This window comes from Clostridium sp. Marseille-Q2269 (genome assembly GCF_943736985.1).
In the GTDB taxonomy this organism is placed as follows: domain Bacteria; phylum Bacillota; class Clostridia; order Clostridiales; family Clostridiaceae; genus Clostridium_F.
Genome location: NZ_CALSFS010000003.1, coordinates 115,343 through 173,013, shown reverse-complemented (window position 1 = coordinate 173,013; position 57,671 = coordinate 115,343). Strand labels below are relative to the sequence as shown.

At 31.1% G+C, this 57,671-nt stretch carries 72 protein-coding genes, 2 tRNA genes and 1 other annotated feature (2 of these 75 running past the window's edge); of the genes, 2 read left to right on the top strand and 72 right to left on the bottom strand.

Annotated features, from left to right (window positions below):
• From NGI68_RS06955 to ptsP, 3 genes are all read right to left on the bottom strand, one after another.
• Positions 1–898, bottom strand: partial view of a tetratricopeptide repeat protein gene (locus NGI68_RS06955; protein ID WP_251860753.1) — the 5' portion only. It extends 341 nt beyond the left edge of the window; only the first 898 of its 1,239 coding nucleotides appear in the window; the start codon lies at positions 896–898; its stop codon lies beyond the left edge, outside the window.
• 26 nt (positions 899–924) lie between these two features.
• The gene (locus NGI68_RS06950) at positions 925–1,665 is read right to left on the bottom strand and encodes a DUF4652 domain-containing protein (RefSeq protein WP_251860752.1); all 741 of its coding nucleotides are present in this window, start codon (positions 1,663–1,665) and stop codon (positions 925–927) included.
• Positions 1,666–1,771: 106 nt separating this feature from the next.
• Entirely contained in the window at positions 1,772–3,391 is a 1,620-nt protein-coding gene (gene ptsP / locus NGI68_RS06945) for a phosphoenolpyruvate--protein phosphotransferase (RefSeq protein WP_251860751.1), read from the bottom strand.
• 316 nt (positions 3,392–3,707) lie between these two features.
• On the opposite strand from ptsP, the gene NGI68_RS06940 reads away from it, so the two are divergent.
• A complete protein-coding gene (locus tag NGI68_RS06940; protein ID WP_251860750.1) occupies positions 3,708–5,717 on the top strand; it encodes a sigma 54-interacting transcriptional regulator in 2,010 nt (669 codons plus the stop codon).
• Between the two features lie 263 nt (positions 5,718–5,980).
• Here the strand turns inward: NGI68_RS06940 and NGI68_RS06935 are convergent, their stop codons facing one another.
• The 69 genes from NGI68_RS06935 to NGI68_RS06595 form a co-directional block, all read right to left on the bottom strand.
• On the bottom strand, positions 5,981–6,664 hold the full coding sequence (locus NGI68_RS06935) for a tetratricopeptide repeat protein (RefSeq protein ID WP_251860749.1): 684 nt from the start codon (positions 6,662–6,664) through the stop codon (positions 5,981–5,983).
• Between the two features lie 69 nt (positions 6,665–6,733).
• Positions 6,734–7,282, bottom strand: a complete 549-nt coding sequence (locus tag NGI68_RS06930) for a Fe-S-containing hydro-lyase (protein ID WP_251860748.1) — start codon at positions 7,280–7,282, stop codon at positions 6,734–6,736.
• 99 nt (positions 7,283–7,381) lie between these two features.
• Positions 7,382–8,224 (bottom strand): fumarate hydratase, encoded by an 843-nt coding sequence (locus NGI68_RS06925; protein ID WP_251860747.1) that lies wholly within the window; start codon positions 8,222–8,224, stop codon positions 7,382–7,384.
• A 138-nt stretch (positions 8,225–8,362) separates the two neighbouring features.
• The gene (cwlD, locus tag NGI68_RS06920; protein ID WP_251860746.1) at positions 8,363–9,067 is read right to left on the bottom strand and encodes an N-acetylmuramoyl-L-alanine amidase CwlD; all 705 of its coding nucleotides are present in this window, start codon (positions 9,065–9,067) and stop codon (positions 8,363–8,365) included.
• Between the two features lie 260 nt (positions 9,068–9,327).
• The gene (locus NGI68_RS06915; RefSeq protein WP_251860745.1) at positions 9,328–10,944 is read right to left on the bottom strand and encodes a Na/Pi cotransporter family protein; all 1,617 of its coding nucleotides are present in this window, start codon (positions 10,942–10,944) and stop codon (positions 9,328–9,330) included.
• A 320-nt stretch (positions 10,945–11,264) separates the two neighbouring features.
• Positions 11,265–11,657, bottom strand: a complete 393-nt coding sequence (gene rpsI / locus NGI68_RS06910; RefSeq protein ID WP_251860744.1) for a 30S ribosomal protein S9 — start codon at positions 11,655–11,657, stop codon at positions 11,265–11,267.
• Positions 11,658–11,683: 26 nt separating this feature from the next.
• Positions 11,684–12,118: a 50S ribosomal protein L13 gene (gene rplM, locus NGI68_RS06905; protein ID WP_251860743.1), complete on the bottom strand. Its 435-nt coding sequence runs from the start codon at positions 12,116–12,118 to the stop codon at positions 11,684–11,686.
• 122 nt (positions 12,119–12,240) lie between these two features.
• A complete protein-coding gene (truA, locus tag NGI68_RS06900; protein ID WP_251860742.1) occupies positions 12,241–12,981 on the bottom strand; it encodes a tRNA pseudouridine(38-40) synthase TruA in 741 nt (246 codons plus the stop codon).
• Positions 12,981–13,784, bottom strand: a complete 804-nt coding sequence (locus NGI68_RS06895; protein ID WP_251860741.1) for an energy-coupling factor transporter transmembrane component T family protein — start codon at positions 13,782–13,784, stop codon at positions 12,981–12,983. The genes truA and NGI68_RS06895 overlap by 1 nt, the downstream gene beginning before the upstream one ends.
• The gene (locus NGI68_RS06890; RefSeq protein WP_251860740.1) at positions 13,781–14,647 is read right to left on the bottom strand and encodes an energy-coupling factor transporter ATPase; all 867 of its coding nucleotides are present in this window, start codon (positions 14,645–14,647) and stop codon (positions 13,781–13,783) included. Before NGI68_RS06890 ends, NGI68_RS06895 begins: the two co-directional genes overlap by 4 nt.
• Positions 14,632–15,480, bottom strand: coding sequence for an energy-coupling factor transporter ATPase (locus tag NGI68_RS06885; RefSeq protein ID WP_251860739.1), 849 nt, complete (start codon positions 15,478–15,480; stop codon positions 14,632–14,634). Before NGI68_RS06885 ends, NGI68_RS06890 begins: the two co-directional genes overlap by 16 nt.
• A 90-nt stretch (positions 15,481–15,570) precedes the next feature.
• Entirely contained in the window at positions 15,571–15,912 is a 342-nt protein-coding gene (gene rplQ, locus NGI68_RS06880) for a 50S ribosomal protein L17 (RefSeq protein WP_251860738.1), read from the bottom strand.
• A 43-nt stretch (positions 15,913–15,955) separates the two neighbouring features.
• Positions 15,956–16,903, bottom strand: a complete 948-nt coding sequence (locus NGI68_RS06875; RefSeq protein WP_251860737.1) for a DNA-directed RNA polymerase subunit alpha — start codon at positions 16,901–16,903, stop codon at positions 15,956–15,958.
• Positions 16,904–16,970: 67 nt separating this feature from the next.
• The gene (gene rpsD, locus NGI68_RS06870) at positions 16,971–17,591 is read right to left on the bottom strand and encodes a 30S ribosomal protein S4 (RefSeq protein ID WP_251860736.1); all 621 of its coding nucleotides are present in this window, start codon (positions 17,589–17,591) and stop codon (positions 16,971–16,973) included.
• Positions 17,592–17,624: 33 nt separating this feature from the next.
• Entirely contained in the window at positions 17,625–18,023 is a 399-nt protein-coding gene (gene rpsK / locus NGI68_RS06865) for a 30S ribosomal protein S11 (RefSeq protein WP_251860735.1), read from the bottom strand.
• Positions 18,024–18,040: 17 nt separating this feature from the next.
• Positions 18,041–18,412, bottom strand: coding sequence for a 30S ribosomal protein S13 (gene rpsM / locus NGI68_RS06860; protein WP_251860734.1), 372 nt, complete (start codon positions 18,410–18,412; stop codon positions 18,041–18,043).
• Between the two features lie 108 nt (positions 18,413–18,520).
• Positions 18,521–18,634, bottom strand: coding sequence for a 50S ribosomal protein L36 (gene rpmJ, locus NGI68_RS06855; RefSeq protein WP_003373491.1), 114 nt, complete (start codon positions 18,632–18,634; stop codon positions 18,521–18,523).
• Positions 18,635–18,650: 16 nt separating this feature from the next.
• Positions 18,651–18,869, bottom strand: a complete 219-nt coding sequence (infA, locus tag NGI68_RS06850; RefSeq protein WP_251860733.1) for a translation initiation factor IF-1 — start codon at positions 18,867–18,869, stop codon at positions 18,651–18,653.
• Positions 18,870–18,876: 7 nt separating this feature from the next.
• Positions 18,877–19,158 carry a KOW domain-containing RNA-binding protein gene (locus tag NGI68_RS06845; protein ID WP_251860833.1) on the bottom strand — a complete coding sequence of 94 codons (282 nt, stop codon included), beginning with the start codon at positions 19,156–19,158 and terminating at the stop codon, positions 18,877–18,879.
• Positions 19,159–19,172: 14 nt separating this feature from the next.
• Positions 19,173–19,922 (bottom strand): type I methionyl aminopeptidase, encoded by a 750-nt coding sequence (map, locus tag NGI68_RS06840; protein WP_251860732.1) that lies wholly within the window; start codon positions 19,920–19,922, stop codon positions 19,173–19,175.
• The gene (locus NGI68_RS06835; RefSeq protein WP_251860731.1) at positions 19,922–20,572 is read right to left on the bottom strand and encodes an adenylate kinase; all 651 of its coding nucleotides are present in this window, start codon (positions 20,570–20,572) and stop codon (positions 19,922–19,924) included. The genes map and NGI68_RS06835 overlap by 1 nt, the downstream gene beginning before the upstream one ends.
• Before the next feature lie 23 nt (positions 20,573–20,595).
• Positions 20,596–21,873, bottom strand: coding sequence for a preprotein translocase subunit SecY (gene secY / locus NGI68_RS06830; RefSeq protein WP_251860730.1), 1,278 nt, complete (start codon positions 21,871–21,873; stop codon positions 20,596–20,598).
• Positions 21,874–22,314: a 50S ribosomal protein L15 gene (gene rplO, locus NGI68_RS06825; RefSeq protein WP_251860729.1), complete on the bottom strand. Its 441-nt coding sequence runs from the start codon at positions 22,312–22,314 to the stop codon at positions 21,874–21,876.
• A gap of 19 nt (positions 22,315–22,333) precedes the next feature.
• Positions 22,334–22,513 carry a 50S ribosomal protein L30 gene (rpmD, locus tag NGI68_RS06820; RefSeq protein WP_251860728.1) on the bottom strand — a complete coding sequence of 60 codons (180 nt, stop codon included), beginning with the start codon at positions 22,511–22,513 and terminating at the stop codon, positions 22,334–22,336.
• A 13-nt stretch (positions 22,514–22,526) separates the two neighbouring features.
• The gene (gene rpsE / locus NGI68_RS06815) at positions 22,527–23,024 is read right to left on the bottom strand and encodes a 30S ribosomal protein S5 (protein ID WP_251860727.1); all 498 of its coding nucleotides are present in this window, start codon (positions 23,022–23,024) and stop codon (positions 22,527–22,529) included.
• Positions 23,025–23,041: 17 nt separating this feature from the next.
• A complete protein-coding gene (gene rplR, locus NGI68_RS06810) occupies positions 23,042–23,401 on the bottom strand; it encodes a 50S ribosomal protein L18 (RefSeq protein WP_251860726.1) in 360 nt (119 codons plus the stop codon).
• Positions 23,402–23,419: 18 nt separating this feature from the next.
• Positions 23,420–23,962: a 50S ribosomal protein L6 gene (gene rplF / locus NGI68_RS06805; RefSeq protein ID WP_251860725.1), complete on the bottom strand. Its 543-nt coding sequence runs from the start codon at positions 23,960–23,962 to the stop codon at positions 23,420–23,422.
• Between the two features lie 23 nt (positions 23,963–23,985).
• A complete protein-coding gene (gene rpsH, locus NGI68_RS06800) occupies positions 23,986–24,384 on the bottom strand; it encodes a 30S ribosomal protein S8 (protein ID WP_251860724.1) in 399 nt (132 codons plus the stop codon).
• Positions 24,385–24,413: 29 nt separating this feature from the next.
• The gene (locus tag NGI68_RS06795; protein ID WP_251860723.1) at positions 24,414–24,599 is read right to left on the bottom strand and encodes a type Z 30S ribosomal protein S14; all 186 of its coding nucleotides are present in this window, start codon (positions 24,597–24,599) and stop codon (positions 24,414–24,416) included.
• Between the two features lie 16 nt (positions 24,600–24,615).
• Positions 24,616–25,158, bottom strand: coding sequence for a 50S ribosomal protein L5 (gene rplE, locus NGI68_RS06790; RefSeq protein WP_251860722.1), 543 nt, complete (start codon positions 25,156–25,158; stop codon positions 24,616–24,618).
• A 22-nt stretch (positions 25,159–25,180) separates the two neighbouring features.
• On the bottom strand, positions 25,181–25,498 hold the full coding sequence (gene rplX, locus NGI68_RS06785; RefSeq protein WP_251860721.1) for a 50S ribosomal protein L24: 318 nt from the start codon (positions 25,496–25,498) through the stop codon (positions 25,181–25,183).
• Between the two features lie 23 nt (positions 25,499–25,521).
• Positions 25,522–25,890: a 50S ribosomal protein L14 gene (gene rplN / locus NGI68_RS06780; protein WP_251860720.1), complete on the bottom strand. Its 369-nt coding sequence runs from the start codon at positions 25,888–25,890 to the stop codon at positions 25,522–25,524.
• Between the two features lie 34 nt (positions 25,891–25,924).
• Complete coding sequence (gene rpsQ, locus NGI68_RS06775; protein ID WP_251860719.1) at positions 25,925–26,179, bottom strand: 30S ribosomal protein S17; 255 nt, start codon at positions 26,177–26,179, stop codon at positions 25,925–25,927.
• Positions 26,180–26,200: 21 nt separating this feature from the next.
• Complete coding sequence (gene rpmC, locus NGI68_RS06770; RefSeq protein ID WP_003357691.1) at positions 26,201–26,413, bottom strand: 50S ribosomal protein L29; 213 nt, start codon at positions 26,411–26,413, stop codon at positions 26,201–26,203.
• Positions 26,403–26,846 (bottom strand): 50S ribosomal protein L16, encoded by a 444-nt coding sequence (rplP, locus tag NGI68_RS06765; protein WP_251860718.1) that lies wholly within the window; start codon positions 26,844–26,846, stop codon positions 26,403–26,405. Before rplP ends, rpmC begins: the two co-directional genes overlap by 11 nt.
• Before the next feature lie 17 nt (positions 26,847–26,863).
• Positions 26,864–27,535: a 30S ribosomal protein S3 gene (gene rpsC, locus NGI68_RS06760; protein WP_251860717.1), complete on the bottom strand. Its 672-nt coding sequence runs from the start codon at positions 27,533–27,535 to the stop codon at positions 26,864–26,866.
• Positions 27,536–27,552: 17 nt separating this feature from the next.
• Positions 27,553–27,888: a 50S ribosomal protein L22 gene (gene rplV / locus NGI68_RS06755; protein WP_251860716.1), complete on the bottom strand. Its 336-nt coding sequence runs from the start codon at positions 27,886–27,888 to the stop codon at positions 27,553–27,555.
• Between the two features lie 21 nt (positions 27,889–27,909).
• Positions 27,910–28,194: a 30S ribosomal protein S19 gene (rpsS, locus tag NGI68_RS06750; protein WP_251860715.1), complete on the bottom strand. Its 285-nt coding sequence runs from the start codon at positions 28,192–28,194 to the stop codon at positions 27,910–27,912.
• Positions 28,195–28,261: 67 nt separating this feature from the next.
• Positions 28,262–29,095, bottom strand: a complete 834-nt coding sequence (gene rplB, locus NGI68_RS06745) for a 50S ribosomal protein L2 (RefSeq protein WP_251860714.1) — start codon at positions 29,093–29,095, stop codon at positions 28,262–28,264.
• Positions 29,096–29,149: 54 nt separating this feature from the next.
• Complete coding sequence (gene rplW / locus NGI68_RS06740; protein ID WP_251860713.1) at positions 29,150–29,443, bottom strand: 50S ribosomal protein L23; 294 nt, start codon at positions 29,441–29,443, stop codon at positions 29,150–29,152.
• Positions 29,443–30,063: a 50S ribosomal protein L4 gene (gene rplD, locus NGI68_RS06735; RefSeq protein ID WP_251860712.1), complete on the bottom strand. Its 621-nt coding sequence runs from the start codon at positions 30,061–30,063 to the stop codon at positions 29,443–29,445. The genes rplW and rplD overlap by 1 nt, the downstream gene beginning before the upstream one ends.
• A gap of 24 nt (positions 30,064–30,087) precedes the next feature.
• Complete coding sequence (rplC, locus tag NGI68_RS06730) at positions 30,088–30,717, bottom strand: 50S ribosomal protein L3 (protein ID WP_251860711.1); 630 nt, start codon at positions 30,715–30,717, stop codon at positions 30,088–30,090.
• Between the two features lie 85 nt (positions 30,718–30,802).
• Entirely contained in the window at positions 30,803–31,111 is a 309-nt protein-coding gene (rpsJ, locus tag NGI68_RS06725) for a 30S ribosomal protein S10 (protein WP_053468852.1), read from the bottom strand.
• A gap of 400 nt (positions 31,112–31,511) precedes the next feature.
• A complete protein-coding gene (gene tuf / locus NGI68_RS06720; RefSeq protein WP_251860710.1) occupies positions 31,512–32,705 on the bottom strand; it encodes an elongation factor Tu in 1,194 nt (397 codons plus the stop codon).
• 35 nt (positions 32,706–32,740) lie between these two features.
• Positions 32,741–34,810, bottom strand: coding sequence for an elongation factor G (fusA, locus tag NGI68_RS06715; RefSeq protein ID WP_286010089.1), 2,070 nt, complete (start codon positions 34,808–34,810; stop codon positions 32,741–32,743).
• 72 nt (positions 34,811–34,882) lie between these two features.
• Positions 34,883–35,353: a 30S ribosomal protein S7 gene (gene rpsG / locus NGI68_RS06710; protein WP_251860709.1), complete on the bottom strand. Its 471-nt coding sequence runs from the start codon at positions 35,351–35,353 to the stop codon at positions 34,883–34,885.
• 159 nt (positions 35,354–35,512) lie between these two features.
• The gene (gene rpsL / locus NGI68_RS06705; protein ID WP_251860708.1) at positions 35,513–35,890 is read right to left on the bottom strand and encodes a 30S ribosomal protein S12; all 378 of its coding nucleotides are present in this window, start codon (positions 35,888–35,890) and stop codon (positions 35,513–35,515) included.
• A 75-nt stretch (positions 35,891–35,965) separates the two neighbouring features.
• Positions 35,966–36,205: a ribosomal L7Ae/L30e/S12e/Gadd45 family protein gene (locus tag NGI68_RS06700; RefSeq protein ID WP_251860707.1), complete on the bottom strand. Its 240-nt coding sequence runs from the start codon at positions 36,203–36,205 to the stop codon at positions 35,966–35,968.
• A 123-nt stretch (positions 36,206–36,328) separates the two neighbouring features.
• Positions 36,329–39,865, bottom strand: coding sequence for a DNA-directed RNA polymerase subunit beta' (gene rpoC / locus NGI68_RS06695; RefSeq protein WP_251860706.1), 3,537 nt, complete (start codon positions 39,863–39,865; stop codon positions 36,329–36,331).
• 20 nt (positions 39,866–39,885) lie between these two features.
• Positions 39,886–43,611 carry a DNA-directed RNA polymerase subunit beta gene (rpoB, locus tag NGI68_RS06690; protein WP_251860705.1) on the bottom strand — a complete coding sequence of 1,242 codons (3,726 nt, stop codon included), beginning with the start codon at positions 43,609–43,611 and terminating at the stop codon, positions 39,886–39,888.
• A gap of 254 nt (positions 43,612–43,865) precedes the next feature.
• Positions 43,866–44,234 carry a 50S ribosomal protein L7/L12 gene (rplL, locus tag NGI68_RS06685; protein ID WP_251860704.1) on the bottom strand — a complete coding sequence of 123 codons (369 nt, stop codon included), beginning with the start codon at positions 44,232–44,234 and terminating at the stop codon, positions 43,866–43,868.
• 47 nt (positions 44,235–44,281) lie between these two features.
• Entirely contained in the window at positions 44,282–44,782 is a 501-nt protein-coding gene (rplJ, locus tag NGI68_RS06680; RefSeq protein ID WP_251860703.1) for a 50S ribosomal protein L10, read from the bottom strand.
• Positions 44,783–44,812: 30 nt separating this feature from the next.
• Positions 44,813–44,942: a sequence feature (ribosomal protein L10 leader region), on the bottom strand.
• Between the two features lie 41 nt (positions 44,943–44,983).
• Positions 44,984–45,673: a 50S ribosomal protein L1 gene (gene rplA / locus NGI68_RS06675; RefSeq protein WP_251860702.1), complete on the bottom strand. Its 690-nt coding sequence runs from the start codon at positions 45,671–45,673 to the stop codon at positions 44,984–44,986.
• A 56-nt stretch (positions 45,674–45,729) separates the two neighbouring features.
• The gene (gene rplK, locus NGI68_RS06670; RefSeq protein WP_251860701.1) at positions 45,730–46,155 is read right to left on the bottom strand and encodes a 50S ribosomal protein L11; all 426 of its coding nucleotides are present in this window, start codon (positions 46,153–46,155) and stop codon (positions 45,730–45,732) included.
• A 70-nt stretch (positions 46,156–46,225) separates the two neighbouring features.
• Positions 46,226–46,750, bottom strand: a complete 525-nt coding sequence (gene nusG / locus NGI68_RS06665; RefSeq protein WP_251860700.1) for a transcription termination/antitermination protein NusG — start codon at positions 46,748–46,750, stop codon at positions 46,226–46,228.
• Positions 46,751–46,796: 46 nt separating this feature from the next.
• Positions 46,797–47,024, bottom strand: coding sequence for a preprotein translocase subunit SecE (gene secE / locus NGI68_RS06660; RefSeq protein ID WP_251860699.1), 228 nt, complete (start codon positions 47,022–47,024; stop codon positions 46,797–46,799).
• 49 nt (positions 47,025–47,073) lie between these two features.
• On the bottom strand, positions 47,074–47,223 hold the full coding sequence (rpmG, locus tag NGI68_RS06655; RefSeq protein WP_003482903.1) for a 50S ribosomal protein L33: 150 nt from the start codon (positions 47,221–47,223) through the stop codon (positions 47,074–47,076).
• 205 nt (positions 47,224–47,428) lie between these two features.
• Positions 47,429–48,622: an elongation factor Tu gene (tuf, locus tag NGI68_RS06650; RefSeq protein ID WP_251860698.1), complete on the bottom strand. Its 1,194-nt coding sequence runs from the start codon at positions 48,620–48,622 to the stop codon at positions 47,429–47,431.
• Positions 48,623–48,716: 94 nt separating this feature from the next.
• Positions 48,717–48,792: transfer RNA gene (locus tag NGI68_RS06645), tRNA-Thr, on the bottom strand.
• A gap of 17 nt (positions 48,793–48,809) precedes the next feature.
• Positions 48,810–48,884, bottom strand: a tRNA-Gly gene (locus NGI68_RS06640).
• Positions 48,885–48,948: 64 nt separating this feature from the next.
• Positions 48,949–49,590, bottom strand: coding sequence for an RNA polymerase sporulation sigma factor SigH (gene sigH, locus NGI68_RS06635; protein ID WP_251860697.1), 642 nt, complete (start codon positions 49,588–49,590; stop codon positions 48,949–48,951).
• Between the two features lie 74 nt (positions 49,591–49,664).
• Complete coding sequence (locus NGI68_RS06630) at positions 49,665–50,174, bottom strand: NYN domain-containing protein (protein ID WP_251860696.1); 510 nt, start codon at positions 50,172–50,174, stop codon at positions 49,665–49,667.
• A 2-nt stretch (positions 50,175–50,176) separates the two neighbouring features.
• Positions 50,177–50,950, bottom strand: coding sequence for a 23S rRNA (guanosine(2251)-2'-O)-methyltransferase RlmB (rlmB, locus tag NGI68_RS06625; protein WP_251860695.1), 774 nt, complete (start codon positions 50,948–50,950; stop codon positions 50,177–50,179).
• A gap of 2 nt (positions 50,951–50,952) precedes the next feature.
• Positions 50,953–51,708 (bottom strand): FAD-dependent thymidylate synthase, encoded by a 756-nt coding sequence (gene thyX, locus NGI68_RS06620; protein ID WP_251860694.1) that lies wholly within the window; start codon positions 51,706–51,708, stop codon positions 50,953–50,955.
• A complete protein-coding gene (locus tag NGI68_RS06615; RefSeq protein ID WP_251860693.1) occupies positions 51,695–52,135 on the bottom strand; it encodes a Mini-ribonuclease 3 in 441 nt (146 codons plus the stop codon). The genes thyX and NGI68_RS06615 overlap by 14 nt, the downstream gene beginning before the upstream one ends.
• Before the next feature lie 48 nt (positions 52,136–52,183).
• The gene (gene cysS / locus NGI68_RS06610; protein ID WP_251860692.1) at positions 52,184–53,581 is read right to left on the bottom strand and encodes a cysteine--tRNA ligase; all 1,398 of its coding nucleotides are present in this window, start codon (positions 53,579–53,581) and stop codon (positions 52,184–52,186) included.
• A gap of 28 nt (positions 53,582–53,609) precedes the next feature.
• Positions 53,610–54,827 (bottom strand): threonine ammonia-lyase, encoded by a 1,218-nt coding sequence (gene ilvA / locus NGI68_RS06605; protein ID WP_251860691.1) that lies wholly within the window; start codon positions 54,825–54,827, stop codon positions 53,610–53,612.
• A 508-nt stretch (positions 54,828–55,335) separates the two neighbouring features.
• Positions 55,336–56,025 (bottom strand): 2-C-methyl-D-erythritol 4-phosphate cytidylyltransferase, encoded by a 690-nt coding sequence (gene ispD, locus NGI68_RS06600; protein ID WP_251860690.1) that lies wholly within the window; start codon positions 56,023–56,025, stop codon positions 55,336–55,338.
• A 1-nt stretch (position 56,026) separates the two neighbouring features.
• Positions 56,027–57,127 carry a PIN/TRAM domain-containing protein gene (locus NGI68_RS06595; RefSeq protein ID WP_251860689.1) on the bottom strand — a complete coding sequence of 367 codons (1,101 nt, stop codon included), beginning with the start codon at positions 57,125–57,127 and terminating at the stop codon, positions 56,027–56,029.
• Between the two features lie 408 nt (positions 57,128–57,535).
• Here NGI68_RS06595 and NGI68_RS06590 point away from each other — a divergent pair, with 408 nt between their 5' ends.
• Positions 57,536–57,671: the beginning of a nucleoside triphosphate pyrophosphohydrolase family protein gene (locus NGI68_RS06590; protein ID WP_251860688.1), read on the top strand. It continues 263 nt past the right edge of the window; the window shows 136 of its 399 coding nt (coding positions 1–136); the start codon lies at positions 57,536–57,538; its stop codon lies off the right edge, out of view.

The following is a 57,671-nucleotide window of genomic DNA, read 5'->3' as shown; positions in this document are numbered from 1 at the left end:
TAGCTGTATTATAAAAATACTCTATTCCTTCTTCTTTCAAAAATTTCTCTGCCTTTATCAGCACACTTTTACTGTTAACATCTAAATTTTTATCTTTATAGTTTGAATATATGTTATATAATTCTACAAAATTTTTCTTATCTATAAAATTATTTAATTCTTGTACATTCATTTTTTCTTCCTTTTTTATATTTGGTTTTTTTACTGGTTCTTTCTTAGGTGTGCTTGTCTTATTTGTGTGATTTTTAGATGATATTTTATTATTGTTTATTTTATGAACCTCTTTTATATTATTGCTCCTAATAAATAAATATACAGAAACAGAGGATATAATAGCGATAATCAACACTGCTACTAATATTTTTTTACCTATGTTATTTTTTATTAATCCATTTTTACATAGTTGTTTTTTTATTTTTAAACATAACTTATTATTTTTATCTCTAGCTAATACCTTTTCATAATATTGTAGAGCATTATTATATTTGCCCAATTTTATATAACACATAGCTAAGTTATTACAAACATTTATACTATTAAAATCTGTTTTTTCGCACTGTTTTAATAAATCTATGGCACCTTCTATATCATTGTTTTTAATTAACGATATAGAATTGGCATATTTTTTTAAAAATTGCTCATCGTACTGGATATCTTGTAAATATTTTTGTGATACTGTATTCTTATTTGTGTTACAATTTATTTTCCATAAATTTTTGCAGCTTATTAAATCGCCTTTTAAATAATATAATAATCCCTTTAAATTTATAGCTGAACCATTTTTTAAGTCCATTGATATACTTTTTTCACACAAATCTAGAGCTTTATCTATTTTCCCATCATTGAAACTATTTAAAGCCTGAGTATATATTTTTCTAGATTTAGCTTCCTTATTCATTTGACATTCCTCACTTAGTATAGTTCTTATTTAGTAAATTCTTTTACCTCATCATTTGATATTGTCATTTTTTCTGTATGTGATTTAATAAAATTATCGTCTTCATATACATTTAATTTCAATATTAAACTTGTTCTATCTGAATTATCTTTCACCTTTTCAAAGGACATAACTTCATGCTTATCATCCTTTGCTTCATATACTGGAATAATAGTATTATTTTCTACATTTATGCAATATAAATTTCCACCTTTAGACACTGTGCCATATCCATGACCTATAACAACTAATAAATTTTTATTATCTATCCATTCTGAAAACTTAGGACTTTTTTGATCTTTTATTTCATTAGCTTTTAATTCCCATATTTTATTAGTATTGTTCTCTTTCAAATAAATTTCACCTATTCCTTCTTCTTCTCCTGAATCCCCTTTTCCTTCTACAACAACTGAGTATTTTTTTTGTTCACTTTCTTTCCATTTACCATTTATTTTTTCTTGTAATTTTTTATCTACTATTTCTTTCTTTTCTATGTTAGCAAAATTATATTTTTTAAACTGTTCTTTTTTAGGTTTATTATCTTCTTTTTTGTTTTCTATGTCTACTTTTTTTTCTTTATCTTCCTTTTGACTATTATTAGATTCTACCTTCTTTTCTTCCTGTTTATTATTTTCAACTGAAGGTTTATTGGTCTTAGAACATCCCACTGATAAACTAAATATAATTAACACAAATAATATTAAACCTATTTTCTTATTTTTTACCATATTATTCCCTCCCAAGAAAAAAATATATATATACATAATTATATCTAAAAATATCAATTGTGTAAAAAAACTTCATGTTAACTTAATGTTAACATGAAGCTTTTTATTAAGAATTCATTATTAATTTTTTTGCTGTTAATATAGAAGATGCACTCATAGAATACTCATCTAATCCATATTCTACAAGAGTTGCTATAGCAGTTTCATCTCCCGCCATTTCTCCGCACATTCCACACCATTTTCCTTCTTTGTGTGCTGCATCTATAGTCATTTTTATTAATCTTAATACTGCAGGATGCATTGGATTATAAAGATATGATATTTTTTCATTCATTCTATCTGCTGCTAATGTATATTGTATTAAATCATTAGTCCCTATACTAAAGAAATCTACATATTTAGCAAGTTCATCGGCACATACAGCAGCTGCTGGTATTTCTACCATTATACCTGTTTCTAAATTTTCATTAAATTCTTTTCCTTCTACTTTAAGTTCATCCATACATTCTTTTAATAATTCTTTAGCGGCCTTAAATTCTGATAAAGATGATATCATTGGAAACATTATTTTTAAATTTCCAAAAGCAGATGCTCTAAGTAATGCTCTTAATTGAACTTTAAATAATTCTGTTCTATCAAGACATAATCTTATAGCTCTATATCCTAAGAAAGGATTCATTTCTTCAGGCATTTGTAAATATGGTAGTTTTTTATCTCCACCTATATCTAAAGTTCTTATAACTACAGGTCTGCCATCCATTTTTTCTACTGCATATTTATAAGACTCAAATTGTTCATCTTCTGATGGCATATTGTCTCTATCCATATATAAAAATTCTGTTCTGAAAAGGCCTACCCCTTCTCCACCATTTTCTAACACTTGATGAACATCTTGAGGTTTTCCTATATTTCCACAAACTTCTACTGTTTTTCCTGCTTTAGTAATTGTTGCAACATTTATAAGTTTCTTTAATTCTTCCTTTTCTTTTAAGAAAGCTTTCTTTCTTTCTTCATATTTTTCTATAGTTTCTTCATCTGGGTTTATTATTACTGTTCCTTCTGATCCATCAACTATTACCACATCGCCATTTTTAACATATTCAGTTATATCTTTCATACCAACTATAGCTGGTATTTCTAAGGTTCTAGCCATTATAGCACTGTGAGAAGTTCTTCCACCTATATTAGTTAAAAAAGCTATTACTTTTTCTTTATCTAATTGAGCAGTATCAGATGGAGTTAAATCTTGGGCTACTATTATGGTGTCTTTATCTAAATCATCCATACTACCTGTTGATTTACCCATAAGATTTAACATTATTCTTTTACCTACGTCTTTTATATCTGCTCCTCTTTCTTTCATATATTCATCTTCCATTGAAGCAAATATAGCACTATACATGTCAATTACTTCATCAAGTGCTTTTTCTGAATTAACTTTATTAGATTCTATATTCATTTCTACAGCTCCAGCAAATTCTGGATCATCTAATAGCATAATATGGCTATCAAATACCGCTGCTTTTTCTTCTCCTACTTCTTTTTGAGCTTTTTCTTTTATTTTTTTAAGCTGTTCTCTAGTAGTGCTTAAGGAAGTTTTAAATCTTGCTTTTTCTTCCTCTACATTATCTATATTTTTTTCTACAACCTCTATATTTACATCTTCCTTAATAAAAACTTTTCCTATAGCATATCCCTTTGAAGCAGCTATCCCTTTTTTCATCATTTTTCCTCCTTAATAATAACCGATACATATAATTTTCTTATTTAAAATATAACCTTATAATAATTAATTAGCAAAAATCATGCCATAAAAATATATTTTTTTTGCATATTCTTCATAATTATTTTTAATATACTAATAATTATAGTATGCTCTTTTTTATATTTTTTAGATATTAATAAAAAAGCTGATACTTTTTATCAACTTAAAGTGGTATATATTTATTATACTCTATGGTGTATAATTATAGTAGTAAAGAATTGATATTTTTTATCATATTATAGTATTTTTTGATATTTTTTATCAAGGAGATGTTTTTATGTATAAAAATAATATAGTAGTTCCTATAACTAATGGTATACATACAAGAATCGCTGCTATGATAGTTCATAAGGCTACAGAAATAAAAAATAAATATGGTCTAGATCTCTATATAAAAAGAATGGACTCCAAAGAACCCTTAGCTATAAGTATGTTAGCTTTAATTTCTTTAAAAATAAAACAACATGAAATAATAGAAATATCTTGTAATAGCAATTCTTCTAAAGCTCAAAACGCAGTTTTAGAATTATGCAATTTTATTAATTATGATATATCTAAGGAAAATCCTGCTTCCAAATTAGATTATATCATAGAGGAGAATACTATAGCCTATGATCAGATATTTACTAATATACCTGTGGGGATATTAGTAATAGATAAGAATAATAAAATTACTATGGCCAATAATTATTCTTTAAAAATTATTGGTTCTTCCTTAGAAGATATACTAGGCAAAAATATTAAAGATATAATACCAAGCTCTGAATTACCTGATGTAGTTAAAAATCAATGCTATCATAAAGGTAAAACCCAGTATATGGGTAATAGAATATTAATAACTAACAGATCTCCTATATATTTTAATAATAAACTTCTAGGTGGCATAAGTGTATTTCAAGACGTTTCTGAACTAATCGGTATAAAAGAACTAAATGAAAAATTCAAAAAAATATTAGAATCTTCCCATGATTTAATTTGTTTCATAGACGAAGATGCGAAAATAGTATATGTTAATCCTTCATACCAAAAACATTTTTCTATAGATTATAAAGATATTATCGGTAAAGACATAAAGGAAGCCTCCCCAAATAATTTATTAATGGAAGTATTCACAACTAAGCAGTCAAAGGAAAATATAATATACAATAAAGATAATATAAATATTATCTCTACTATAGAACCTATTTTTATTGATAATGAATTTAAAGGGGTTATTTCTATATCTAAAACTGTAGATGAATTAAAGGATCTTACATTAAGACTAACAGAGTCTGAAGAAAAGCTTATGTATTATAAAAACGAATTGACTAGACATCTTCCTTTAAGTTCTTCTTTTAAATCTATAATAGGATGGAATAGCTCTTTAAAAGATTGCTTATCTATAGCAGAAAAAGCTTCTAAGTCAACATCTACTGTTCTTATTAGGGGAGAAAGTGGTACCGGTAAAGAGATAATAGCTAATGCTATACATGATAATAGTCCTAGAAAGAATAAGTCTTTTGTTAGAGTAAACTGCGCAGCCATACCAGAGAATCTTTTAGAAAGTGAGCTTTTTGGTTTTGAAAAAGGAGCTTTTACAGGAGCCATAAAAAAGAAACCTGGGAAATTTAACATTGCAGATGGTGGAACGATCTTTTTAGATGAAATAGGAGATTTGCCCATTTCTATGCAAGTAAAACTATTAAGAGTTCTTCAAGAAAAAGAATTTGAAAGTGTAGGCGGTATTAAAACTCAAAAGGTGGATGTTAGAATAATTGCTGCCACTAATAGAAATTTAGAAAATATGATTAAGGATAACACATTTAGAGAAGATCTATATTACAGACTAAACGTTTTAAATATCTCGTTACCACCTCTTCGCCATAGAAAGCAAGATATAAATCTTTTAGTAGAACATTTTATAAACAAGATTAATCCTAAACTTAACAAAAATATATTAGGTATAAATAAAGAAGCTCTTTTAAAACTACAGGAATATGACTGGCCTGGAAATATACGTGAACTAGAAAATATTGTTGAAAGAGCTATGAATATGTGTGATAAATCCATAATAACATTTAAGGATTTACCATTTTATATATCTAACAACGCTCTTGATGATAGCTATAATCTTAATATAAGCCAAGATAAACTAAAAACACTAGAAGAGTATGAAAAAGAAATAATTACTTTAGCAATGAAAAAATATAAAAGTTTTAATAAAGCAGGTAAAGCCTTGGGGATAACTCACAGAACTGTTTCGTTAAAATGTAAAAAATATAATATAACTCCGGAAATTTATAAATAATTCAACAATTATAAAAATTAAATTATTTATAAATAGATTTAATTTTAAAAGTGTAGCTATAAAAATATCCTTAATAAACTAATATATTGAGAAAATAAAATAGATTTAATTTTCACATGTTAAAATTAAATCTATTTTATTAAACTTTTATTATTTTATATTAAATAATAATTTTTTATAATATATGAATATAAATTCATTTATCATTTAAAATTTACAAATAAAAACCATAATAATATTATTTATGAATTTTGAGGATCTTACTATTTTATCAAATCCTTAAATTCTTTTGAATCTTTTACTGGATCAAAATCATCTTCATGCTTAGCTTCCTCTTTTACTCCTGGGGAAATGCGTATAGCCTTTTTCAAATTCTCAACTGTATTTTTTACATCTCCTTTTCTTCCATAAATACTTGCTTTACCATAATAGCTCCACTCATACTGCTCTATTTCCAACGCTTTATCGTACCATTTCAAAGATTCATCAAATTTTTCGTATAATTCATAAGCTAATGCTTTATTGAACCTAGCATATCCATAATTAGGATTTATATTTAGTGACTTGTCTATGTTTTTCATTCCCTGTTCAAAGTCCCCGCTATAACACAAAGTTATACCTTTTATGTTATATGCTTTATAAAAGTTTTTATCTTCTTTTATAACTTCATCTTCAATTTTTATAGCTTCTTTGTACTTTTTGTCAAAAAATAATTTTTTCCCTTTGTCGCATTTTTCCTCTATCTTTTTATGATTTTTATCTTCAGCTTCTAAATTTACAGAATTTTCCCTATTAATATTTACTTTGACATTGTTTTTAGATTGTTTTAAGTTACTACAATAAACACTAAATATAGCCACTACAGATAATACTATAAATATAATTACTTTAGTTTTTACTGAAAATTTACTCAAAAAAATCTTTCCAAATTTATTATCTTTTCTCATTATACTCTCCTCTATCATATAACTGAAAGGTAGATATCTATTATTATTAACTCTTAACTTTCTCTATTATTATAAACTTTTCAAATAATTTTCTACACCAGTTTCATATAGATTATTGCCTTTAGAATCTATTATAACAGTAACTGGGAAATCCTCTACTTCTAATTTTCTAATAGCTTCTGAATCTAAATCTTCATAAGCTATTACTTCTGATTTTTTTATACTTTTAGATATCAACGCTGCCGCTCCACCTATAGCTCCAAAATATACTGCCTTGTTTTTTACTATTGATTCTATAACTTCTTTAGATCTTTTACCTTTACCTATCATTCCTTTCAATCCTAAATCCAATAGTTTTGGAGCATATGTATCCATCCTATAACTTGTAGTTGGACCTGCTGCTCCTATTTCATCACTTGGCTTAGCAGGGGTAGGTCCTACATAATATATTATGGAATCTTTCACATCAAAAGGTAACGTATCCCCTTTTTCTAAAGCATTAAGTAATCTTTTATGTGCAGCATCTCTAGCTGTATATATTGTACCTGTAATTAAAATCATGTCTCCAGATTTTAAGTTTTTAATTTTATCCTCAGTTAATGGAGTATTTATTTTCATTAAATCCACCTTCTTTATATATCCTTTAATTATAATAAAAAAATTATATCTATTTACTTGAAAAATAATGTAGCCTATAATTTATCATGCCTATAAGCTTTATATTATTTGCTCTTTGTGCCTAGTAACATGGCAACTTATATTTACTGCTACAGGTAATCCTGCTATATGAGTTGGAAAAGTTTCTATATTAACTGCTAATGCGGTTGTCTTTCCTCCAAATCCTTGGGGTCCTATGCCTAAATCGTTAATGCTTTGTAGCAACTCATTTTCCAGATCTCTATAAAATTCATTTTCATTTCTCAAATCTACAGGTCTTAAAAGTGCCTTTTTAGACAAATATGCACATTTATCAAAAGTTCCTCCTATTCCTACTCCTACAACTATGGGTGGACATGGATTAGGTCCCGCTTCTTTAACCACGTCTAAAATAAATTTTTTTACTCCTTCTAATCCATCTGCTGGTTTCAACATAGCTATTTTACTCATATTTTCTGATCCAAATCCTTTTGGGGCCACAGTTACCTTTATTTTATCTCCTTGAACTATATTATAGTATATTATTGCCGGAGTATTATTTCTTGTATTTATTCTTTCTATGGGATCACTAACTACAGATTTTCTTAAATATCCTTCTTTATACCCTTGTGCTACCCCTTCATTAATAGCCTCTTGTAATAGTCCTTCAGTTATGTGAACATTTTGACCCATTTCAATAAATACACACGCCATACCAGTATCCTGACATAAAGGTATCTTTTCATCACCAGCTATGTATATATTTTTTTCTATAGATTCTAATACCTTATCAGCTATATCCCAAGTTTCTTCTTTCCTACATTGTGATATTTTATTATGAATGTCCTTAGGTAAATAATAATTAGCTTCTATGCATAAATTTTTTACTATCTCTTTTATGGTATTCACTGATATTTCCCTCATTTCATCCTCCAAAATACAATATTTTAAAACATATACTTATGAATATTATAGTTTAATTATATGTTTTTTTCTACATCAATTTACAGTAGCCCTTAAAAAGAGTTCATATATTTCCTTGGAAATATATGAACTCTTTTTTTATTTTTCATCATTAAAATAATCATCCACTGATTTTATTATAGCTTTTGATATTTTCTTTTGATACTCTATATCCTTTAATTTATCTAATTCTCTAGGATTAGATAAAAAACCACATTCTATAATTACTGAAGGCATATCGTCATTATTCCTCAATATTTTATAACTATTTTTTGCTGGTTTTTCTTTTCTTTCATTATTTTTATCTAATTCTTCTATTAAATTATTCTGTAATATATTGGCTAACTTTTTGCTATCCTCATTATTTGAGTACCATACTTGAGCTCCATAATATTGTGTCTGATCAAACATATTTAAATGTATACTCATAAACATATCGCACTTGCTAGTTTTCTTTATTTCACATCTTTTATTTAGATCCTCTATTTTCTTTTGCCTAATTTTCTTTCCTTTATCCTCTGAATACAGGCCTCTATCATCTTCTCGTGTCATTAAAACCTTATATCCTTTTTTTTGAAGCTCATCTCTTAGTATTTTACTTATATTTAAATTTATCTCTTTTTCTAAAGTGCCATCTTTAGCTACAGCTCCTCCATCCATTCCTCCATGTCCTGGGTCTATAAGAATAATTTTTTTATCCTCAATCTTATTTGAATTATTAAATACATTAATACTCATTATAAAACTAAAGCTCACAAGTATTATAATAGTTACTAATATCAATTTCTTATTATAAGTCTTCAAAGCTTCCTCCTTATATAATAATGCTTCATTTAATACTATGCTATATAATTAGGATTTATAATATAATTTCATATAGTTCTTATTGGAACCTTATAAAAATTAAATAAGTTATAGAGATAAACTATGAAGATATATCCTTAACTTAATTTCTTAATAATTTTATATAAATAAAAAACTCTGCATAACTAAGCAGAGTTTTTATAATATCAAATTTAAATTATTATTCTTAATATAATGTTTTCAATTAAATAATTAATATATTATCTATTTATAACAGTTTGTGCTATGTTAGTACAGTGATCTCCAACTCTTTCAAAGTTATTTATAATATCTAAAAATATAGCACTAGCATTGGCATTACAAGTTCCTTTATTCAATCTCTTTATATTAGTTTCTCTTAATTCAACTTCTAAACTATCGATTTTCTCTTCAATATACATAACACTCTGAGATCTTTCTACGTCATTATTTTCAAAACCTTCAATAGTTCTTGTTAAAGAATCCAATGTATAATTAAATAAGTGCTTTATATCATATATAGCGTCATCTGAAAATTTAATTCTTTTTTCTATTTTTTCGCTAGTTAAATCTATTATATTTTCCGCATGGTCTCCTATTCTTTCTATATCATTAACCACGTGGAACATAGAACCTACTAAATTTAATTGTTTGTCAGATAATTTTAAGTTATTTAACTTTACCAAATATGTAGTTATGCTTTTGTTTAGTATATTAATAAGCTTTTCGTTATCATACACTTTACTTACTAATTCTAAATCATTATTTGCAAATGCATCTATAGATAATTGCAAATTTTCTCTAGCCTTGTTAGCCATTCTTACAACTTCTTTTATAGTTTGATTAACAGCTATTGTAGGGTTTTCTAATAATCTTTCATCTATGTATTTAGGAGCCATTTTTTCATATGGATCACTACCTGGTATCATCTTATTAACAAATGCAACAATATATTTTATAAACCATATCTGTATAAATGTATTAATTAAGTTAAACGCTGTATGTGCATTAGCAATTTGTCTTGGTACTTGTCCCGGTGTTAAATTAGTAATTATTTTAACAAATGGAGTCAATGGAACTAAGATAAATGCAAATAGTACTGTTCCTATAACATTAAAGGTTAAGTGAAATAAAGCTGCTTTTCTTGCATTTTTGGACGCACCAATACTAGCTAATAATGCTGTTACACAAGTACCTATGTTATCCCCAAATAATATTGGTAACGCTGCTGATAGTGGAAGTACTCCATTACTTGACAAAGCTATCAATATACCTATAGTAGCAGAGGAACTTTGTACTATAGCTGTCATTCCCATACCTACAACTATTCCTAAAAATACATTATGTGATAGTGATAAAGCTAAACTTTTAAATGCTTCACTTTTACCTAATGGATACATAGCGTTTTTCATTATATCCATTCCCATAAACAATATACCAAAACCTAATATTATATTGCCTATCTCTTTGGTTCTTTTCTTCTTAGCAAATAAAACTATTGCAGTTCCTACTCCTACAAATAATGGAGCTGCTGCAGTAACATTAAAAGCAACCAATTGACCTGTAACAGTAGTACCTATATTAGCTCCCATTATTACTCCCGCTGCTTGTGTTAGAGTCATTAAACCTGCATTTACAAATCCAACAACCATAACCGTAGTGGCACTACTACTTTGAATTACTCCTGTTACTATTACTCCTGTTAATACCCCTTTTACAGGGTTAGAAGTTACTTTTTCAAAAAAAACCTTTACTTTCTCTCCTGCTACATTTTGCAATCCATCTCCCATTAAGTTCATGCCATAGATGAATAAACCTAACCCACCAATAAGACCTGTTAACATAGCAAATATATTCATATTTGTCCTCCTAATTTAAGTACTGTCATGCAATACTGTATTATTATTGTCATCCCATACTTTATTATTATAGTAGATATTAAGATAATTTAAAATAGTTTTAACATAGAATTAACATAGAAAACTTTTTCATATTTAAAGTTATATTTTTTAAAATTTTCACATTTGTCTCAATATTATTAAAATAAAGGTATATATTATATATACTTGAACCTTTGTTATTCTTGTAAAAATTGTATAATCAGAATCTTATTATGTTTAATAGAATTTTTAGCAATAAAAAAGGAAAGACAAATATAGTCTTTCCTTTTGATTCCATATTATCTTTTTGAGAATTGTGGAGATCTTCTTGCTTTCTTTAATCCGTATTTCTTTCTTTCTGTCATTCTTGAATCTCTTGTTAAGAAACCAGCTCTCTTTAATGATGGTTTCATGTTTTCATCAGCCTTTACAAGAGCTCTAGCTATACCATGTCTTACTGCTCCTGCTTGACCTGTAAATCCACCGCCGTGAACATTTACTAATACATCATACTTATCTTTTGTTTCTGTTAACACTAATGGTTGGTTAACTATCACTCTTAATGTTTCAATTGGGAAATAGTTTTCTATATCTCTATTGTTTACTATTACTTTTCCATCTCCAGCTACAAGTCTTACCCTTGCTACTGATTTTTTTCTTCTTCCAGTTCCAAAATACTGTACTTTAGCCATTTTTTTATCCTCCCTTCAGCCTACAATTAGTATCTTAATTCTAATACTTCTGGTTTTTGAGCTTCGTGATTGTGTTCTGCTCCTTTATAAACCTTTAATTTAGTTAACATCTTTCTTCCTAAAATTCCGCTTGGAAGCATTCTTCTAACTGCTTCTTGGAATACAAATTCAGGTTTCTTAGCTAATGCTTCTCTGTATGGTATTTCCTTTAATCCACCTGGATATAATGAATGATGTCTTAATAATTTTTGATCTAATTTTTTACCTGTTAAAACCACTTTGTCAGCATTTATAACTATTACGTTATCACCTGTATCAACATGTGGTGTATATGTAGGTTTATGTTTACCTCTTAATATTGATGCAACTTGACTAGCTACTCTTCCTAATGGCTTATCAGCAGCGTCAACTATATACCATTTTCTTTCAACTTCATGTGGTTTAGCTATATATGATTTCATCATTTTCCCTCCCTAACTATTTTCATAAAACGTTCTTCTATATAAAGATCCGGGGCTAGTGAATCTATTATACTATACAAACAAAGTTATTATAATACAATCTGCCCGGTGTGTCAATAGCATTAATAAAATACTTCCTTCAAACACAACCCAGATGAAGGTGCGCAGTGCCCTGCTTTTCTCCTATCTTTTGCTTCTATAACATACCTTATATATTCAGGTTCCCTTTTACCTAATCCAACCATTATTAATGTACCTACTATTATTCTTACCATATTGTAAAGAAAACCATCTCCTGTGATTGTAAACTTTATAAAGTCATCTTTTTTATCTATTTCAAAATTACTTATAGTTCTTACTGATGTCTTTACGCTACTTCCTTGGGTTCTAAAGGCAGAAAAATCATGTGTCCCTAAAATATATTTTGATGCTATTTTCATATTATCTATATTAAGTTTATCTCTGAAATGAAATACGTAATTTCTACCTATAGCTACAGGCTGAGCACTGTTTAAAATTGTATATTCATATGTTTTACCTTTACTACAATATCTAGAATTAAATTCCATATTTACTTCTTCTGAACTTAAAGCCACTATATCTGGTGGTAAATTATTATTAATCACCTTATATAAATTTTCAGATGGTATTTTAGTATTTGTAAAAAAATTACATATGTACCCTTTAGCATGAACCCCTGAATCTGTTCTACTAGATCCTATGACTTCTACTTTTTCTTTAGTTACATTACTTATAGCTTTTTCTAAAGTGCCTTGTAATGTAACAAATTTATCATTTTTTTGTTTTTGCCATCCACAGTAATTTGTTCCATCATACTCAATTTTTAATTTTATATTCTTCACTAAATCCACATCCTACTCCAAATGGATAGTATAACTAAAATAACTGTAAATGTTGTTGCTATAAAGTCTCTTGAAGAGAAAGAAAGTTCTTTCATTCTTGTTCTTCCTTGTCCTCCTCTATAGCATCTTGCTTCCATGGCCATAGCTAATTCATCTGCCCTTCTAAATGAACTTATAAAAAGTGGCACTAGTAAAGGGATTAAGTTCTTAGCTCTTTGTATTATATTTCCTGATTCAAAATCTGCTCCTCTAGCCATCTGTGCTTTCATAATTTTATCCGTTTCATCCATAAGGGTTGGTATAAATCTTAATGCTATAGTCATCATCATAGCCAGTTCATGAGCTGGCACTCCTATCTTTCTTAACGGGTTTAATAATTTTTCTATTCCATCTGTAAGCTCTATAGGAGATGTTGTTAATGTAAGTAATGATGTTCCTATTATTAAAAATACTAATCTTAACACCATAAAAATAGCTAATTTTAAGCCCTCTTTATATATGGTAATAAACTTCCATTTAAATATTAATGTACTTCCTGGTGTTAAAAATAAATTTAGAACAGCTGTTATTATAACTAATATAAGTATAGGTTTCAGTCCCTTATATATATATTTAAATTTTATGTGTGAAATTAGTATGGCAGTTAAAGTAAATAACACTACAAATATATAACCTTTAAAATTATTCACTAAGAAAAGGTCAATTATATATATAAGTGATATAATTATTTTAACTCTTGGATCTAACTTGTGCACAAAAGACTCTCCTGGTATGTATTGTCCTATTGTTATATCCTTTATCATTTAATAATTCCCTCATTTTTAAGTGATTTTAATAATTCTTTCTTAGCACCTTCTATAGTATAAATATCATCAGGCAGATTAAAACCTTTTTTCTTTAACTTTTGTACTAAATAGGTAACTTCTGGTGCTGCTAATCCTATACTTTCAAGGTCATCTATGTGTTTAAATACTTCATAAGGCTTCCCTTGCAATACGCATTTTCCTTTATCCATAACCAATATTTTATCTGCAAATTTAGCAACATCCTCCATACTATGTGAAACAAGAACTATGGTCATATTATATTCTTTTCTTAATGCTTGAACCTTACTATATATGTCATCTCTAGCTTTAGGATCTAACCCTGCTGTAGGTTCATCTAATATCAATACTCTAGGTTCCATAGCTACTACCCCTGCTATGGCTACTCTTCTCTTTTGTCCTCCACTTAATTCAAATGGAGATTTATCTTTATAAACTTCGTAGTCTAATCCTACTATATTCATTGCTCTTTTTACTCTATTTAAAGTTTCTTCTTGACTTAACCCTAAATTAATAGGTCCAAAAGCGATATCTTTTTCTATAGTTTCTTCAAACAGCTGATATTCAGGATATTGAAATACAAGTCCAACTTTTTTTCTTATAGAACTTAATTTAACTCCCTTATTAGCTATATTTATATCATCAATTATTATATTTCCAGATTTAGGTTTCAACAAACCATTTATATGCTGAATTAATGTGGACTTACCTGAACCAGTATGCCCAATCAAAGCAACAAATTCTCCATCTTCTATGTTTATATTTACATTATCTATTGCCTTTTTTTCAAAAGGTGTTCCTTCCATATATACATATGTTAAATTCTCTATTTTAATTGACATAATTCATCCACCATTTCATCTATAGTTAATATATCTGATGGTATTTTCACATTGTGTTGTCTCAAATAATAAGCTATTTCTGTCATTTGAGGTACATCTAGCCCTATTTTTTTCATCATTTCTACTTCTTTAAATATTTCTCTAGGTGTTCCTTCTTTTATTATTTTAGCAGAATCCATTACTATGACCTTATCTGCTTCTACTGCTTCCTCCATAAAATGAGTTATAAGAACTATTGTTATACCATATGTCTTATTTATTTCTTTTATTGTATTTATTACTTCTAATCTTCCTGAAGGATCTAACATAGCTGTAGGTTCATCAAATATAATACATTCTGGTCTCATAGCTAATACTCCAGCAATAGCTACTCTTTGTTTTTGTCCTCCAGATAGTAAATGTGGTGCATGGCGTCTATATTCATACATATTTACTCTTTTAAGTGATTCATCTACCCTAGTTCTTATTTCCTTTTGAGGAACTCCTAAATTTTCTGGTCCAAAAGCTACATCTTCTTCTACTATAGTAGCTACAATTTGATTATCCGGATTTTGAAAAACCATCCCTGCTCTATTTCTTATGTCCCATGTATTATTCAAATCTTTAGTATCTAAATTGTCAACATATACCTCTCCATCTGAAGGTATTAAAAGAGCGTTCATATGTTTAGCTACAGTTGATTTACCTGATCCATTTCTACCTAAAATAACTACAAAATCACCTTTTTTTATAGTTAAATTAACATTATCTAATGCAATTTTATTAGTATTTTCATCTTCTTTATTGGATTCATACCTATATGTAACATTATTACATCTAATCATTTTATTCATACTAAACACCTCAAATATGAAGCTATAAATTAAAGTTTGTATTATAGCAAAATGGGGACTAAGTTAATTTTATACTTAATCCCCAAACAATTATACTAATTCCAGTATAACTACTTCAGCTCCGTCGCCTCTTCTTGGGCCAACTTTATATATTCTTGTGTATCCACCATTTCTTTCAGCGTATTTAGGACCTACTTCGTCAAATAGTCTTTTTACTACTGCTTCTTCTGTTACAAAAGAAAGTACTTGTCTTCTCGCATGAAGATCTCCTCTCTTTGCAAGAGTTATCATTTTTTCAGCGATACTTCTAGTTTCTTTTGCTCTAGTTTCTGTAGTTTCTATTTTACCATGCTTTAAAAAACTAGTCACAAGATTTCTTAGCATTGCTTTACGTTGATCAGTTGGACGACCTAATTTACGATATCCTGCCATCTCTACTATACCTCCTTACCTTAAACTGCCTATATTAACTTTACTAATCTTCACTTTTTCTTAGACCTAATCCCAAAGCTTCTAGCTTTTGTTCCACTTCTTCTAAGGATTTCTTACCTAGATTTCTAACCTTCATCATGTCATCCATGCTTCTCTCACATAGTTCTTGAACTGTGTTTATTCCAGCTCTCTTTAAGCAGTTATAACTTCTTACTGAAAGATCCAATTCTTCAATTGTCATTTCTAGAACTTTTTCTTTCTTATCTTCCTCTTTTTCAACCATGATTTCCATATCATCTGCATGGTCAGTTAAAGTCATAAATAACTTAAAGTGCTCTATAAGAATTTTGGCTGATAGACTTACAGCTTCTTCTGGTCTTATAGTACCATTTGTCCAAACTTCTATGGTCAATTTATCATAGTCTGTTATTTGACCAACTCTAGTATTTTCAACTGAAAAGTTAATCCTCTTAACAGGTGTATAAATTGAATCTACAGCTATACTCCCTATTGGCATATCCTTAGTTTTGTTCTTATTTTGAGTTACATAGCCCCTACCCCGATTAACGTTGATTTCCATATACATCTTACCATTTTCGTCAAGGGTCGCTATATGTAAATCTTTGTTTATTACTTCAACATCTCCGTCTGTTTTGATATCAGCTGCAGTAACTTCTTTAGGTCCAACTTCATCTATATATATAGTCTTTGGACCTTCTCCATTCATAGTAAGTGCTAAACATTTAATGTTAAGAATTAATTCTGTAACATCTTCTTTCGCACCTTGTACTGTTGAAAATTCATGAAGAACATTATCAATTTTTATATGGTCTGCGGCAACTCCAGGTAATGATGATAAAAGTATTCTTCTCAAAGCATTACCAAGAGTTATTCCATAACCTCTTTCTAATGGTTCAATTACAAATTTAGCATAAGAACCATCTTCAGTATTTTCAACACATTCTATTTTTGGCTTTTCTATTTCTAACATTTTTAACCCTCCTCATTTAATAATATTTATACTTTTTGAGGGCAACTGATCTAAATAAAATTATTTATTATTTACTGTATAACTCAACTATTAATGTTTCGTTAACAGGTACATCTATATCTTCTCTAGCTGGTTGTCTTTCTACTTTTCCTTCAAATCCTTCTACATTTCCTGATAACCATACAGGCAATGTTTTTGGATTTTCTGCAAAAGTTTTGAATTTTTCTGTAGCTTTGCTCTTATCGCATACAGTTATAACATCATTAACAGAAACTTGGTATGATGGTATATCTACCTTTTTACCGTTAACTAAGAAATGTCCATGAGTAACTAATTGTCTAGCTTCTGTTCTTGAGTTACCATATCCTAGTCTATATACTACGTTATCTAATCTCATTTCTAAAAGTCTTAACAAATTTTCACCTGTTATTCCTTTTTTAGTATCAGCTATTTCATAATATCCTCTAAATTGACGTTCTAAGATACCATAAATTCTTTTAGCTTTTTGTTTTTCTCTTAATTGTAATCCATAGTTAGATACTTTTTTTCTACTTTGACCGTGTTGTCCCGGCGCATATCCTCTTCTAGCGAATGCGCATTTATCTGTAAAACATCTATCTCCTTTAAGAAATAGTTTTAATCCTTCTCTTCTGCAAAGTCTGCAAGTTGCTCCAGTATATCTAGCCATTAAAGTTACACCTCCTATTACTATATTATATTACTATACTCTTCTTCTCTTTGGTGGTCTACAACCATTATGTGGTATTGGAGTTACATCTTTTATTAAAGTAACTTCTAGACCTGCTGCTTGTAAAGATCTTATAGCAGCTTCTCTTCCTGAGCCCGGTCCTTTTACATAAACTTCTATGCTTTTTAAACCATGTTCCATAGCTGCTTTAGCTGCTGTTTCTGCAGCCATTTGAGCTGCGAATGGTGTGCTTTTTCTTGAACCTCTAAAACCTAATCCACCTGCACTTGCCCAAGATAAAGTATTACCAACGCTGTCAGTAATTGTAACTATTGAATTGTTGAAAGTTGATTTTATATGTGCACAACCGTGTTCAACATTTTTTCTCTCTTTTTTTCTTCTGCTTCTTTTACCTTTAATTCCTGCTGCCATGTTTTTCCCTCCTTACTTTATTTTTTCTTCTTTCCACCTATAGCTCTCTTTGGACCTTTTCTTGTTCTAGCGTTAGTTTTAGTCTTTTGACCTCTAACTGGAAGATTTCTTCTATGTCTTATTCCTCTGTAAGATCCAATTTCAACTAATCTCTTTATGTTAAGTTTGATTTCTCTTCTTAAGTCACCTTCAACTTTTACGCTTTTATTAACGTAATCTCTGATTGCATTAACTTCTTCTTCTGATAAGTCTTTAACTCTTGTATCTGGATTTACTCCAGTAGCTTTTAATATTTCTTGAGAAGTTGGTAAGCCAATTCCGTATATATATGTTAGACCGATCTCTACTCTTTTTTCTTTTGGTAGGTCTATACCTGAAATTCTTGCCATTAAAGTTTACACCTCCTGAATACCTACTTATTTAATTTATATTTATATTAAAGTTTTAGGCCAATGATATATTGTTATACCATAGTCAGCCGCTCCCAAAACCATTTATTAGCCTTGTTTTTGCTTATGCTTAGGATTTTCACAAATAACCATTACTCTACCTTTTCTTTTTATAACCTTGCATTTTTCGCATATAGGTTTAACTGATGGTCTTACTTTCATCAATAACCCCTCCTTATTATTTGGCTCTCCAGGTTATTCTTCCTCTTGTTAAATCGTATGGAGAAAGTTCTACAGTTACTTTATCACCTGGTAAAATTTTTATGAAATTCATTCTTAATTTTCCTGATATATGTGCAATTATTTTATGACCGCTTTCTAATTCTACTTCAAACATAGCATTAGGTAGAGATTCTAAAACAGTACCTTGCATTTCTATTACATCATCTTTTGACATAAGGTATTCAAACCTCCTTATTAACTTGATGAGACTGTATAATTTTTTTTATTACAGAATTTTTGATGTTGTCACCTGTTGCCTTTAGATTTACTATATCTTCACAAATAATATTGGTAAATATCAAATGTTTAATTTTTTTCTTCTTGGGCTTATCTAAAGAATGAATATCTCCATCACAAATGTATACATAATTTTCATCTAGTACATCTATTATAATGAAACTATTATCTTTATCCCTACCCGCTTTTGATAAAACTAATCTACCAATCTGGCACTCTTTAGCCAATATATTCACCTCTATTAAATCAAAGTGGTTATTTTAGGTCCATCATCTAGTATAGCCACAGTATTTTCATAATGAGCAGATAAACTACCATCTACAGTAACTACAGTCCACTTATTAGGTTGAACTTTTACGTTGAAGTCCCCTATATTAACCATAGGTTCAATAGCTAAACACATTCCTTTTGATAATTTAGGTCCCCTTCCTGGTCTACCAAAGTTAGGTACTTCCGGATCTTCGTGCATATCTTTTCCTATACCATGCCCCACATAATCTCTTACAACAGAGAATCCATAACTTTCAACATATTGTTGGATAGCTGCAGATATATCAGTTAATCTATTGCCAACTTTAGCTTTTTCTATACCTTTAAAAAAACTATTTTTTGTGACTTCTATTAGTTTAGCAGCTTCTTCTGATACATTTCCTACTGGAAATGTTCTAGCTGCATCACCCTGATATCCATTTAAAACAGCCCCACAATCTATACTTATTATGTCTCCTTCATTTAAGATTATATCTTTACTTGGTATTCCATGAACTACTTCATTATTTACAGATGCACATATAGATGCTGGAAAACCATAATATCCTTTAAAAGATGGCTTAGCATTTTTGCTTAATATAATATCTTCTGCAATCTTATCTAAATATCCAGTACTTACACCTGGTTTTATATGTTTTTCTAAAGTTTCCAAGGCCTCAGCAACAACTCTACCTGCTTTTACCATATATTCTATTTCAGAATCGGTTTTTATTGTTATCATTATTTATCTCTCCCCAAGATATTTGAAATATTTCCAAATACCTTATCAATTGATTCAGTCCCATTAATCTCTGAGATTATACCATTGTCTTTATAATAATTTATAAGCGGATAAGTTTGTTTGCTGTAAACTTCTAATCTTTCTTTTACTGTTGCTTCTGTATCATCTTTCCTTTGAATTAACTCATTATCACATATATCACATTTTCCTTCTACTTTAGGAGGATTAAATCTTATATGATAACTTGCACCACAAGATGTACAAACTCTTCTACCAGTCATTCTTTCCAAGATAAATTCTTCAGGCATCTTAATTAATAATGCCACATCTAAATCTTTATTTATTCCCTTTAAAAATTCATCTAAAGCTTCTGCTTGAGCAACTGTTCTTGGAAAACCATCTAAAAGGAAACCATTATCACAATCATCTTTTGTTAGTCTATCTTTAACTATCCCTATAGTTACCTTGTCTGGCACTAATTGACCATTATCTATATATTTCTTTGCTTCTATTCCTAAAGGAGTTTTCTCCTTTATATTTGCTCTAAATATATCGCCTGTTGATATATGCGGAATAGAGAATTTTTCACTTATTAATTTTGCTTGAGTTCCTTTACCTGCTCCTGGAGGACCTAACAAAATTACACGCATCCATAATCATCTCCAAAACATTTTTATTTTAAGAAACCTTGATAGTGACGCATAACTAATTGAGATTCCATTTGTCTTATAGTATCTAATGCAAATCCAACCATGATAAGCATACTTGTTCCTCCAAAGGATATACCTTGGAACTTACTATATGTTGCCATAATTATTGGGAATATTGCTATAATAGCTGCAAAAGTTCCACCAATTATAGAGCTTTTTGTTATTACTCTTTCTATATATTCTGCTGTAGGCTCTCCTGGTCTTATTCCTGGTATAAATCCAGATGACTTATGCATATTTTCTGCCATTTCATCTGGTTTAAAAGTTACCACTGTATAAAACCAAGTAAAAAACACTGTTAGTACAAAATACAATATAATATAAGCAATACTTTTATCTCTAAAAGGACTAAATTTATTTAAAGTAATAAATTTATAAAAAGCTGATTCTGGCCAAAATTGACCAATAGTAAGTGGAAATTGCATTACTGATATAGCAAATATAATACCTATAACGGCAGAAGAATTAACATTTATTGGTATGTGTGTAGATTGCCCTTTATAAATCTTATTTCCTACTGCTTTTCCAGCATATTGTACAGGTATTCTTCTTTCTCCTAAATTCATTATTACAACTAATAAGAATAATGCTAAAGCTATTACTATAAACATTATAACTTCCACAAAGTTTACTGTTTCAGCCTTTTGAAGTCCAGCTATACTATATATAGTTGATGGAAATCTAGACACTATGTTAACAAATATTATTAGTGATATTCCATTACCTATACCTTTTTCTGTTATTTTATCACCGAACCACATTAAAAAGGTTGATGCAGTAGTTAATGTTATTATAATTATGAATAAATCTAACTTTGATCCATCTCTAAGTGCTCCAGCACGACCAATTATAGCATATGTACTGAATGCTTGAATAACACCAAGTATAACTGCACCATATCTAGTATATTGCTGAATTTTTTTTCTTCCTTCTTCCCCTTCTTTTGAAAGACTTTCTAAAGAAGGTATTGCAATTGTAAGTAATTGCATTATTATTGAGGAGTTAATATACGGCACAACGCCCATAGCAAATATACTAAATCTACTAAAAGCTCCCCCTGATATTAAATCATAGAATCCAAATAATGATCCATTTTGTGTCAGGTTAGCTAATTTAGAAGTATCAATCCCAGGAACTGGGATGTAGTTTCCCATCCTGAAAATTGCTATCATAAATAAAGTAAAAATCAATCTTTTTCTTAAATCGGCAACTTTCCAAGCATTACGTAGGGTTGATAGCATTTATATCACCTCAACTTTTCCTCCTGCTGCTTCTATCTTTTCAATAGCTGATTTAGAGAATTTTGCTGCTTTAACAGTTAATTTTTTTTCTATGTTTCCATTTCCTAAAATCTTAACTCCGTCTTTAACTTTTTTTACTACTCTTTTTTCAACTAAAAGTTCTGGTGTTACAACTGTTCCATCTTCAAAGCAATTTAATCTATCAAGATTTATTGCTGCATATTCTTTAGCAAATATATTTTTGAAACCTCTTTTAGGAAGTCTTCTATATAAAGGCATTTGACCACCTTCGAAGCCTGGTCTTACTCCACCACCACTTCTAGAATTTTGTCCGTTTTGACCTCTTGCACTTGTTTTGCCTAGTCCAGAACCTGTTCCTCTACCTACTCTTTTTGATGCTTTACTTGCACCTTCAGCTGCTTTTAATTCGTGAAGTTTCATATAATTACACCTCCTCTTACTATGCTTCTTCTACTTTTAATAAGTAACTTACCTTTTTTATCATTCCACTTATTTGAGGAGTTTCCTCATGCTCAACTATGCTTCCAATTTTCTTTAGTCCTAGAGCATTAACAGTAGCTATTTGATCTTTCTTTCTACCTATTAAGCTCTTAACTAATGTTATTTTAACTTTACCCACGGCCAGTTACCTCCTAACCTAAAATCTCTTCTACAGTCTTACCTCTAAGTTTAGCTATGTCTTCAACTGTTCTTAATCTTGCTAATCCGTCTATTGTAGCATTAACCATATTTCTTGGATTGTTAGAACCTTTTGATTTAGCTCTAACGTCTTTTAATCCAGCAAGTTCTAGTACGGCTCTAACAGGACCACCTGCTATAACTCCTGTACCTTCATTAGCTGTCATTATAAGAACTTCTCCCTTACCGAATCTTCCGATTATATCGTGTGGTACTGTAGTTCCTACTGTTTTAACTTCAACTATGTTCTTTTTAGCATCTTCTATTGCTTTTCTTATTGCTTCAGGTATTTCTATAGATTTTCCTGTACCAACACCAACGTGTCCTGCTTCGTCTCCAACAACAACTAGTACGCTAAATCTAAAGTTTCTACCACCTTTAACAACCTTAGCAACTCTGTTTATATGAACAACTTTTTCTTTTAAATTTAAAGTGCTAGGATCAATTCTCATTTATTTCCCTCCTTTTTTTAAAAATCAAGACCCGCTTCTCTTGCACCTTCAGCAAGTTCTTTAACTCTTCCGTGATATATAAATCCGCCTCTGTCAAATACAACAGATTTGATTCCTTTTTCTAACGCTTTTTCAGCTACCATTTTTCCAACTAATTTAGCGCCTTCTTTGTTGCTTCCTAAAGCATCGAATCCTTTTTCTGAACTTGATGCAGCAACCAATGTTTTTCCATCTACATCATCTATTAATTGAGCATATATATGTTTTTCACTTCTATATACTGATAGTCTTGGACGTTCAGCTGTTCCAAAAATCTTTTTACGAACTCTCATATGACGTCTTGATCTTGATTTAGATCTATCATTCTTCTTAAACATAGATTTCACTCCTTTCTGTTATTTCTTACCAGTCTTACCTTCCTTACGTCTTATAACTTCATTTTCGTATTTAATTCCTTTTCCTTTGTAAGGTTCAGGTTTTCTCCATTTTCTTATATCTGCGGCTACAGCACCTACTAATTCTTTATCTATACCTTTTACTTTTACTTTAGTTCCACCTTCAACTTCAAAATCAACGCCTGGAACTGCTTCTATTTCAACTGGATGTGAGAATCCAAGGTTAAGCACTAATTTCTTTCCTTGTAATTGTGCTCTATAACCAACACCTACTAATTCTAATGCTTTAATGTAACCTTCGTTAACTCCTGTTACCATATTGTTTATTAAAGCTCTTGTTAAACCATGAAGAGCTCTTACATCCTTATGGTCATTATCTCTAGTTACAACTACTGAATTATCTTCTACTGCTATGTTTACTTTTTTATTCATAGCTTTTACTAACTCACCCTTTGGTCCTTTTACAGTAACAACGTTATCTGGTGTTACTGTAACAGTTACTCCATTAGGGATAGCTACTGGAAGTTTTCCTACTCTTGACATTTATTGCACCTCCTATTCTCCAATTACCATATGTAGCAAAGTACTTCTCCGCCAACGCTTAATTTTCTTGCTTCTCTATCTGTAACAATTCCTTTAGAAGTAGAAACTATAGCTACTCCTAGACCGTTTAAAACTTTAGGAGTTTCATCTTTTCTACAATAAACTCTCAAACCTGGTTTTGATATTCTCTTAAGACCAGTTATTATTCTTTCTTTATTTTGTCCGTATTTCATTGTGATTCTTAACATATCTACAGAACCATCTCTATATTCTTCTAAATCTCTTATATAACCTTCTGTAAGCAATATATTTGCTATGGCTTTTTTTATGTTAGATGAAGGAACTTCTACTACTTCATGTCTAACTATATTTGCATTTCTTATACGTGTTAATAAATCTGCTATTGGATCAGACATTACCATTTATTTTGCCTCCTTTCGCTTTTCAAATATTACCAGCTGGCTTTTTTGCATCCAGGTATCTCACCTTTGTAAGCAAGCTCTCTAAAACATATACGACAGATACCGTATTTTTTTAATACCGCATGTGGTCTTCCACAAATTCTGCATCTTGTATAAGCTCTACTTGAATATTTAGGTGTTTTATTCCATTTTTCTATTAAAGCTTTACGTGCCATAGATTTCCCTCCTTAATTAACGAACAAATGGCATTCCAAGGAATCTTAATAGTTCTGTTGCTTCCTCGTCAGTCTTTGCAGTTGTTACAAAAATTATATCCATACCTCTAATTTTATCAATCTTATCATATTCTATTTCTGGAAATATTAATTGTTCTTTTATTCCTATTGCATAGTTTCCTCTTCCATCAAATGATTTGCTTGAAACTCCGCTGAAATCTCTAACTCTAGGTAGAGCTACATTTATTAACTTATCTGCAAATTCATACATGTTTTGCTTTCTTAATGTAACCTTGCATCCTAGTGGCATGTTTTCTCTTATTTTAAAATTAGCTACTGATTTTTTGGCCTTAGTTAATATTGGCTTTTGACCAGTTATTTTAGCTAAATCTTCTACTGCTGCTTCAAGAGATTTTTGGTTCTCTTTAGCTTCACCAACACCCATGTTGATAACTATTTTTTCAAGTTTTGGTACTTCCATTATATTTTTATATCCGAACTTATCCATTAAAGCTGAAACTACTTCTTTTTCATACTTTTCTTGTAATCTTGGCATCATCCTTTATACCTCCTTTCAAGAATTAAAATGTTTCTCCGCACTTTTTGCATATTCTTACCTTTGTTCCATCTTCTAAAATCTTGTTACTGATTCTAGTAGCTGTTTTGCATTTATCGCAATATAGCATTACTTTTGAGCTAAATATTGGGGCTTCTTTATGTATTATTCCACCCTGCATATTTTCTCTATTTGGTTTTTGATGTTTAGTTACTACATTTACATCTTTAACTACTACTTTACCTTTTTTTGGTATTACAGATAAAACTTCTCCAATTTTGCCTTTATCTTTACCAGATATAACAACAACTGTATCTTTTTTTCTTACATGTATTTTGCTCATTATTTAGCCACCTCCTTGTATTATTATAAAACTTCAGGTGCTAATGATAGTATTTTATTGAACTCTTTATCTCTTAGCTCCCTTGCAACTGGTCCAAAAATACGAGTTCCTTTTGGGTTTTTATCATCTTTTATTATAACTGCTGCATTTTCATCAAATTTTATGTAAGAACCATCTGCTCTTCTCAATCCTTTAACTGATCTTACGATAACAGCCTTTACAACTTCACCTTTTTTAACAACACCGCCTGGTGTTGCACTTTTAACACTAGCAACTATTACATCTCCGATATTTCCCCATTTTCTGTGGGAACCACCTAAAACTCTTATACACATAATTTCCTTTGCTCCGGAATTATCTGCTACCTTTAATTTTGTTTGTTGCTGAATCATGTAAAATACCCTCCTTTCGGCTTCTTGCTACAAACTATTTAGCTTTTTCTACTATTTCAACAAGTCTCCATCTTTTTTGTTTTGATAATGGTCTTGTTTCCATTATTGATACTCTATCATTTATATTAGCTTCATTGTTTTCATCATGAGCCTTAAATTTAGTAGTTCTATTCATTGTTTTTCCATATAATGGATGGCGAACTTTTGTTTCTACTGCAACAACTATTGTCTTATCCATTTTATTTGAAACTACTCTACCGATTCTTGTCTTTCTATTTGATCTTTCCACAGGATTTACCTCCCTTCAGTTTTACTGTTGATATGCTCTTATTTCTTCTTCTCTTAAGATAGTTTTAATTTGAGCTATTGATTTCTTTACTTCTCTAATTCTCATTGGATTTTCTAACTGACCTGTAGCTAATTGAAATCTTAAATTAAATAATTCCGCTTTTAGATCATTCAACTTTGATTGTAACTCTTGTGGGCTGCTTTTTCTTAATTCTTGTAATTCTCTAGCCTTCATTTACTTCACCACCCATTTCTTCAAAATCTCTTCTTGTTACAAACTTAGTTTTAACTGGTAGTTTGTGTGAAGCAAGTCTCATAGCTTCTCTTGCAACGGCCTCACTTACACCGGAGATTTCAAATAAAACTCTACCTGGTTTTACAACAGCTACCCAGTATTCTGGTGAACCTTTACCAGAACCCATACGTGTTTCTGCTGGTTTTTCTGTTACAGGCTTATCTGGGAAGATTTTTATCCAAACCTTTCCTCCTCTTTTAACGTATCTATTGATAGCTATTCTAGCAGCTTCAATTTGGTTGCTTGTAATCCAACCACATTCAGTTGCTTGTATTCCGAAATCACCGTATGCTATGAAGTTACCTCTTGTAGCTTTACCCTTCATTCTGCCACGTTGTACTTTACGACGCTTAACTCTTTTAGGCATTAACATATGTTATTCCTCCTTCCCTATGCGTTAGCTTCTTCCTTTTCATTGATATTCTTTCTAGCTGGAAGAACTTCTCCTTTATATATCCAAACTTTAACTCCAATTTTACCATAAGTAGTATCAGCTTCAGCAAATCCATAATCGATATCTGCTCTTAAAGTTTGTAGTGGAATTGTTCCTTCATGATATTGCTCTGTTCTAGCAATTTCTGCTCCACCAAGTCTTCCTGAACAAGATGTTTTTATACCTTTAATACCTGTTCTCATTGATCTTTGTATAGATTGTTTCATAGCTCTTCTGAAAGCTATTCTTTTTTCTAATTGTTGAGCTATATTTTCAGCTACTAATTGAGCATCTGCTTCAGGTCTTTTTACTTCTACAATATTAATTAAAATATTTTTGCTTGAAACTATTTGTTGTAGTTTATTCTTTAGTGATTCAATTCCTTGACCACCTTTTCCTATAATCATACCTGGTTTAGCAGTATATATATTTAATTTTATTCTTTTTGCTGCTCTTTCGATTTCTATCCTAGATACCCCAGCTGCATAAGAATGTTTCTTAACAAAATTTCTTATCTTGTGGTCTTCTATTAGGTTATCAGCAAAATTTTTCTTATCAGCATACCATTTAGCATCCCATTCTTTAATTACGCCGACTCTTAGGCCGTGTGGATGTACTTTTTGACCCATCGAATTCCCTCCTCTTCTTAAATTCTCTCTTTAACAACTAAAGTTAAATGACTTGTTCTCTTTCTTATTCTAAATGCTCTACCTTGAGCATGTGGTTGATATCTTTTTAATGTTGGTCCTGGACCTACATGTGTTTCTGATATATATAAATTATTAGCATCTAAGCTTAAATTATTTTCTGCATTTGCAACAGCTGATTTTAAAGCTTTGTAAATTACTTCAGCTGCATCCTTTGGAGTATACTTTAATATAGCAAATGCTTCATTAACATCTTTTCCTCTTACTAAGTCAAGAACAACCCCAATCTTGCTTGGAGACATTCTCACATATCTAACTATAGCCTTAGCTTCCATTGATCTTTACCTCCTTTCGGCTTATCTTAAACGAGATGATTTTTCTGACTTGTCATCATGTCCTCTGTAAGTTCTAGTAAGAACAAATTCTCCTAATTTGTGTCCTACCATGTCTTCACTTACATAAACAGGAACATGTTTTCTTCCATCATGAACAGCAATAGTATGACCGATCATTTGTGGAAATATTGTTGAAGTTCTTGACCAAGTCTTTAAAACTTTCTTTTCTCCATTTTTGTTCATTTCGTTTATTCTCTTTAAAAGTACCTCTTGAATGTATGGTCCTTTTTTAACTGATCTACTCACTATATTTGCCTCCCTTCGCGCAATCATATGATTACAAGATTGAAGAGAATATCATATTCTCTTCAATCTATTTATCATTTCTTCTCTTAACAATAAATCTATCAGAGTATTTCTTATTCTTTCTTGTTTTGTATCCAAGAGCTGGTTTACCCCATGGAGTACGTGGACTTGGATGTCCGATAGGAGATCTACCTTCACCACCACCGTGTGGATGGTCATTAGGGTTCATTACAGAACCTCTTACTGTAGGTCTTGTTCCCATATGTCTTTTTCTTCCCGCTTTACCTATGTTAACAATTTCGTTTGTTTGGTTAGACACAACACCTATAGTTGCTCTACATTCAACTCTTATGTATCTAACTTCTCCACTAGGTAATCTTACTTGAGAATAGTCTCCTTCTTTAGCCATAAGTTGTGCTGAGTTACCTGCTGATCTAACAAGTTGAGCTCCTTTTCCAGGTGCTAACTCTATGTTGTGGATAACAGTACCTACTGGAATATTTTTTATAGGTAAACAGTTACCTACTTTTATATCTGATTCTGATCCAGATACTACTGTATCTCCTACTTTTAATCCAACTGGCGCTATGATATATTTCTTTTCACCATCAGAGTATACTACAAGCGCTATAAATGCTGTTCTATTTGGATCATATTCTACACTAACAACTTTAGCTGGAATATTGTCCTTATTTCTCTTAAAATCTATTATTCTATATTTTCTTTTAGCTCCGCCACCAATATGACGAACTGTTATTTTACCATTTGCGTTTCTTCCACCACTTTTCTTTAATGAAACAAGAAGTGACTTTTCTGGTGTGCTTGTTGTTATTTCTTCAAAAGTACACATAGTCATTTCTCTTCTTGTAGGAGTGGTAGGTCTAAAACCTTTAACAGCCATTTGTTTCCCTCCTTCTTCAGCTTATCTGGCTCTCACCAATAACGGCTTTATTGTTTATAGTCCTTCGAAGAATTCAATTGTTTTACTATCTTCTGTTAACTTAACAATAGCTTTTTTATAATCTGGTCTTTTTCCTATATGGACACCAACTCTTTTAGTTTTTCCCATAATTCTAGCTGTTTTAACATCTTCAACTTTAACATCGAATATTGTTTCAATAGCATTTTTAATTTGAGATTTGTTGGCATGTATATCCACTACAAAGGTGTACTTTTTATCAGACATTGAAGCCATTGTTTTTTCAGTAATAAGAGGTCTTCTTATTATATCGTAGTTAGTTAGCTTCATTATGCATACACCTCCTCAATTTTGGATACAGCATCCTTAGTTATAACAACTTTATCATATTTTAATACATCATATACGTTAATGTTGTTTACTGGAATAATCTGTACTCCTTCAATGTTTCTTGCTGATTTATAAACATTTTCTTCAGCATTGTTTGTAATAATTAAAGTTTTCTTTGCATCAAACCCATTAAGCATTTTAACTACTTCTTTAGTTTTTGGTGTTTCTAATTTTATATTATCAACAACTACCATTAAATTTTCGTTAACTTTTGAAGTTAATGCTGATTTTATAGCAACCTTCTTCATTGATTTAGGGATTGACATTCTGTAGTTTCTTGGCTTTGGTGCAAAAACAACTCCACCATGTATCCATTGTGGTGCTCTTATAGAACCTTGTCTTGCTCTACCTGTTCCCTTTTGTCTCCAAGGCTTTATTCCGCCTCCTGAAACCTCAGCTCTTGTTTTAGCTGATTGAGTTCCTTGTCTTTTATTTGCTAGCAATGCTTTTACTACTTGATGCATAGCATATGTATTTACCTCTACACCAAATACGCTATCTGCTAATTGTAAATCTCCAACTTTTTCTCCGTTTTGGTTAAATAAATCTACTTTAGGCATTCTGCATCCTCCTTTCTACTTAAATTAAGCCTTAACTGTATTTCTTATTTGTACTAAACCTTTATTTGGTCCTGGTACTCCGCCTTTTATTAATATTAGATTTTTTTCAGGTATTATTCTAACAACTTCAAGATTTAAAACTGTTGTTTTAACATTACCCATATGTCCTGGCATTCTCTTATTTTTAAATGTTCTTGATGGATCTGAAGACGCACCCATTGAACCAACTGCTCTATGGAATTTTGAACCGTGACTCATTGGTCCTCTGTGAGCATTCCATCTTCTTATTGTTCCTTGGAATCCCTTACCTTTAGAAACTCCTGATATGTCAACTCTTTCTCCTGCTTGAAAAACGTCTGCTTTTATTTCTTGACCTATTTCAAAGCTGTTTGAATCTTCTAGTTTAAATTCTTTTATATGTCTTTTAAGTGAAACACCTGCTTTTGCAAAGTGTCCTTTTACTGGTTTGCTTCTTAATTTTTCTCTTATATCACCAAAAGCAACTTGTATTGCTTCGTAGCCGTCCTTTTCTACAGTTTTCTTTTGGATAACTGTACATGGACCTGCTTCTATTACAGTAACTGGTATAACCTTACCATTTTCATTGAATATTTGAGTCATACCAAGTTTTTTACCTAATATAGCTTTTTTCATTTCTTTGCACCTCCTCAACATATTAGCGGATCACATCTATTAATGCAATCATAATAGTTAGTAATAGATTTCTCTATTACCTAAATTATAGTTTTATTTCTATATCTACTCCAGCTGGTAAGTCTAATCTCATTAATGCATCAACAGTTTTTGGTGATGGACTAATTATGTCGATTAGTCTTTTATGAGTTCTTATTTCGAACTGTTCTCTAGAGTCTTTGTATTTATGTGGAGCTCTTAAGATAGTAACAACATCTTTTTCTGTTGGTAGAGGTACTGGACCTGCAACCTTAGCTCCTGTTGTCTTAGCAGTTTCTACGATTTTTAAAGCTGATTGATCTAACAAACTATGATCAAATGCTTTTAATCTTATTCTTATTTTTTGTTTTGCCATTTAGTGTTCCCTCCTTTTCTGGTACGTTTCACTTATTACGCACAACAGCGGAAATATTCTGTAAACTGTTCCAGGTGTTCCATATTTTTTTATGAACACAGCATCGGAATTATGATTAACAGAATAACCGTCGCCAGGTTCTAAACCTTAGCTTGCTTAATCAAGAATTTCCCGTAAGTGCGGCAACCTCTTGAATTATCGCTGTTATTACATTACAACCTCTACAGTATACACTATTTTTTTTATTTTGACAAGTATTTTTAATTTTAAACTTTTGAAATATATTACTACATATTATATATAATTTATTTTTATAAATAGTAAAAGGAAAGAGCGTCCTCTTTCCTTTTATACACTGTATACACTGTATGTTTAAAAATATTAGCCAGCTAATTTAGAATTATTCAGATATAGTTGTAACAACTCCTGAACCTACTGTTCTTCCACCTTCTCTTATAGCGAATCTTAAGTTTTCGTGCATTGCTACTGGTGTGATTAATTCTACTGCCATATCTATATGATCTCCTGGCATTACCATTTCTACGCCTTCTGGTAAGTTGATTGATCCTGTAACGTCTGTTGTTCTGAAATAAAATTGTGGTCTATATCCGTTGAAGAATGGTGTATGTCTTCCGCCTTCTTCTTTCTTTAATACGTATACTTGACCTACGAATTTTTTGTGTGGTGTTACTGAACCTGGTTTTGCTAATACTTGACCTCTTTGGATTTCGTCTCTTTGAATACCTCTTAATAATGCTCCAATGTTGTCTCCTGCCATTGCTTCATCAAGTATTTTTCTGAACATTTCTATTCCTGTACATACTGTTTTTGATATTTCTTCTTTCATTCCTACTAATTCTACTTCATCTCCAGTATGTAGAACTCCTGTTTCAACTCTTCCTGTTGCAACTGTTCCTCTTCCTGTGATTGTAAATACGTCTTCTACTGGCATTAAGAATGGTTGATCTGTTGCTCTTTCTGGTGTTGGAATATAGCTGTCTATTGCTTCCATTAATTCATCTATGCATTTTGTCTTTTCTGCATTGTCTTGGTTTTCTAATACTTCTAATGCTGATCCTACTACGATTGGAGTATCATCTCCTGGGAATCCATATTCATTTAATAATTCTCTTACTTCCATTTCAACTAATTCAATTAATTCTGGATCATCTACTTGGTCTGCTTTATTTAAGAATACTACTATATATTGTACTCCAACTCTTGATGCTAGTAGTATGTGTTCTCTTGTTTGTGGCATTGGACCATCTGCTGCTGATACAACTAAGATCGCTCCATCCATTTGTGCTGCTCCTGTGATCATGTTCTTTACATAATCCGCATGTCCTGGACAATCTACGTGTGCGTAGTGTCTGTTTGCTGTTTCATACTCTACGTGTGATGTATTGATTGTGATTCCTCTTTCTTTTTCTTCTGGAGCTTTATCTATTTCGTCATACTTTGTTGCTGAAGCTCCTCCTTTTTGTGCTAATACTGTTGTTATAGCTGCTGTTAATGTTGTCTTACCGTGGTCTACGTGACCTATTGTTCCTATGTTTACATGAGGTTTGCTTCTTTCAAATTTTGCTTTTGCCATTTTTTATTTCCTCCTTTTTTGTGTTTGTATAATTATTATTTTCTATCTCCAACTACTTTATCCTGAATGCTCTTTGGAACTTCTTCATAATGATCAAATTGCATTACATAATTTCCTCTACCTTGAGTTTTAGATCTTAATGTAGTAGCATATCCAAACATTTCTGAAAGTGGTACAAATGCTCTTATTACTTCTGCACCTGCTCTTGGAGTCATTCCTTCTATTCTACCTCTTCTTGAGTTGATGTCACCTATTACATCGCCCATATATTCTTCTGGTACAACTACTTCAACTTTCATTGAAGGTTCTAATAATACAGCGTCTGCTTTTGCCATAGCGTTTTTGAATGCCATAGAACCTGCAATTTTGAAGGCCATTTCTGATGAATCCACATCATGGTATGATCCATCAAATAATTTAACTTTAAAGTTAATAACAGGATATCCTGCGATTATACCGCTTTGACAAGCTTCTCGAATACCATTGTCAATAGCTGGGATATATTCTTTTGGTATTGCTCCCCCAACTACAGCGTTTTCGAATTCATATTCTCCTTCAGTTGGCATCATTTCTATCCAACAATGTCCGTATTGTCCACGTCCACCTGATTGTCTTACAAACTTACCTTCAGCTTTTACATGCTTTCTGATAGTTTCTTTGTAAGCAACTTGTGGTTGACCTACATTACATTCAACTTTAAATTCTCTTACAAGTCTGTCAACGATTATTTCAAGATGAAGTTCTCCCATACCTGCTATAATTGTTTGACCTGTTTCTTGATTTGTATATGTTCTAAATGTCGGATCTTCTTCTGCAAGTTTTGCTAGAGCTATACCCATTTTTTCTTGACCAGCTTTTGTTTTAGGTTCTATTGATACGTCTATAACTGGTTCTGGGAATTCCATGTTTTCAAGTATGATTGGATCTGCATCATCACAAAGTGTATCTCCTGTAGTTGTATCTTTAAGACCAACTATAGCACCTAATTCTCCAGCCTTTAACTCTTCAACATCTTCTCTATGATTAGCATGCATTTTAACTAGTCTTCCAACTCTTTCTCTCTTACCTTTATTAGAGTTAAATACATATGTACCACTCTTCATTACTCCAGAGTAAATTCTAGTAAATGCTAGTTTACCTATAAATGGATCTGTAGCTATTTTAAATGCTAACGCTGCTAATGGAGCTTTTGCATCTGCAGGTCTTGTAAGTTCTTCACCTGTTGTAGGTTCTGTTCCTTTAACGTCTTCTATATCTAATGGTGAAGGCATAAATTCAACTACAGCATCTAACAATAATTGAACACCTTTATTTTTATAAGCTGATCCGCAAAGAACTGGTACTATTTTATTTGCTAAAACACCTTTTCTTAAAGCTGCTTTTATTTCTTCTACAGAAATTTCTTCACCTTCTAGGTATTTCATCATTATGTCTTCGTCTACTTCAGACACAGCTTCTAATAACATTGTTCTATATTCTTCAGCCATTTCTTTCATATCTTCTGGAATTTCTGTTTCATCCATTACTGTTCCTAAGTCATCTTTGTAGATAACAGCATCATTTTTAACAAGATCTATGATTCCAGCAAATGAATCTTCTGCACCTATTGGTAATTGAAGTGGAATTGCATTTGCATGTAATCTTTCTCTTAATGTTCCTACAGACATTAAGAAGTCTGCACCTAATTTATCCATTTTATTTATAAATACCATTCTTGGTACTTTATAATTATCTGCCTGTCTCCATACTGTTTCAGTTTGTGGTTCAACACCACTTTTAGCATCTAATATTGTTACAGCACCATCTAGTACTCTTAGAGATCTTTCAACTTCAACAGTAAAATCTACGTGTCCTGGTGTATCTATTATGTTTATTTGATGATCTTTCCAAAAACAAGTTGTTGCTGCAGATGTAATTGTTATACCTCTTTCTTGCTCTTGTGCCATCCAGTCCATTGTTGCTGCACCTTCATGGGTTTCACCTATTTTATGAGTTTTTCCTGTATAGAATAATATACGTTCTGTTGCTGTAGTTTTTCCCGCATCTATATGGGCCATAATCCCAATGTTACGGAATTTTGCCAAAGGATATTCTTTGTTCGCCAATTACTTTTCCTCCCATCGTTTTCGAATTCAAATTTGACAAAACTGTTTTGGCACAGCCAAAACAGTTTTGTATTAGTATCTGTAATGTGCGAAAGCTTTGTTTGCTTCTGCCATCTTATGTGTATCTTCTCTTTTCTTAACTGCTGCTCCAGTGTTATTAGATGCATCTAGCAATTCTCCTGCTAGTCTTTCTCTCATGCTTCTTTCGCCTCTTTTTCTAGCGGCAAGTAGCATCCATCTAATTCCTAAAGTCTGTCTTCTTTCTGGTCTAACTTCTATTGGAACTTGATATGTAGCTCCACCTATTCTTCTAGCTTTTACTTCAAGTAAAGGCATTATGTTGTTCATGGCAGTTTCAAAAACTTCCATTGCTTCTTTACCTGATTTTTCTGCTATTATTCCGAAAGCATCGTAGCATATTTTTTGAGCTACTCCTCTTTTACCATCTAACATTATGCTGTTTATTAATTTTGTAACAACCTTACTGTTATATAATGGATCTGGTAATACATCTCTCTTTGCTATATGTCCTTTTCTTGGCACTTTTCTTCCCTCCTTAACATTAAGTTTAAGTTCATAGGTACTCGACATAATCTAGCCGCAAAGCGCTCTGAACTTCTGCAAATTAATATAAACTATAATCTATATAAACGCTGAAGACATAGCACTATCATTCTAAAAAATTACATCAAATACAGTGTACTATTTTTGTTTTGGCTTTTTAGCACCATACTTTGATCTGGATTGCATTCTATTAGCTACTCCAGCTGCATCTAATGCCCCTCTTACGATATGGTATCTTACACCTGGTAAGTCCTTAACTCTTCCGCCTCTTATAAGAACAACACTGTGCTCTTGTAAGTTATGTCCTACTCCTGGTATGTAAGCTGTAACTTCATATCCATTTGTAAGTCTAACCCTTGCAACTTTTCTTAAGGCTGAGTTAGGTTTTTTAGGAGTTGTTGTTTTTACTACTGTACAAACTCCTCTTTTTTGTGGGCATTCTTTTAATGCTGGTGAGTCTGATGCTGATGCTAATGTCTTTCTGCCTTTTCTTACTAATTGGCTAATTGTTGGCATACTTGCACCTCCTTCATAATTAGATAAATAAATTATTCTATAAATACGCCAAATTGGCTACTTATTAGCTAATGATTATTTTAGTAATGCTGCTGTAGCAGCACTTACATCAATACCACAAAGTTTTCCTAATTCCTTCATTGTATCAACCTTTATTATATCTATGGAATTTTCTTCAGCTAATTCTATAAGTGGTTTTATTAAACTTTCGTCAGCATCATTAGATACATATAAAGTTTTAACAGTACTGTTCTTTAAAGCTTTAACTGTTTGTTTAACCCCTACAACTTTATTGCCTTTAAGTCTGTCAATCATCGTTGACTTCCTCCTAAATTCCATTAATAAGGAAACAAAGTAATAACTTTGCTTCCTTCATTAAAACATATAACAGGTGTATTTTATCATTTTGAAACTACAATGTCAATAAATTTATATAGTCTATACTTCTACTGAATCTGCTAAATCTTCTTCCATATTTTCATCATCGGTATTTATTTGAATAGATCTATATCTTGTCATACCTGTACCTGCAGGTATTAATTTACCGATAATTACATTTTCCTTTAATCCCAATAACGGATCAATTTTCCCTTTAATAGCAGCATCTGTAAGAACTCTTGTTGTTTCTTGGAATGATGCAGCTGATAAGAAAGAATCTGTAGCTAAGGCAGCCTTTGTTATTCCCAATAAGGCTATTCTACCTACTGCTGGTTCTTTACCTTTTTCTAATATTTTTTTATTGGCATCTTCAAAGTCAAAAATATCTATCATAGTTCCTGGTAATAATTCAGTGTCTCCTGAATCCTCAATTTTTATTTTTCTTGTCATTTGTCTAACAACCACTTCAAGATGCTTATCATTTATATCAACACCTTGTAATCTATAAACTTTTTGAACTTCTGATAGAAGATAATTCTTAACTCCGTCAACACCTTTTATTCTTAAAATATCGTGTGGATTTATTGAACCTTCTGTTATTTCATCTCCTGCTGATATAATATCTCCATTTTTAACTTTTATTCTTGAACCAAATGGAATATCATATGAAACTTCTTCACCGTCATTAGTTACAATTATTATTGTTCTCTTTTTCTTAGTTTCTTCCATTTTTACTGTTCCTGAAACTTCACTTACAATAGCCAATCCTTTAGGCTTTCTAGCTTCAAAAAGCTCTTCAACCCTTGGAAGACCTTGAGTTATATCTGCTCCAGCAACTCCCCCTGTATGGAATGTTCTCATTGTAAGCTGAGTTCCTGGTTCACCTATACTTTGAGCAGCAACAATACCAACAGCTTCACCTATATGAATTTTTTGTGATGTAGCCATGTTCATACCATAACATTTAGCGCAAACACCATGTTTTGATCTACAAGTAAATACAGATCTTATCTTAACTTTTTTGATTCCAGCATCTGACACTTTCTTAGCTATATCCTCATTCATATATGTGTTTCTTTTTACTATTATTTCTCCTGTCTCAGGATGAATAATATCTTCTGAAGGGTATCTTCCTGATAATCTTTCAACTAAAGGTTCTATAACTTCATTTCCTTCTTTTATTTCAGATACTTCATATCCTTCTTCTGTTCCACAATCTTCTTCTCTTACTATAACATCTTGTGAAACGTCAACAAGTCTTCTAGTTAGGTATCCTGAATCCGCTGTTTTTAATGCTGTATCGGCGTTACCTTTTCTTGCACCATGTGTTGATATAAAGTATTCTAACACATCTAAGCCTTCTCTAAATGAAGCTTTTATTGGTAACTCTATTATTTTACCTGATGGATTGGCCATAAGACCTCTCATACCAGCTAATTGTTTTATCTGGCTTTTTGAACCTCTGGCTCCTGAATCTGCCATCATGTATATAGGATTAAAACTATCCAAACTTTCCATAAGAGCATTAGCTACATCTTCTGTTGTTTTAGTCCAAAGATCTATAACTTTTTCATATCTCTCATCTTCAGATATAAATCCTCTACGATACATTTTTTGTATTTTTTCTACTTGCTTTTCTGTATTTTCCAGTAATTCTCTTTTAGCTGCTGGAACCACCATATCTGAAGTAGAAATAGTAATAGCTCCTATAGTAGAATAATGATATCCTTTTGCTTTTATCTTATCTAGCATTATAGATGTCTTTGTTGCACCATGTTTCATATAACATCTGTTAATTATTCCGCCTAGTGTTTTTTTAGATACAAGAAAATCTACTTCTAGTTTTAATTTATTTTCAGGAATTGTTCTATCAATATATCCTAAATCTTGTGGTATAGATTCATTGAATATAATTTTTCCTGGTGTTGTTTGTATCAATCCTTCTATAATTTCTCCATCTATAACTTTCTTTAATCTTACTCTTATTTTAGCGTGTATATCAACAGCTTTGCATTGATATGCCATAAGCACTTCTTCTGGACAAGAAAATACTTTTCCTTCACCTTTTACTCCGTCTTTATCCATTGTTAAGTAATAAGAACCTAAAACCATATCCTGTGTAGGCACAGATACTGGTTTACCATCAGATGGTTTTAATATATTATGTGCTGCTAGCATTAAGAATCTAGCTTCTGCTTGAGCCTCAACTGATAAAGGTACGTGAACAGCCATTTGGTCTCCGTCAAAGTCTGCATTATAAGCTGTACATACAAGTGGGTGAAGTTTTATTGCTCTTCCTTCTACTAATACAGGTTGGAAAGCTTGAATTCCCAATCTATGAAGAGTAGGGGCACGGTTTAATAACACTGGATGATCAGAAATAACTTCTTCTAATACATCCCATACTTGTGGTTGAACTCTTTCTACCATTCTCTTAGCACTCTTTATATTATGTGCTAACCCATTTTGAACAAGTTTCTTCATAACAAATGGTTTGAATAATTCAAGAGCCATTTCTTTTGGCAAACCACATTGGTACATTTTTAATTCTGGACCTACTACTATAACTGAACGTCCTGAATAGTCAACACGTTTTCCTAGTAGGTTTTGTCTAAATCTACCTTGCTTACCTTTTAACATATCTGATAATGATTTAAGAGGTCTATTTCCTGGACCTGTTACTGGTCTTCCTCTTCTACCATTGTCTATTAATGCATCTACTGCTTCTTGAAGCATTCTCTTTTCATTTCTTACAATTATGTCTGGAGCACCTAAGTCCAATAACTTCTTCAATCTGTTATTTCTGTTTATAACTCTTCTATATAAATCATTTAAATCAGATGTAGCAAATCTTCCACCATCTAGTTGAACCATTGGTCTTAAATCAGGTGGAATTACTGGTATAACATCTATAACCATCCAATCTGGTCTATTTCCTGATTTTCTAAAAGATTCTACTACCTCTAATCTTCTTATTATTCTAATTTTCTTTTGTCCTGTACTTGTTTTTAAGTCTTCTTTAAGTTCAATAGACGTTTGTTCTAAGTCTATCTCTTCTAAAAGATTCTTTACAGCTTCTGCACCCATTGCAGCAACAAAGCTATCATCTCCATATTTATCTATGGATTCTCTATATTCTTTTTCATTTAATAGCTGCTTCTTCAAAAGAGGTGTTTCCTTTGGATCTAGTACTACATATGAAGCAAAATATAAAACTTTTTCTAAAGCTCTTGGCGACATATCTAGTATTAATCCCATTCTTGATGGAATTCCTTTGAAATACCATATATGAGATACAGGGGCAGCAAGTTCTATATGCCCCATTCTCTCACGTCTTACTTTAGCCTTAGTAACCTCTACTCCGCACCTATCACAAACTATGCCCTTATATCTTATTCTTTTATACTTACCACAATGACATTCCCAGTCCTTCATAGGACCAAAAATTCTTTCACAGAACAAACCGTCTCTTTCTGGCTTTAATGTTCTATAATTTATAGTCTCTGGCTTTTTCACTTCACCTCTTGACCATTCTCTTATCTTTTCTGGTGAAGCTAAACCTATTTGTAAAGCATCAAAATTATTTAACTCAAACAAGGGTATATCCTCCCTTCAAATTAATGTTCATCACCAAAATCATCTAAATCTAAGTCATCTAATGATAACTCTTCTAAATTTGGCTCTACGTCATCTTTTTTCAAGTCATCACAGTCATTATTATCTTCTTCGTAATTTTCTTCTTTTTCTTCTTTGCCTTCTTTTTCTTCTTTGCCTTCTGATTGATTTTCATTACCTTCTATGTTCACTTCTAATTCGTCTGTATCTTCATCTACAGATTCCTTCAATTTTATTTCTTGATTATCATCATTCAATACTTTAACATCTAAACATAATGCTTGTAGTTCTTTTATTAAAACTTTGAAAGATTCAGGAACTCCAGGTTCTGGAATATTTTCTCCTTTTACTATAGCTTCATAAGTCTTAACTCTTCCAACTACATCATCTGATTTTACTGTTAATATTTCTTGAAGAGTATGAGCTGCTCCATAAGCTTCTAAAGCCCATACTTCCATCTCACCAAATCTTTGTCCTCCAAATTGAGCTTTACCTCCTAGAGGTTGTTGAGTTACTAGTGAGTATGGCCCTGTAGATCTAGCATGTATTTTATCGTCAACTAAATGAGCTAGTTTTAGAATGTACATATATCCAACTGTTACCCTACTATCAAACGGTTCTCCTGTTCTTCCATCATATAGAAGAGTTTTTCCATCTTGAGAATAACCGGCCTTTTTCAAACATTCTACTATATCAGATTCTATTGCTCCATCAAAAACTGGTGTAGCTATATGCCAACCTAATTTGCTAGCAGCTAATCCTAAATGAACCTCTAATACCTGACCTATATTCATACGTGATGGTACCCCTAGAGGATTTAAACATATCTGAAGTGGTCTTCCATCTGGTAAGAATGGCATATCTTCCTCTGGTAATACTCTAGAGATAACCCCTTTGTTACCATGTCTTCCTGCCATCTTATCTCCCACAGATATTTTTCTCTTTTGGGCTATATAACATCGAACTAATTTATTAACGCCTGGTGGTAATTCATCACCATTTTCTCTTGTAAATATTTTAACATCAACTATGATTCCCGCTTCTCCGTGAGGAACTCTGAGTGATGTGTCTCTAACTTCTCTTGCTTTTTCTCCGAATATAGCACGAAGTAGTCTTTCTTCAGCAGTCAATTCAGTTTCTCCCTTTGGAGTAACTTTACCTACTAATATATCTCCAGATCTAACTTCAGCACCAATTCTTATAATGCCTCTTTCATCTATATCCTTAAGAGCTTCTTCACCTACATTAGGTATATCTCTTGTTATCTCTTCTGGTCCTAGTTTTGTATCTCTAGCTTCTGCCTCATATTCTTCTATGTGTATAGATGTAAATACATCTTCTCTAACTAATTGTTCTGAGATTAGCATAGCATCCTCGTAATTATATCCTTCCCAGGTTATAAAGCCCATAAGAATATTTTTACCAAGTGCTATTTCTCCAAGATCTGTAGAAGGTCCGTCTGCTAATAAAGTTCCTTTAGCTACTACCTCATCTTTAGAAACAATTGGTCTTTGATTTATGCATGTTCCTTGGTTAGATCTTTTGAATTTTAATAATTTGTATTTATCTATTCCTCCATCGCTATCTCTTCTTACTCTTATTTCATCTGCTGAAACATATACTACTGTTCCTGCATTTTTAGCTTTTGGAAGAACCCCTGAATCAGTAGCAGCTTTATACTCTATACCTGTTCCCACTATTGGAGCTTGTGGCTTTAATAGTGGTACTGCTTGACGTTGCATGTTTGATCCCATAAGAGCACGGCTGGCGTCATCATTTTCAAGGAATGGTATCATTGCAGTTGCAACAGAAACCAACTGTCTTGGTGATATATCCATATATTCAACTTCGCTAACTGGAACTACTAATACTTCCTCTTTAGCTCTAACTGTAACTTTATCATCTAAAAAATATCCATCATCATCAATTGGCTCATCTGATCTAGCTATTACATACAAATCTTCTTCATCTGCTGTCATATATACTATATCATTTGTAGCCCTTTTATTTTTAGGGTCTATTCTTCTATATGGGGTCTCTATAAATCCATATTCATTCACCTTAGCAAATGTAGCTAAAGAGTTTATAAGACCTATGTTTGGCCCTTCTGGAGTTTCTATAGGACACATTCTTCCATAATGTGAATGGTGAACGTCTCTTACTTCAAAACCAGCTCTTTCTCTTGAAAGTCCTCCTGGTCCTAAAGCTGATAACCTTCTTTTATGTGTTAACTCTGATAATGGGTTTGTTTGATCCATAAATTGTGATAATTGTGAACTACCAAAAAATTCTTTAATGGACGCTGCTACAGGTCTGATATTTATTAAGGCTTGTGGAGTTATTACTTCTTGATCTTGAATTGTCATTCTTTCTTTAACAACTCTCTCCATTCTGGATAAACCAATTCTAAATTGATTTTGTAGTAATTCTCCTACTGATCTCAATCTTCTGTTTCCTAAATGATCTATATCATCTTTATAACCAATAGCATAACTTAATCCTAATTCATAATTTATAGTAGCATATATATCTTCTCTTATAATATGTTTAGGTATTAATCTATATATATTCTTTCTTATTTCCTCTTTTATGCTTTCTTCATCATCATAATTGTCTAGTATTTCTTTCAAAACAGGATAGAATACATATTCTTTAATATTTAAATCACTTATATCGAATGAAATCAAACTATGTATGTCTACAAAGTGATTACCAATTACTTTAAATGACTTATCATCTATTTTAATATATACTTCGTTAATACCACAGTTCTGTATTTCAATAGCTTTATCTTTATCTATCTTTTCACCTTTTTGTACTAAAATTTCTCCTGTTTGTAAATTAACTATATCTTGATCTGCAATTTGATTTGTTATTCTTAGATGGATTGCTAATTTCTTATTAAATTTATATCTTCCAACTCTTGATAAATCATATCTTTTAGCATCAAAGAATAAAGATTCAATTAAAGATTCTGCACTATCTACAGTAGGTGGTTCACCTGGTCTTAACCTTTTATATATCTCTAGTAAAGCTTCTTCTCTAGTTTTAGTGTTATCTTTTTCTATTGTAGCTTTTAATCTTTCATCTTCTCCGAAAAATTCTATTATTTCAGCATCTGTTCCATAACCTAATGCCCTTGCTAGTATAGTAATTGGTAATTTTCTTGTTTTGTCAATTCTTACATATATTATGTTGTTTGAATCTGTCTCATATTCTAGCCACGCACCTCTGTTAGGTATAACTGTAGCTGAAAACAATTTGTTTCCTGTTTTATCTACGGTCATATCATAGTAAACACCTGGTGATCTAACTAATTGGCTTACTATAACTCTCTCTGCACCGTTTATTATAAAAGTACCTTGTTCTGTCATTAAAGGGAAATCTCCCATAAAGACTTCTTGTTCTTTTATTTCACCAGTTTCCTTATTTAAAAGTCTAACTTTAACTTTTAATGGTGCTGCATAAGTAGAGTCTCTTTCTTTACACTCTTCAACAGAGTATTTAATACTGTCTAAATCTAGTTTGTATCCTACAAATTCTAAATTTAGATTACCTGTATAATCTTGAATCGGGTTAATGTCTTCAAAAACTTCTTGTAACCCTTCTTTTAAAAACCAATCATATGAGTCTAACTGAACTTCAATAAGATTAGGCATATGTCCAACCTCTTTAAGCCTAGAAAAGCTCATACGAGTCCTTTTGCCAACTTGGACAGGATGTACCATATAATTTCACCCCTTGTATAAACTAAAATAACCAAAAACACTCTTTTAAAATTTAATTTAATATTGTGTTTTTGGATTTCACACATTATTATCAAATTAGTATAACCATATAAATACAATTAATTCATATTTTTCTGTATTTATACATAATCAATGCAATTCATTATACTATCATATTACTTGCACTTTGTCAATACTTATAAATATACTAAAAAAGGGGTACTTACTTTAGTACCCCTCTATGTAGAGTAAAACTATTTTAATTCTACTTTAGCTCCAACTTCTTCTAGTTTAGCTTTTATAGCTTCTCCATCTTCTTTAGATGCAGCTTCTTTTAATGTTTTAGGAGCTCCATCAACTAAAGCTTTAGCTTCTTTTAATCCTAATCCAGTTACTTCTCTTACTGCTTTGATAACTTTGATTTTTTCTGAACCTGCGTCAGCTAATATTACATCAAATTCAGTTTTTTCTTCAGCAACTCCTGCTCCTGCAGCAGCAGCTCCAGCTACAGCTACTGGTGCAGCTGCGCTTACTCCGAATTCTTCTTCACATGCTTCTACTAATTCGTTTAATTCTAAAACAGTCATATCTTTTATAGCTTGAATGATTTCTTCTTTTTTCATTGTTTAGGCACCTCCAAATTTTCTTTCTAATTTTCTTTTAGTTTATTTTAAGCTTCTTCTGATTCTTTCTTATCTTGAATAGCTTTAATTAAATATGCAAAGTTTGATACTGGAGCTTTGAAGCTTCCAAGTAATTTTGCAATAAGAATATCTTTTGATGGTATTGATGCGATTTTTTTAATTTTATCTACATCATATAATTCTCCATCTATTATTCCGCCTTTTAATTCTAAGTTCTTATTCTTCTTAGCGAAATCATTAAGAACTCTAGCTGGAGCTGTTACGTCATCGTAACCAAAAGCTACTGAAACAGGTCCTTCTAATAAATCTACGCAACCTTCATAGCCTAAATTTTTAGCAGCTATAGTTGATAAAGTATTTTTGTAAACTTTATATTCAACACCTGCTTCTCTTAACTCTTTTCTTAGCATAGTATCTTCTTCAACAGTTAAACCTTGATATTTAACAAATACTATAGCTTGAGCTTTCTCCATTTTTTCTTGTATTTCTTTAACTTTAACTTCTTTTATTTGTCTATTTTGTCCCACTGTGTGTCCACCTCCTCACAGTTTACCGTGATTTATAATAATAAAGGTCTCTCCGTTAGACAGAGAGACCTAATATACTTTATATCAGACTCCTAGGTAGGCTTAGATTATACTAATTATGTTAAACACCCACTGTCTACGGAGATATATTCATTTTTACAACTTCCATTAGTATATCAACAAATTATTGCTTTGTCAATACTATTCTAATACTTTACCTGGATTAATTTTTATTCCTGGTCCCATAGTACTTGAGATAGCAACTGATTTTATATATTGTCCTTTTGCTGCTGATGGCTTAGCCTTTACAACAGCTTCCATTAGTACATGGAAGTTATCTGATAATTTTTCTTCTCCAAAAGAAGATTTTCCTATTGGAACGTGAATTATAGCAGTTTTATCTACTCTATATTCAACTTTACCAGCTTTGATGTCTGCTATAGCTTTAGCAACATCAAAAGTTACTGTGCCTGATTTTGGATTTGGCATTAATCCCTTAGGTCCTAATACTCTTCCTAGTCTTCCTACTACTCCCATCATATCTGGTGTAGCAACAACTACGTCAAAATCAAACCAGTTTTCTTTTTGTATCTTTTGTACTAATTCTTCTGCTCCAACAAAGTCAGCACCAGCTTCTTCTGCTTCAGTAACTTTGTCACCTTTAGCAAAAACTAAAACTCTAACTTTTTTACCAGTTCCATGAGGAAGTACAACAGCACCTCTTACTTGTTGGTCTGCATGTCTTGGATCTACTCCAAGTCTAACAGCTAATTCTACAGTTTCATCAAATTTAGCTTTTGATGTTTTTGTAACAAGCTCTATAGCTTCTTTAACTGTATATAATATGTTTTTATCAACTAATTTTACACTTTCAGTGTATTTTTTTCCCATTCTAATTCCTCCTTTGTGGTATTAACGGTATATACCTCCCACTATTTTAGTAGTTATTATTCTTCTACAGTTATGCCCATACTTCTAGCTGTTCCAGCTATCATGCTCATAGCTGTTTCTATAGATCCTGCATTTAAATCAGGCATTTTTGTTTCTGCTATTTCTCTAACTTGGTCTTTTGTAACCTTTGCTACTTTAGTTTTGTTAGGAACACCAGATCCACTTTCTATTCCAGCTGCTTTCTTTAATAATACAGCTGCTGGTGGAGTCTTTAGTATGAAACTAAAAGATCTATCCTGATATACAGTAATAACTACAGGAATTATTAATCCTGCTTGTTTAGCAGTTTTAGCATTAAATTCTTTACAGAATCCCATAATGTTAACACCGTGTTGTCCTAAAGCTGGACCTACTGGTGGCGCTGGGCTTGCCTTTCCTGCTGGAAGTTGAAGTTTTATCATTCCTACTACTTTTTTAGCCATGTTTTACACCTCCTATATGTGGTTATACGGATTAAAATCCTCCCACTCATTAAAACAATTGTCTTAATAGCTAATCAAGTTTTTCTATCTGATTAAAATCAAGTTCAACAGGGGTTTCCCTGCCAAACATGTTAACTAAAGCTTTTATTTTGCCTTTTTCTACATTGATTTCTTGTATAGCCGCTGGGAATCCCTCTAAAGGTCCTGATACTACCTTTACATTTTCTCCAACCTCAATATCTACTTCTGGTTGTTTTTCTTTTATTCCCATGGACAATACTTCGTTTTCTGTAAGAGGTACTGGTTTAGATCCTGGACCTACAAATCCTGTTACCCCTCTAGTATTTCTAACTATGTACCATGAATCATCTGTCATTAACATCTTAACTAATACATATCCCGGGAAAGTTTTCTTTAAAGTTATTTTCTTTTTACCATCTTTAACTTCAACCTGCTCTTCCATAGGAACTTGTATATCAAGAATCCAATCATGCAAATTTCTGTTATCCACAGTTTTTTGAAGATTAACTTTAACCTTATTTTCATATCCTGAATATGTATGAACCACATACCATTTCGCTTTTTCTTCTGACATAATTTCAGGGATTAGGATATCCCTATTTCCCTCCTTTTATTCACTTTTACAGCCTAAATATTAGTTTAAATAGGTTGTTAAATCCATAGTCAAACACTCCAACAACAATCATATAAATCAAGCAAAATACTAATACTGTTTCAGTTGCTTTTTTTACATCCTTTTTAGGAGCCCATGTTATTCTTTTGAATTCAAGCTTTAAATCTTTAAAGAAACCTACTGAACTCTTTTTTTTGGCTGAAGCGATATTATTTGTAGTTTTACCTGTGGCCATTTAACTCACATCCTTACAACATTATAAAGGATATCAAATCCAAAACAGATTATTTTGTTTCCTTATGAGCTGTATGTTTATGGCAATGTGGGCAGTATTTGTTCATTTCTAATCTATCTGGATCATTTTTCTTGTTTTTCATTGTATTATAATTTCTTTGTTTGCACTCTGTACAAGCTAGTGTTACTTTTACTCTCATGATCTACACCTCCTAGTACATAACCTATTTGTGTAGGTTCTACTTCTATTTTTTATTTTTTGCATCACTTACTCACTTTATCATAACTAAGGGCATATGTCAATAATTTTGATGCCAGCATCATTAATCATATACCTAATATAATATATATTTTTATAATTCTTAAAAGGACTAGGTCTAGAAACCCAGTCCCTATAATTTAGAATTATTCAGATATAGTTGTAACAACTCCTGAACCTACTGTTCTTCCACCTTCTCTTATAGCGAATCTTAAGTTTTCGTGCATTGCTACTGGTGTGATTAATTCTACTGCCATATCTATATGATCTCCTGGCATTACCATTTCTACGCCTTCTGGTAAGTTGATTGATCCTGTAACGTCTGTTGTTCTGAAATAAAATTGTGGTCTATATCCGTTGAAGAATGGTGTATGTCTTCCGCCTTCTTCTTTCTTTAATACGTATACTTGACCTACGAATTTTTTGTGTGGTGTTACTGAACCTGGTTTTGCTAATACTTGACCTCTTTGGATTTCGTCTCTTTGAATACCTCTTAATAATGCTCCAATGTTGTCTCCTGCCATTGCTTCATCAAGTATTTTTCTGAACATTTCTATTCCTGTACATACTGTTTTTGATATTTCTTCTTTCATTCCTACTAATTCTACTTCATCTCCAGTATGTAGAACTCCTGTTTCAACTCTTCCTGTTGCAACTGTTCCTCTTCCTGTGATTGTCAATACGTCTTCTACTGGCATTAAGAATGGTTGATCTGTTGCTCTTTCTGGTGTTGGAATATAGCTGTCTATTGCTTCCATTAATTCATCTATGCATTTTGTCTTTTCTGCATTGTCTTGGTTTTCTAATACTTCTAATGCTGATCCTACTACGATTGGAGTATCATCTCCTGGGAATCCATATTCATTTAATAATTCTCTTACTTCCATTTCAACTAATTCAATTAATTCTGGATCATCTACTTGGTCTGCTTTATTTAAGAATACTACTATATATTGTACTCCAACTCTTGATGCTAGTAGTATGTGTTCTCTTGTTTGTGGCATTGGACCATCTGCTGCTGATACAACTAAGATCGCTCCATCCATTTGTGCTGCTCCTGTGATCATGTTCTTTACATAATCCGCATGTCCTGGACAATCTACGTGTGCGTAGTGTCTGTTTGCTGTTTCATACTCTACGTGTGATGTATTGATTGTGATTCCTCTTTCTTTTTCTTCTGGAGCTTTATCTATTTCGTCATACTTTGTTGCTGAAGCTCCTCCTTTTTGTGCTAATACTGTTGTTATAGCTGCTGTTAATGTTGTCTTACCGTGGTCTACGTGACCTATTGTTCCTATGTTTACATGAGGTTTGCTTCTTTCAAATTTTGCTTTTGCCATTTTTTATTTCCTCCTTTTTTGTGTTTGTATAATTATTATATTATTTATTTCTACAAGTAAACTCATCCTGGTGTGTTGTGTTCCTTGTAATTTCTGGAGCCCATGACCGGGATTGAACCGGTGACCTCCACCTTACCAAGGTGACGCTCTGCCGACTGAGCTACATGGGCAACTTTAACATTAAATCTGGAGCGAGAAACGGGGATCGAACCCGCGGCAACTAGCTTGGGAAGCTAGTGTTCTACCACTGAACTACTCTCGCTGAAAATAATCATATACCAATTATTAATTATAGTAAAATCGGTTTTTATTGTCAATATGTAAAATTATTTATTATTCAAGCATTTTTCCAATTTTCTTTTTACCCTTTGAAGAGCATTATCTATAGACTTAGCATGCCTATCTAAATCGCAGGCAATTTCTTGATAAGATTTTCCATCCAAGTAAGACATTAAAACTTCCATTTCAAGATCTGATAATACTTCGCCTATCTCAATTTGTATATGCTTTAATTCCTCTCTACTTATAATTAATTCCTCTGGATTAGCCACTTTAGCTTCTGATAAAATATCCAATAAAGTTCTATCTGAATCTTCATCATATATTGGCTTATTCAAAGAAACATACGTGTTAAGCGGAATGTGTTTTTGTCTAGTTGCTGTCTTTATAGCCGTTATAATCTGTCTAGTAACGCAAAGTTCAGCAAAGGCCTTAAATGAAGATAGTTTGTCGGGTTTAAAGTCTCTAATAGCTTTATACAAACCTATCATACCCTCTTGATATATATCTTCTTTGTCTGCTCCTATTAAAAAATAAGATTTAGCCTTAGCCTTAACGAAATTCTCATATTTCCCAATTATATATTCTTGAGCCCTAGAATTTCCTGCTTTAGCTTCCATAACTATTTCCTCATCTACACATCCTTCAAAGGAGGAAGTCTTACTATTAAGTTGAACCTTTCTATCCAAGGTATCCCCCCCCCAAAATAAATATAACCACATATTCGATTATACATTAGTGTTAATAACAACGTCAAGGTAATTTACGTGCTTCTTCTTATTTTTTCCAATTTTTCTAATAAATCTTCATGTAATATCTCTCCTAGCCTATTACCTTTGCTAGAAAAATCTTTCTTTATTCTTTCTTTTATATTTTTTTCTGTTTCTTTTACCTCTGAATAAAACTCTAATGATGATATTCTAGTAGCCCCTCTTTGAAATATTAATTGTTGCTCTAAAGAATCTGATGTTACCACAGCTACCTCTATCTTTCTGCCTAAATCGTTTATAGATCTTTCAATAAAACTATCTGCAGTTTCACCTTCTTTTGTAAACACTACTATCAAATTTTTACTTATCTTTTCTATATTTTCTGCACCTTCTGTTTGATGGGCATCAAAAACTGCATAAATAAGATATTGATTATATGAAGCATAATTATTTAATATATCTAATAGCTGCTCTCTTGACATTTGTAAGTTATAGTCTTTCAATTTTTTTAATTCTTTCCAACTATTTATCACATTATAAGCATCTACAAATATATATTTCATAATTATTTACTCTTCATCCTTTGTTTTAATATTTCATACATTAATATTCCACCAGCAACAGATGCATTAAGGGATGTTATATTTCCTAGCATAGGTATTTTAACTAAAACATCACACTTGCTCTTAGTTAATTTAGATATACCCTTTCCTTCACTTCCTATAACCAGTGCTATTGCTCCAGATAAGTTTACATCAAAGCAATAATCATTCCCACACATATCTGCCCCATATATCCATATCCCATTTTCTTTAAGTTTATCTATAATATTATTTATATTGGTAACCTTGCTTATCCTCATATGCTCTGCAGCTCCAGCAGATGTTTTATATACAGTAGGCGTAACTCCAACGTTCCTTCTTTTAGGTATTATAACACCATGTGCTCCACATACTTCTGCTGTTCTTAGTATAGATCCAAAATTATGTGGGTCCTCTATTTCATCTAATATTATTATAAAGGGATCCTCTTCTTTTTCTTTTGCATATTGTATAATATCTTCCACTGCATAATATTTGTATGGAGTTGTAAAAGCTATAACTCCTTGATGAGCTTTTGTTTGAGATATAGAATCAAGCTTTTTCCTGTCAACTTCACTTATAACTATCCCTTTTTCCTTGGCTAAAGATAATACTATCTTTATGGATCCTTCTAAGTCTCCCTTTGCTACCATTACCTTTTCTATGGTTTTACTTGATTTTAATGCCTCTATTACGGCATTTCTTCCTTCTATTATGTCTTCTCTTATTTCTTCCTGTTGACCAGCTCTATTTTTCATTATTACTTACTCTCCTTGTGTAATTTTACATCATATTTTTCTCTAACTTCATTTATTTTTCCACAGGACATTCTTCCTTCAGGACAAGGTCCATTTACACAACCTGGTCCACAATACTTAAATAATGTTGGTGCGACATCTTTAACTTCAAAAAGCATAGTTTCAGCTAGTTCTCTTATCTCCCATTGTGCTCTATTACAACATCTATGTCTAAAGAAATTCATTAAACTTCTAGCATTCATTGTAACTATAATTTTACTAGTACATGCATTTGGAAATACATATCTTGCATCTTCTATAGATTTTTTTTCAGCATCTATTGCTTTTAAACCTTGATTTATATATTTTTCTTTTAATATATTAACAATATGGTCATATGATTGTTGGCAGTTCTCCATAGTTTCTATATATGTTTTTTTAGCATCTTCATTATTTTCTATAGAAGGTGGAATAACATATTCGAATTGATCTAATCTCACATACCTTTGACTTTGCTGCGAATAAGATCCTATTCTGTGTCTAACCAATTGATGTGTTAAGCTTCTTGATACTCCCTCTATACCAAAGGAAAAAGATACGTGTTCTATTGGAGATTCATGTCCATAAGACATCAACATATTTAAAAATCTATCTACTTTTTCTTTATCTAAATTGTTTTGTAAATCCTCAATTCCAGAGGAACTATAACATAATTTTGCTGCAGAAGCTATTAGTTTTTCGGAATTTGGGGTGTATTCTAGTAATTTAACTTTCATCATCAATTGCTCCTTCTTTTCCTTTTAAAGTAACTATCTTATTTAATAAATAATTTAATCTTTCTTGTTGATCTGTTATATATAAAAATCCTATAAGTGATTCAAAGCCTGTTGCAAATCTATACTCTTGCACGTCAGCATTTTTAGGAACTGTTCCTGACTTAGCATTTCTTCCTCTTTTAAATATATAAACCTCATCCTCATTCAAATCTGGCATTATATCCTTTATATAATCACTCTGCCCATGTGCCTTCACATATTTTATAGCATTTACATGTAGTTTATGGACATTTAATTCTCTATTTTTATCTACAAGAAATGTTCTTATAAAAACCTCATATACTGCATCTCCAATGAATGCCAGTACTAGAGGATTTAATGTTTTTGCATCTTTAATACTAAACTTATTTTGAAATAAACTAAAATCCATACTACTCTCCACTCATTTTATTTTTATTAATCCACTAGTACTCACTTATTATATTTTTTTCCATCTTACGCCTTGTGGTGTATCTTCTAAAACGATGCCTCTATCCTTTAAATCATCTCTGATTTTATCAGCCAGAGCCCAATCTTTTTCTTTTCTAGCTTTTTGTCTTTGTTCTATAAGTTTTTCAACTTCTTCTTCTAGACTAGATTTAGTTGATTTTTGTAATATTCCCAAAGGTTCTCCTAATTCTCTTATTAAATCTAAGGCATGTTGCACTAATTCTTTTGATGATTCTACAGTTATATTTGTATTTACATCTCTTACTAAATCAAATATTACAGATATGGCATCTGCTGTATTAAAATCATCATCCATTTTTTCTATATATTTTTCTTTATATTTTTGTAACTCATTTTTATATTCTAATTCTTTGTCTGTTACTTCTATGCTTGTTACTTCGTCCAGTAAATTTTCTAAATTATTTATAGAATTATATAATCTATCTAGGGCCGCTTTAGTTGAATCTAACAATTCCATGCTAAAGTTTATTTGAGTTCTATAATGCCCTGATAGCATAAACATTCTTAAGACATCTGAATCATATTTCTCTAATATTTCTCTTGCTGTAAAGAAATTATTTAATGACTTAGACATTTTTTGATTATTAACATTAACAAAAGCTGAATGTAACCAATACTTTGCAAATTGTTTCCCTGTTCTTGCTTCACTTTGAGCTATTTCATTTTCATGATGTGGAAATGCTAGATCTGATCCCCCTGCATGTATATCTATTGTTTCTCCCAACAAGTTATAAGCCATACATGAACATTCTATATGCCAACCTGGTCTTCCCATTCCCCAAGGGCTTTCCCATGCAGGTTCTCCTGGCTTTTCACTTTTCCATATAGCAAAATCCATAGGATCTTTTTTTCTTTCATCTATATTTATTCTTGAACCTAACTGTAATTCTTCTAAATTTTGCCCTGATAATTTTCCATAACTATTAAATCTCTTAGTACTAAAATAAACATCACCATCAATCTCGTAAGCATATCCTTTGTCTATTAGATCACTTACAAATTTTATGATCTCCTGCATAAATTCAGTTGCTCTTGGATTTTTAGTTGCTCTTTCAATATTTAAATCATCTGCGTCTTTGTAGTATTCCTTTATAAATCTGTCTCCTAATTCTTTAACTGTTGTTCCTTCTTCATTGGCTTTTTTAATCATTTTATCATCTATATCAGTAAAATTTTGAATAAATTTCACCTTATATCCTCTGTACTCTAAGTATCTCCTTATACTATCAAAAACAACAAATGTTCTGGCATTACCTATATGGAAAAAATTATATACTGTGGGACCACAAACATACATTTTAACTTCTCCTGGCACTAAAGTAACAAGCTCTTCTTTCTTGTTCGTTAAAGTATTGTAAACCTTCATTCATTTACCTCCTGCTTTGCTAAATTTATTACATACATATATCCGTTTGTATATTATACCCTTTTTCTCTTAGTTGTTTCAATAATTTATCTCCATGTTCTTTACTTTGGACTTCTACTTCAAATATTACATTTGCATATTCAAGACCTTTTTCACTCCAATTAGTATCTTGTCTAGCTTTAACTATATTACTTCCTGTAGAAACAATATCGGCTATAGCATCTTCAAACTCTCCTATTTTATCTTGTAACTCTACCTTAAATCTTATTCTTCTTTTAAGAATTATAAGCTCTCTATCTATTATTTTAGATATCATGGCTATATCTATATTACCACCACTTATTAAAGCTACAACTTTTTTACCTTTAATATTAATTTTATTAGCTAGTAAAGCTGCAACAGTTGATGCTCCTGCTCCCTCTGCTATAACTTTTGTTTTTTCAATTAGTTCAAAGATTCCATAAGCTATCTCATCTTCTGTAACTGTAACCACTTCATCTACATATTGCTTAATATATTTAAAAGCTATATCTCCTGGGGTTTTTACTGATATTCCATCTGCTAAAGATTTAGCTCCTGGTAATGTCACAATTTCACCTTTTTCTAGTGATGCCTTTGTAGAAGCTATAATAGCTGATTGAACTCCTATTATCTTTATATCTGGCTTTATAGCTTTAGCTCCTACGGCTATTCCTGATATCAATCCACCACCGCCTATTGGAACTATTATTGCATCTATATCTTCTATTTCTTCTAATATTTCTAAAGCTATTGTCCCTTGACCTGCCATAACATCTACATCATTAAAAGGATGTACAAAAGTGGCTCCTGTTTCTTTTTGTATTTCCACTGCTTTTTCATAACATTCATCATAAACATCTCCATATTGAACAACTTCTGCTCCATATCCCCTTGTTGCCATAACCTTAGCTTGAGGAGCTGTCTTAGGCATAGCTATAGTAGATTTTATTCCAAAGGCCGTAGCTGCATAAGCTACCCCTTGAGCATGATTTCCTGCTGAAGATGCAATAACTCCTCTTTTTCTCTCTTCCTCACTTAATGAAACTATCTTATTGTATGCACCTCTTAATTTAAAAGCTCCAGTTTTTTGCTTATTTTCACATTTTAAATATACTTCATATCCTGTTTCTTTAGAAAATGTACTTGAATAAAATAAAGGTGTTTTTCTGGCCACTGGTTTTATATTTTCTTTAGCTTTTTTTATTCTATCTAAATTTAGTTCCATGATCATCGATCTCCCATCCCATATTATATTTTTATAATAAACCATATAATATTTTTATTCAACGTATTAACCTATGACTAAAAAGATTATTATCTATTTTTTAGTTCAATGCTAAATAAAAATATTACTTTAATATTTGTACTTGAACCATAATACCTAAATGGTCAATTTCATCCAGTCTTTTGAAAATGTTTACATATATATTAGCACTGTTCCTCTCCTTTCAAACTTAAATTAACTTTATTACTTTCCAACCATTATGTAGAAAAAATCATTTCCAAAATCCAAATTAATTACTTACTTACTTACCATAGCTATTATCTATATTTTATATATTAGCTTTTTTTTGTAAATTTCCTGCTATAGAATAGTGTTCTAAGCTATTTACTAATTATTTTATTAGATTTATACTGTTTTTTCATAGACCATTTATTAGACATATCATGATAAATTATAAAAAATTGAAATATAGCAATAAAACTCACCCTTATAAGGATGAGTTTTATCGCTAAGTTAGCTTTTCTAATATTTGTTCTCCTAATATTAGATCTTCAGGAGTTGTTATCTTTATATTGCTATAGCTTCCTTCGTATAAATATACTGATTTACCATAATATTCTAAAACCATAGTATCATCTGTTACTTTCTTATTACTAAGTTTTAACTTTTCATGACAATCCAATATTACATCATAACTAAAACACTGAGGAGTTTGAACTATAAATAAATCCTCTCTACTAGGAGTATTTATAGAAAATCCTTTCTGGTCTTTTATCTTTATGGTATCCTTTGGTATTACACCACAAGCAGCCGCTCCATACTTCTTTACGCATTTTATACCATTTTCTATAATATCATCAGTAATAAAAGGTCTTGCTGCATCATGAATTAATACTACATCACAATCTTTTGATACAGCTTTTAATCCATTATAAACAGAATCTTGCCTTTCTTTACCTCCTGAAACTATTTTAGATACTTTATTAATATTATATTTATCTATAATCTTTCTACAAACCTCTATCTTATCTTGTAAAGTAACTAATATTATTTCATCTATAGATTTATTGGTAGAAAACTTATTTAATGTATAGTAAAGAATAGGTTTATTTTTTATTTGTAAAAATTGCTTGCTTATATTACTATTCATTCTTTTTCCTTTTCCTGCAGCAACTATAATTACAGAGTTTTTACCCATCCTAAGAAACCTCTTTCTTCTTAGCAAAAATCATTCTTCCTGCTGCTGTTTGTAAAACAGAAGTCACCACAACATCTAAGTTTTGACCTATACGCTTTTTAGCACCTTCTACTACAATCATTGTTCCATCATCAAAATAAGCTATTCCTTGATTGGATTCTTTACCATCTTTAACAATTTGTATATTCATTTCTTCACCTGGCAATACAACTGGTTTCACTGCATTTGCTAATTCATTTATATTTAATACAGGTACTCCTTGAAATTCAGCTACTTTATTTAAATTATAGTCATTTGTTATTACCTTACCATTTAAAACTTGAGCTAACTTTAACAACTTACTATCTACTTCTGCTATTTCTGGAAAATCTTTTTCATATATTTGTACATCTATATTTAGCTCTTTTTGTATTTTATTTAATATATCTAATCCTCTTCTTCCTCTATTTCTCTTCAAGCTGTCTGAAGAATCTGCTATATGTCTAAGTTCTGCTAATACAAAAGTAGGTATTACTAAAGTTCCTTCTATAAATTCTGTCTGGCATATATCAAATATTCTTCCATCTATTATAACAGATGTATCTAATACTTTAGGGGTTGCACCATTTTTATTAGCCTTTCCTTTTTTCTCCTTAGGTATTGAACTTTTCTTTATATTGGAAAAAAACGACATTAACTCTTCTTTTCTCTTAAGTGCAATATTGGCCCCTAATGCTGCCATAATAATAGCTACAACTACGGCTAATATTACTCCTACAATAGGTATTTTGGCTAATAGGTTAACAAATAGGGCTGATATAACCAAACCTAATATAGCTCCAACAGTTCCAAATACAATTTCGTTGGTAGATAATTTTTGCAAACTTCTTACTATATAATCCATTATTTTTACTATTATAGAATTTATCCATGGTGATATAAGAAATACTATTATTCCAAAAACTATAGAACATAAAATTAAAAAGAAAGCTGACTTAACTTGACTTCCATTAAAATAGGATAATTTAGAAAAATAATTAGTTGATATAATAACTTTACCAATTATGTATCCTAACGCTAATCCTATTATTGTAAAAAGCCATCTTAATATTTTATTTAACAACCATTTCACCTCCTCTTAACAATTGTTAACAATTATCAAGATTTTCAATCCTTTTTATATTTAATATATATTAATAATTATTAATTTTCAACAATCATGAAAATAATTAATAATTTCTTATGAAAATACACAATTTGTTTAATATTTATTTTCTTTTAAATTTTTAGTTTTAACATTAAATTCTTAATATTTTATATTATAATATATTCTTCATATTTTTTCCATTTCCTCCTTTAGTTATGCATAGGTATTATTTAACACAAATATCCCCCTATAAAAAATATGATTTTTCCTTTATGATATAAATATAATTTAACTTATACACTTGTTGACAAGGTTAATGTTAGAAAACTATAATAGTTTATAGTACACATATGAAATTGAAATCTTTATGAGGAGTTGAGCCCTATGAAAGATATAATTTTTGATGATTTTCAAAATTCTGTTAATGATTCTCTTTTAAGACATAAGAGTATATTAGATATTTTGACTAAATACAGCGAATCTAATGCTAGAGTAAATAGAGCTATAGCTAAATCGATAA

Coding starts and splice junctions, on each gene's coding strand:
- rplR (WP_251860726.1), bottom strand. CDS start 23,401: ATGTTTAAGAAGAATGATAGATCTAAATCAAGATCAAGACGTCATATG.
- rplF (WP_251860725.1), bottom strand. CDS start 23,962: ATGTCAAGAGTAGGAAAACTTCCAGTAGCTATCCCTAATGGAGTAACT.
- NGI68_RS06630 (WP_251860696.1), bottom strand. CDS start 50,174: ATGAAATATATATTTGTAGATGCTTATAATGTGATAAATAGTTGGAAA.
- NGI68_RS06940 (WP_251860750.1), top strand. CDS start 3,708: ATGTATAAAAATAATATAGTAGTTCCTATAACTAATGGTATACATACA.
- rplC (WP_251860711.1), bottom strand. CDS start 30,717: ATGAAAAAAGCTATATTAGGTAAAAAACTTGGTATGACTCAAATATTC.
- rlmB (WP_251860695.1), bottom strand. CDS start 50,950: ATGAAAAATAGAGCTGGTCAACAGGAAGAAATAAGAGAAGACATAATA.
- rplK (WP_251860701.1), bottom strand. CDS start 46,155: ATGGCTAAAAAAGTAGTAGGAATGATAAAACTTCAACTTCCAGCAGGA.
- NGI68_RS06925 (WP_251860747.1), bottom strand. CDS start 8,224: ATGAGGGAAATATCAGTGAATACCATAAAAGAGATAGTAAAAAATTTA.
- rpsD (WP_251860736.1), bottom strand. CDS start 17,591: ATGGCTAGATATACTGGAGCAACTTGCAGACTTTGCAGAAGAGAAGGA.
- rpsK (WP_251860735.1), bottom strand. CDS start 18,023: ATGGCAGCAGGAATTAAAGGTAAAAGAAGCAGAAGAAAAAAAGAGAGA.
- rpsM (WP_251860734.1), bottom strand. CDS start 18,412: ATGGCAAGAATTTCAGGTATAGACCTACCAAAAGAAAAAAGAGTAGAG.
- ilvA (WP_251860691.1), bottom strand. CDS start 54,827: ATGGAACTAAATTTAGATAGAATAAAAAAAGCTAAAGAAAATATAAAA.
- NGI68_RS06915 (WP_251860745.1), bottom strand. CDS start 10,944: ATGAATATATTTGCTATGTTAACAGGTCTTATTGGTGGGTTAGGTTTA.
- rplN (WP_251860720.1), bottom strand. CDS start 25,890: ATGATTCAGCAACAAACAAAATTAAAGGTAGCAGATAATTCCGGAGCA.
- rpsC (WP_251860717.1), bottom strand. CDS start 27,535: ATGGGTCAAAAAGTACATCCACACGGCCTAAGAGTCGGCGTAATTAAA.
- rplP (WP_251860718.1), bottom strand. CDS start 26,846: ATGTTAATGCCTAAAAGAGTTAAGCGTCGTAAAGTACAACGTGGCAGA.
- rpoB (WP_251860705.1), bottom strand. CDS start 43,611: ATGGTACATCCTGTCCAAGTTGGCAAAAGGACTCGTATGAGCTTTTCT.
- NGI68_RS06950 (WP_251860752.1), bottom strand. CDS start 1,665: ATGGTAAAAAATAAGAAAATAGGTTTAATATTATTTGTGTTAATTATA.
- rplV (WP_251860716.1), bottom strand. CDS start 27,888: ATGGAAGCTAAGGCTATAGTTAGATATGTGAGAATGTCTCCAAGCAAG.
- rplL (WP_251860704.1), bottom strand. CDS start 44,234: ATGAAAAAAGAAGAAATCATTCAAGCTATAAAAGATATGACTGTTTTA.
- rplA (WP_251860702.1), bottom strand. CDS start 45,673: ATGGGAAAAAAATACACTGAAAGTGTAAAATTAGTTGATAAAAACATA.
- rplW (WP_251860713.1), bottom strand. CDS start 29,443: ATGAAGCTAACTAACTACGATATAATAAGAAGACCTCTTATTACTGAA.
- rplX (WP_251860721.1), bottom strand. CDS start 25,498: ATGAGCAAAATACATGTAAGAAAAAAAGATACAGTTGTTGTTATATCT.
- NGI68_RS06930 (WP_251860748.1), bottom strand. CDS start 7,282: ATGAAAATAAATACTCCATTAACTGAGGATAAAATTAAAAACTTAAAA.
- NGI68_RS06835 (WP_251860731.1), bottom strand. CDS start 20,572: ATGCGTGTAATTTTGTTAGGTCCTCCAGGAGCAGGTAAAGGAACTCAA.
- rpmC (WP_003357691.1), bottom strand. CDS start 26,413: ATGAAGGCTAGAGAATTACAAGAATTAAGAAAAAGCAGCCCACAAGAG.
- rpmG (WP_003482903.1), bottom strand. CDS start 47,223: ATGAGAGTAAAAGTAACACTAGCTTGTACAGAGTGCAAACAAAGAAAT.
- NGI68_RS06895 (WP_251860741.1), bottom strand. CDS start 13,784: ATGATAAAGGATATAACAATAGGACAATACATACCAGGAGAGTCTTTT.
- rplB (WP_251860714.1), bottom strand. CDS start 29,095: ATGGCTGTTAAAGGTTTTAGACCTACCACTCCTACAAGAAGAGAAATG.
- tuf (WP_251860710.1), bottom strand. CDS start 32,705: ATGGCAAAAGCAAAATTTGAAAGAAGCAAACCTCATGTAAACATAGGA.
- rplE (WP_251860722.1), bottom strand. CDS start 25,158: ATGATGCCAAGATTACAAGAAAAGTATGAAAAAGAAGTAGTTTCAGCT.
- map (WP_251860732.1), bottom strand. CDS start 19,922: ATGATAACAATAAAAACCGATTCTGAAATAGAATATATGGTAAAAGCA.
- rplQ (WP_251860738.1), bottom strand. CDS start 15,912: ATGGCAGGATATCGTAAATTAGGTCGTCCAACTGATCAACGTAAAGCA.
- NGI68_RS06700 (WP_251860707.1), bottom strand. CDS start 36,205: ATGATTGACAGACTTAAAGGCAATAAAGTTGTAGGGGTTAAACAAACA.
- NGI68_RS06875 (WP_251860737.1), bottom strand. CDS start 16,903: ATGTTAGAAATAGAAAAGCCAAAAATAGAATGTGTTGAAAATACTGAA.
- ptsP (WP_251860751.1), bottom strand. CDS start 3,391: ATGATGAAAAAAGGGATAGCTGCTTCAAAGGGATATGCTATAGGAAAA.
- rpsL (WP_251860708.1), bottom strand. CDS start 35,890: ATGCCAACAATTAGCCAATTAGTAAGAAAAGGCAGAAAGACATTAGCA.
- infA (WP_251860733.1), bottom strand. CDS start 18,869: ATGTCAAAAGATGATGTAATAGAAATGCAAGGTACTGTTTTAGAATCT.
- rplM (WP_251860743.1), bottom strand. CDS start 12,118: ATGAAATCATATATAGCTAAACCACATGAAGTTGAAAGAAAATGGTAT.
- rpsE (WP_251860727.1), bottom strand. CDS start 23,024: ATGAGAATTGATCCTAGCACTTTAAATTTAAAAGAAAAAGTTGTTCAT.
- rplD (WP_251860712.1), bottom strand. CDS start 30,063: ATGCCTAAAGTAGATTTATTTAACCAAAACGGAGAAAAAGTTGGAGAT.
- rpmJ (WP_003373491.1), bottom strand. CDS start 18,634: ATGAAAGTAAGACCATCAGTTAAACCTATATGCGAAAAATGCAAGGTT.
- NGI68_RS06935 (WP_251860749.1), bottom strand. CDS start 6,664: ATGAGAAAAGATAATAAATTTGGAAAGATTTTTTTGAGTAAATTTTCA.
- thyX (WP_251860694.1), bottom strand. CDS start 51,708: ATGATGAAAGTTAAATTACTAGAATACACCCCAAATTCCGAAAAACTA.
- rpsH (WP_251860724.1), bottom strand. CDS start 24,384: ATGGTAATGTCTGATCCAATAGCAGATTTATTAACACGTATAAGAAAT.
- NGI68_RS06795 (WP_251860723.1), bottom strand. CDS start 24,599: ATGGCACGTAAAGCTTTAATAGAAAAATGGAATAAAACACCTAAATAT.
- NGI68_RS06615 (WP_251860693.1), bottom strand. CDS start 52,135: ATGGATTTTAGTTTATTTCAAAATAAGTTTAGTATTAAAGATGCAAAA.
- rplO (WP_251860729.1), bottom strand. CDS start 22,314: ATGAAACTTCACGAATTAAAAGCAGCTGAAGGTGCAAGTAAAGCATCA.
- NGI68_RS06890 (WP_251860740.1), bottom strand. CDS start 14,647: ATGTCAATTAAAATAGAGAATTTAACATATGTATATATGGAAGGAACA.
- cysS (WP_251860692.1), bottom strand. CDS start 53,581: ATGAAGGTTTACAATACTTTAACGAACAAGAAAGAAGAGCTTGTTACT.
- rpsJ (WP_053468852.1), bottom strand. CDS start 31,111: ATGGCAAAACAAAAAATAAGAATAAGATTAAAAGCATTTGATCATAGT.
- nusG (WP_251860700.1), bottom strand. CDS start 46,750: ATGTCAGAAGAAAAAGCGAAATGGTATGTGGTTCATACATATTCAGGA.
- tuf (WP_251860698.1), bottom strand. CDS start 48,622: ATGGCAAAAGCAAAATTTGAAAGAAGCAAACCTCATGTAAACATAGGA.
- secY (WP_251860730.1), bottom strand. CDS start 21,873: ATGCTATCAACCCTACGTAATGCTTGGAAAGTTGCCGATTTAAGAAAA.
- rpsI (WP_251860744.1), bottom strand. CDS start 11,657: ATGGCTAAAGTACAGTATTTTGGAACTGGAAGAAGAAAAAAATCAGTA.
- NGI68_RS06885 (WP_251860739.1), bottom strand. CDS start 15,480: ATGAATAAAATGATTAGATGTAATAATGTTACATATAGGTATGAATCC.
- secE (WP_251860699.1), bottom strand. CDS start 47,024: ATGGCCACAGGTAAAACTACAAATAATATCGCTTCAGCCAAAAAAAAG.
- ispD (WP_251860690.1), bottom strand. CDS start 56,025: ATGGGTAAAAACTCTGTAATTATAGTTGCTGCAGGAAAAGGAAAAAGA.